Annotated in this window: 45 protein-coding genes and 2 pseudogenes; 25 read left to right on the top strand and 22 right to left on the bottom strand. The window is 73.0% G+C overall.

Annotated features, from left to right (window positions below):
• Nucleotides 1-85: 85 nt before the first annotated feature.
• From ACFIF2_RS27520 to ACFIF2_RS27510, 3 genes are all read left to right on the top strand, one after another.
• Nucleotides 86-955 carry a hypothetical protein gene (locus ACFIF2_RS27520; protein ID WP_395575927.1) on the top strand — a complete coding sequence of 290 codons (870 nt, stop codon included), beginning with the start codon at nt 86-88 and terminating at the stop codon, nt 953-955.
• A gap of 95 nt (nt 956-1050) precedes the next feature.
• Nucleotides 1051-1182, top strand: a complete 132-nt coding sequence (locus ACFIF2_RS27515; protein WP_252100479.1) for an LPFR motif small protein — start codon at nt 1051-1053, stop codon at nt 1180-1182.
• A 112-nt stretch (nt 1183-1294) separates the two neighbouring features.
• Nucleotides 1295-3679 carry a Tex family protein gene (locus ACFIF2_RS27510; protein ID WP_395575926.1) on the top strand — a complete coding sequence of 795 codons (2385 nt, stop codon included), beginning with the start codon at nt 1295-1297 and terminating at the stop codon, nt 3677-3679.
• 49 nt (nt 3680-3728) lie between these two features.
• Here the strand turns inward: ACFIF2_RS27510 and ACFIF2_RS27505 are convergent, their stop codons facing one another.
• Together ACFIF2_RS27505 and ACFIF2_RS27500 are read right to left on the bottom strand one after the other, a co-directional pair.
• Nucleotides 3729-5372: an ABC-F family ATP-binding cassette domain-containing protein gene (locus ACFIF2_RS27505; protein WP_395575925.1), complete on the bottom strand. Its 1644-nt coding sequence runs from the start codon at nt 5370-5372 to the stop codon at nt 3729-3731.
• A 35-nt stretch (nt 5373-5407) separates the two neighbouring features.
• Nucleotides 5408-6439 (bottom strand): oxidoreductase, encoded by a 1032-nt coding sequence (locus ACFIF2_RS27500; protein WP_395575924.1) that lies wholly within the window; start codon nt 6437-6439, stop codon nt 5408-5410.
• Between the two features lie 67 nt (nt 6440-6506).
• On the opposite strand from ACFIF2_RS27500, the gene ACFIF2_RS27495 reads away from it, so the two are divergent.
• Nucleotides 6507-7460, top strand: coding sequence for an FAD-dependent oxidoreductase (locus tag ACFIF2_RS27495; RefSeq protein ID WP_395575923.1), 954 nt, complete (start codon nt 6507-6509; stop codon nt 7458-7460).
• Between the two features lie 100 nt (nt 7461-7560).
• Here the strand turns inward: ACFIF2_RS27495 and ACFIF2_RS27490 are convergent, their stop codons facing one another.
• From ACFIF2_RS27490 to ACFIF2_RS27475, 4 genes are all read right to left on the bottom strand, one after another.
• Nucleotides 7561-9291 (bottom strand): BCCT family transporter, encoded by a 1731-nt coding sequence (locus ACFIF2_RS27490; RefSeq protein ID WP_395575922.1) that lies wholly within the window; start codon nt 9289-9291, stop codon nt 7561-7563.
• 80 nt (nt 9292-9371) lie between these two features.
• Entirely contained in the window at nt 9372-10655 is a 1284-nt protein-coding gene (locus ACFIF2_RS27485) for a M14 family metallocarboxypeptidase (protein ID WP_395575921.1), read from the bottom strand.
• Nucleotides 10652-12613, bottom strand: coding sequence for a Xaa-Pro dipeptidyl-peptidase (locus ACFIF2_RS27480; protein ID WP_395575920.1), 1962 nt, complete (start codon nt 12611-12613; stop codon nt 10652-10654). Before ACFIF2_RS27480 ends, ACFIF2_RS27485 begins: the two co-directional genes overlap by 4 nt.
• 188 nt (nt 12614-12801) lie before the next feature.
• Entirely contained in the window at nt 12802-14271 is a 1470-nt protein-coding gene (locus ACFIF2_RS27475; protein ID WP_395575919.1) for an amino acid permease, read from the bottom strand.
• 232 nt (nt 14272-14503) lie between these two features.
• Here ACFIF2_RS27475 and ACFIF2_RS27470 point away from each other — a divergent pair, with 232 nt between their 5' ends.
• Complete coding sequence (locus tag ACFIF2_RS27470) at nt 14504-15250, top strand: MerR family transcriptional regulator (RefSeq protein WP_395575918.1); 747 nt, start codon at nt 14504-14506, stop codon at nt 15248-15250.
• A gap of 16 nt (nt 15251-15266) precedes the next feature.
• On the opposite strand, the gene ACFIF2_RS27465 is transcribed toward ACFIF2_RS27470, so the two are convergent.
• Genes ACFIF2_RS27465 through ACFIF2_RS27455 form a run of 3 tightly spaced genes read right to left on the bottom strand, consistent with a single transcriptional unit; the run spans nt 15267 to nt 19892 of the window.
• Entirely contained in the window at nt 15267-17447 is a 2181-nt protein-coding gene (locus tag ACFIF2_RS27465) for a 3-hydroxyacyl-CoA dehydrogenase NAD-binding domain-containing protein (protein WP_395575917.1), read from the bottom strand.
• A 44-nt stretch (nt 17448-17491) separates the two neighbouring features.
• Nucleotides 17492-18706, bottom strand: a complete 1215-nt coding sequence (locus ACFIF2_RS27460) for an acetyl-CoA C-acetyltransferase (protein WP_395575916.1) — start codon at nt 18704-18706, stop codon at nt 17492-17494.
• A gap of 25 nt (nt 18707-18731) precedes the next feature.
• Complete coding sequence (locus ACFIF2_RS27455; RefSeq protein WP_395575915.1) at nt 18732-19892, bottom strand: CaiB/BaiF CoA transferase family protein; 1161 nt, start codon at nt 19890-19892, stop codon at nt 18732-18734.
• A gap of 206 nt (nt 19893-20098) precedes the next feature.
• On the opposite strand from ACFIF2_RS27455, the gene ACFIF2_RS27450 reads away from it, so the two are divergent.
• Nucleotides 20099-21277 carry a saccharopine dehydrogenase family protein gene (locus ACFIF2_RS27450; protein ID WP_395575914.1) on the top strand — a complete coding sequence of 393 codons (1179 nt, stop codon included), beginning with the start codon at nt 20099-20101 and terminating at the stop codon, nt 21275-21277.
• Between the two features lie 54 nt (nt 21278-21331).
• Here the strand turns inward: ACFIF2_RS27450 and mmpA are convergent, their stop codons facing one another.
• Together mmpA and ACFIF2_RS27440 are read right to left on the bottom strand one after the other, a co-directional pair.
• The gene (gene mmpA / locus ACFIF2_RS27445) at nt 21332-21505 is read right to left on the bottom strand and encodes a morphogenic membrane protein MmpA (RefSeq protein WP_395575913.1); all 174 of its coding nucleotides are present in this window, start codon (nt 21503-21505) and stop codon (nt 21332-21334) included.
• A 66-nt stretch (nt 21506-21571) separates the two neighbouring features.
• Nucleotides 21572-22285: an endonuclease V gene (locus ACFIF2_RS27440; RefSeq protein WP_395575912.1), complete on the bottom strand. Its 714-nt coding sequence runs from the start codon at nt 22283-22285 to the stop codon at nt 21572-21574.
• A gap of 43 nt (nt 22286-22328) precedes the next feature.
• Here ACFIF2_RS27440 and ACFIF2_RS27435 point away from each other — a divergent pair, with 43 nt between their 5' ends.
• Nucleotides 22329-22628 carry a YciI family protein gene (locus ACFIF2_RS27435; protein ID WP_395575911.1) on the top strand — a complete coding sequence of 100 codons (300 nt, stop codon included), beginning with the start codon at nt 22329-22331 and terminating at the stop codon, nt 22626-22628.
• A gap of 9 nt (nt 22629-22637) precedes the next feature.
• Here the strand turns inward: ACFIF2_RS27435 and ACFIF2_RS27430 are convergent, their stop codons facing one another.
• Together ACFIF2_RS27430 and ACFIF2_RS27425 are read right to left on the bottom strand one after the other, a co-directional pair.
• Nucleotides 22638-22967, bottom strand: coding sequence for a plasmid stabilization protein (locus tag ACFIF2_RS27430; RefSeq protein ID WP_395575910.1), 330 nt, complete (start codon nt 22965-22967; stop codon nt 22638-22640).
• 72 nt (nt 22968-23039) lie between these two features.
• Nucleotides 23040-24149: a WD40/YVTN/BNR-like repeat-containing protein gene (locus tag ACFIF2_RS27425; RefSeq protein WP_395575909.1), complete on the bottom strand. Its 1110-nt coding sequence runs from the start codon at nt 24147-24149 to the stop codon at nt 23040-23042.
• 275 nt (nt 24150-24424) lie between these two features.
• On the opposite strand from ACFIF2_RS27425, the gene ACFIF2_RS27420 reads away from it, so the two are divergent.
• Nucleotides 24425-24841 (top strand): SsgA family sporulation/cell division regulator, encoded by a 417-nt coding sequence (locus ACFIF2_RS27420; protein ID WP_395575908.1) that lies wholly within the window; start codon nt 24425-24427, stop codon nt 24839-24841.
• A gap of 16 nt (nt 24842-24857) precedes the next feature.
• Here ACFIF2_RS27420 and ACFIF2_RS27415 read toward each other — a convergent pair whose 3' ends face one another.
• Nucleotides 24858-25529, bottom strand: coding sequence for a GPP34 family phosphoprotein (locus ACFIF2_RS27415; protein ID WP_395575907.1), 672 nt, complete (start codon nt 25527-25529; stop codon nt 24858-24860).
• 320 nt (nt 25530-25849) lie between these two features.
• Between ACFIF2_RS27415 and ACFIF2_RS27410 the strand changes: the two genes are divergently transcribed.
• The 4 genes and pseudogenes from ACFIF2_RS27410 (at nt 25850) to ACFIF2_RS27395 (ending at nt 31226) form a co-directional block, all read left to right on the top strand.
• Nucleotides 25850-27475, top strand: coding sequence for an ABC-F family ATP-binding cassette domain-containing protein (locus ACFIF2_RS27410; RefSeq protein ID WP_395575906.1), 1626 nt, complete (start codon nt 25850-25852; stop codon nt 27473-27475).
• Nucleotides 27476-27485: 10 nt separating this feature from the next.
• Nucleotides 27486-29744, top strand: coding sequence for an ATP-binding cassette domain-containing protein (locus tag ACFIF2_RS27405; protein ID WP_395575905.1), 2259 nt, complete (start codon nt 27486-27488; stop codon nt 29742-29744).
• A 167-nt stretch (nt 29745-29911) separates the two neighbouring features.
• Nucleotides 29912-30043, top strand: a pseudogene (locus ACFIF2_RS27400) (N(G),N(G)-dimethylarginine dimethylaminohydrolase); the annotation flags it as partial.
• A gap of 208 nt (nt 30044-30251) precedes the next feature.
• Entirely contained in the window at nt 30252-31226 is a 975-nt protein-coding gene (locus ACFIF2_RS27395) for an acyl-ACP desaturase (protein ID WP_395575904.1), read from the top strand.
• Nucleotides 31227-31329: 103 nt separating this feature from the next.
• Here ACFIF2_RS27395 and ACFIF2_RS27390 read toward each other — a convergent pair whose 3' ends face one another.
• On the bottom strand, nt 31330-31575 hold the full coding sequence (locus ACFIF2_RS27390; RefSeq protein WP_395575903.1) for a WhiB family transcriptional regulator: 246 nt from the start codon (nt 31573-31575) through the stop codon (nt 31330-31332).
• Nucleotides 31576-31765: 190 nt separating this feature from the next.
• Here ACFIF2_RS27390 and ACFIF2_RS27385 point away from each other — a divergent pair, with 190 nt between their 5' ends.
• Nucleotides 31766-32554 carry a VOC family protein gene (locus tag ACFIF2_RS27385; protein ID WP_395576027.1) on the top strand — a complete coding sequence of 263 codons (789 nt, stop codon included), beginning with the start codon at nt 31766-31768 and terminating at the stop codon, nt 32552-32554.
• 30 nt (nt 32555-32584) lie between these two features.
• On the opposite strand, the gene ACFIF2_RS27380 is transcribed toward ACFIF2_RS27385, so the two are convergent.
• A complete protein-coding gene (locus tag ACFIF2_RS27380) occupies nt 32585-33628 on the bottom strand; it encodes a LacI family DNA-binding transcriptional regulator (RefSeq protein ID WP_395575902.1) in 1044 nt (347 codons plus the stop codon).
• A gap of 96 nt (nt 33629-33724) precedes the next feature.
• Entirely contained in the window at nt 33725-34756 is a 1032-nt protein-coding gene (locus ACFIF2_RS27375) for a multicopper oxidase domain-containing protein (RefSeq protein WP_395575901.1), read from the bottom strand.
• A 199-nt stretch (nt 34757-34955) separates the two neighbouring features.
• On the opposite strand from ACFIF2_RS27375, the gene ACFIF2_RS27370 reads away from it, so the two are divergent.
• Nucleotides 34956-37433 carry a ThuA domain-containing protein gene (locus ACFIF2_RS27370; protein ID WP_395575900.1) on the top strand — a complete coding sequence of 826 codons (2478 nt, stop codon included), beginning with the start codon at nt 34956-34958 and terminating at the stop codon, nt 37431-37433.
• Between the two features lie 14 nt (nt 37434-37447).
• Nucleotides 37448-39637 carry an OmpL47-type beta-barrel domain-containing protein gene (locus ACFIF2_RS27365; RefSeq protein ID WP_395575899.1) on the top strand — a complete coding sequence of 730 codons (2190 nt, stop codon included), beginning with the start codon at nt 37448-37450 and terminating at the stop codon, nt 39635-39637.
• A gap of 1 nt (nt 39638) precedes the next feature.
• Here the strand turns inward: ACFIF2_RS27365 and ligD are convergent, their stop codons facing one another.
• Together ligD and ACFIF2_RS27355 are read right to left on the bottom strand one after the other, a co-directional pair.
• Nucleotides 39639-40664, bottom strand: coding sequence for a non-homologous end-joining DNA ligase (ligD, locus tag ACFIF2_RS27360; protein WP_395575898.1), 1026 nt, complete (start codon nt 40662-40664; stop codon nt 39639-39641).
• Between the two features lie 47 nt (nt 40665-40711).
• Nucleotides 40712-42412, bottom strand: a complete 1701-nt coding sequence (locus ACFIF2_RS27355; protein WP_395575897.1) for a TlrC/CarA/OleB/SrmB family ABC-F type ribosomal protection protein — start codon at nt 42410-42412, stop codon at nt 40712-40714.
• A gap of 189 nt (nt 42413-42601) precedes the next feature.
• Here ACFIF2_RS27355 and ACFIF2_RS27350 point away from each other — a divergent pair, with 189 nt between their 5' ends.
• Complete coding sequence (locus tag ACFIF2_RS27350) at nt 42602-43669, top strand: ATP-dependent DNA ligase (protein WP_395575896.1); 1068 nt, start codon at nt 42602-42604, stop codon at nt 43667-43669.
• A gap of 7 nt (nt 43670-43676) precedes the next feature.
• On the opposite strand, the gene ACFIF2_RS27345 is transcribed toward ACFIF2_RS27350, so the two are convergent.
• A complete protein-coding gene (locus ACFIF2_RS27345; protein ID WP_395575895.1) occupies nt 43677-44867 on the bottom strand; it encodes a zinc-dependent alcohol dehydrogenase in 1191 nt (396 codons plus the stop codon).
• 209 nt (nt 44868-45076) lie between these two features.
• Here ACFIF2_RS27345 and ACFIF2_RS27340 point away from each other — a divergent pair, with 209 nt between their 5' ends.
• On the top strand, nt 45077-46045 hold the full coding sequence (locus ACFIF2_RS27340; RefSeq protein WP_395575894.1) for a DUF3048 domain-containing protein: 969 nt from the start codon (nt 45077-45079) through the stop codon (nt 46043-46045).
• A 15-nt stretch (nt 46046-46060) separates the two neighbouring features.
• Here ACFIF2_RS27340 and ACFIF2_RS27335 read toward each other — a convergent pair whose 3' ends face one another.
• A complete protein-coding gene (locus tag ACFIF2_RS27335; protein WP_395575893.1) occupies nt 46061-46525 on the bottom strand; it encodes a MarR family winged helix-turn-helix transcriptional regulator in 465 nt (154 codons plus the stop codon).
• A 221-nt stretch (nt 46526-46746) separates the two neighbouring features.
• Here ACFIF2_RS27335 and ACFIF2_RS27330 point away from each other — a divergent pair, with 221 nt between their 5' ends.
• The 7 genes from ACFIF2_RS27330 to pcaD are packed head-to-tail and all read left to right on the top strand — an operon-like array spanning nt 46747 to nt 53201.
• A complete protein-coding gene (locus tag ACFIF2_RS27330; protein WP_395575892.1) occupies nt 46747-47502 on the top strand; it encodes a CoA transferase subunit A in 756 nt (251 codons plus the stop codon).
• A complete protein-coding gene (locus tag ACFIF2_RS27325; protein ID WP_395575891.1) occupies nt 47502-48146 on the top strand; it encodes a CoA transferase subunit B in 645 nt (214 codons plus the stop codon). The genes ACFIF2_RS27330 and ACFIF2_RS27325 overlap by 1 nt, the downstream gene beginning before the upstream one ends.
• On the top strand, nt 48143-49345 hold the full coding sequence (locus ACFIF2_RS27320) for a thiolase family protein (protein ID WP_395575890.1): 1203 nt from the start codon (nt 48143-48145) through the stop codon (nt 49343-49345). The genes ACFIF2_RS27325 and ACFIF2_RS27320 overlap by 4 nt, the downstream gene beginning before the upstream one ends.
• Before the next feature lie 18 nt (nt 49346-49363).
• Nucleotides 49364-50137, top strand: coding sequence for a protocatechuate 3,4-dioxygenase subunit beta (gene pcaH / locus ACFIF2_RS27315; protein WP_395575889.1), 774 nt, complete (start codon nt 49364-49366; stop codon nt 50135-50137).
• Between the two features lie 6 nt (nt 50138-50143).
• The gene (gene pcaG, locus ACFIF2_RS27310; protein ID WP_395575888.1) at nt 50144-50749 is read left to right on the top strand and encodes a protocatechuate 3,4-dioxygenase subunit alpha; all 606 of its coding nucleotides are present in this window, start codon (nt 50144-50146) and stop codon (nt 50747-50749) included.
• Nucleotides 50746-52083 (top strand): 3-carboxy-cis,cis-muconate cycloisomerase, encoded by a 1338-nt coding sequence (gene pcaB, locus ACFIF2_RS27305; RefSeq protein ID WP_395575887.1) that lies wholly within the window; start codon nt 50746-50748, stop codon nt 52081-52083. Before pcaG ends, pcaB begins: the two co-directional genes overlap by 4 nt.
• Complete coding sequence (pcaD, locus tag ACFIF2_RS27300; protein WP_395575886.1) at nt 52080-53201, top strand: 3-oxoadipate enol-lactonase; 1122 nt, start codon at nt 52080-52082, stop codon at nt 53199-53201. The genes pcaB and pcaD overlap by 4 nt, the downstream gene beginning before the upstream one ends.
• 36 nt (nt 53202-53237) lie before the next feature.
• Here pcaD and ACFIF2_RS27295 read toward each other — a convergent pair.
• A pseudogene (locus tag ACFIF2_RS27295) lies at nt 53238-55917 on the bottom strand (ATP-binding protein).
• Between the two features lie 275 nt (nt 55918-56192).
• On the opposite strand from ACFIF2_RS27295, the gene ACFIF2_RS27290 reads away from it, so the two are divergent.
• Nucleotides 56193-57248: DUF2510 domain-containing protein (locus tag ACFIF2_RS27290; RefSeq protein ID WP_395575885.1), on the top strand; the 1056-nt coding region annotated here is incomplete at its 3' end.

Genomic DNA, 57248 nt, shown 5'->3' with positions numbered 1-57248 from the left:
CTTTCCTGCCATGCGGCCCGCACGCGGAGCCTCATCTCGGGAAGACCCCTGGAGGACGTACTGAGCGGTTGGTAACCTGCGCGGCATGACCACTGCCGCCATCGACGCCCGCGCCGGCCGCCGCTGCCACAACGCGCTCAACTCGCTGCACTCGACGCACTACTTCTCGCCCGACCTGGGCCGGGAACTGGGCGCCCTCGGGGTCACCGACCCCCGGGCCGTCAACTTCGCGGTGCGCGCCGCCGCGCTGGGGCCGGTCGGGGCCGGCGCGGTGACGGCGGCGTTCTACAACTACAAGCACGACCTCGTGGCCCGGCACGTGCCCGCCGTGTGGGAGACCGCCGCCCCGGAGCGGGTCCTGGCGGCACGCGCCCGGGCCGTCGACGCGACGCTGCGCCGCCTGCTGGGCGATGAGGCGCTGACGTCCGCCGAGATGTCGGAGGCGGCCGCTCTCGCGCTGCGCGCCGCCGAGGCGTGCTCGCGCAGTGCCCGCCCGCTGTACTCGGCCCACGCCGACCTGCCCGTACCGGACGCGCCGCACCTGGCGTTCTGGCACGCGGCGACCCTGCTGCGCGAGCACCGGGGCGACGGCCATCTGGCGGCGCTGATGGCGGCGGACCTCGACGGGCTGGAGGCGCTGGTGACGCACACGGCGACCGGCCGGGGCATGGCACCGAAGTGGGTCTTCTCCACCCGCGGCTGGACCCGGCAGGAGTGGGACGCGGCCACGGACCGGCTGCGCGGACGCGGGCTGATCGACGACGCCGGGGAGCTGACCGAGCGGGGCGCGGCCCTGCGCGACGAGGTCGAGCGCGAGACGGACCGGCTGGACGCGGCCCCCTACGCGCACCTGGGCGCCGAGGGCGTGGCGCGGCTGACGGAGCTGGGAACGGCCTTCGCGCGCACGGCGCTCGGGGCCGGGGCCTTCCCGGCGGACCTGCTCGGCAGGCGCTGAGGGAAGCGGCCGGGCGCGGAAGGCATGTCGAGCGGTTGCGGAGGTACCCGTACAGTCCCCGGCCGGAGGGGCCGGGGAGAGGAAAGGGGCTTTTCGTGTTCCGTGCCATCGCAGACGTCCTGCGCCAGATCGGCGGCGCCGTCGCCACCGTCGTGACGCTTCCCTTCCGGGCCGTGGCCCGGCTCTTCGGTGGAGCCTCGTCCTCCACCCGCAGCCGCCGCGTCTGACCGAGCCGCGATGCGACGGTCCCGACGGGCCCGGGTGTCGCCCTGATCCCCGATTGTCGGCACCACCTGCCACAATTGCCGCGCAACCTCAGTGAGAAGGCGGTACGGGATCGTGACGACACCCGGGTCCAGCGCGTCCATCGACGCGAGGTCCATCGAGAGCAGGATCGCCGAGGAGCTCGGCGTACGGGAGCGGCAGGTGAAGGCCGCGGTGGAGCTGCTCGACGGCGGCTCGACGGTGCCCTTCATCGCCCGCTACCGCAAGGAAGCGACCGAGATGCTCGACGACGCGCAGTTGCGCACGCTCGAGGAGCGGCTGCGCTATCTGCGGGAGCTGGAGGAGCGCCGCACCGCGATCCTCGACTCGGTACGCGAGCAGGGCAAGCTCACCGAGGAGCTGGAAGCACGCATCCGCGCGGCCGAGACCAAGGCCCGCCTGGAGGACATCTACCTGCCCTTCAAGCCCAAGCGGCGCACGAAGGCGCAGATCGCGCGCGAGGCGGGCCTGGAGCCGCTGGCCGAGGGGCTGCTCGCCGACCCGTCGGTGGACCCCCTCGCGGCGGCGGCCGCGTTCGTGGACGCCGGCAAGGGCGTGGCCGATCCGCAGGCGGCCCTGGACGGGGCCCGGTCGATCCTCACGGAGAAGTTCTCGGAGGACGCCGACCTGATCGGTGAGCTGCGCGAGCGGATGTGGACGCGTGGGCGGCTCGCCGCCAAGGTCAAGGAGGGCAAGGAGGAGGCCGGCGCCAAGTTCGCCGACTACTTCGACTTCGCCGAGCCGTTCACCGAGCTGCCCTCGCACCGGATCCTCGCGATGCTGCGCGGCGAGAAGGAGGACGTGCTCGACCTGGTCCTGGAGCCCGAGGAGGCCACCGACGGGCCCTCGTCGTACGAGGGGATCATCGCCTCGCGGTTCGGGATCGCCGACCGCGGCCGGCCCGGTGACAAGTGGCTCACGGACACCGTCCGCTGGGCCTGGCGCACCCGCGTCCTGGTGCACCTCGGCATCGACCTCAGGCTGCGCCTGCGCACGGCCGCCGAGGACGAGGCGGTGAACGTCTTCGCCGCCAACCTCCGCGACCTGCTGCTCGCCGCCCCCGCCGGCACCCGCGCCACGCTCGGTCTGGACCCCGGCTTCCGTACGGGCGTGAAGGTCGCCGTCGTCGACGCGACCGGCAAGGTCGTGGCCACCGACGTGATCCACCCGCACGTCCCGGCCAACCGGTGGGACGAGGCGATCGCCAAGCTCGCGCGGCTGGCCCGGGAGCACGCGGTCGAGCTGATCGCGATCGGCAACGGCACGGCGTCCCGCGAGACCGACAAGCTCGCCGGTGAACTGATCGCCAAGCACCCGGAGTTGAAGCTCACCAAGGTGATGGTGTCCGAGGCGGGCGCCTCCGTGTACTCGGCCTCCGCCTTCGCCTCGCAGGAGCTGCCGGACATGGACGTCTCGCTGCGCGGTGCGGTGTCGATCGCCCGGCGGCTGCAGGACCCGCTGGCCGAGCTGGTGAAGATCGACCCGAAGTCGATCGGTGTCGGCCAGTACCAGCACGACCTGTCCGAGGTGAAGCTGTCGCGCTCGCTGGACGCGGTCGTCGAGGACTGTGTGAACGGCGTGGGCGTCGACGTCAACACGGCGTCCGCACCGCTGCTCGCCCGCGTGTCGGGCATCACCTCCGGGCTCGCCGAGAACATCGTCTCGCACCGGGACGCGAACGGGCCGTTCACGTCCCGGACCGAGCTGAAGAAGGTCTCGCGGCTCGGCCCCAAGGCGTACGAGCAGTGCGCGGGATTCCTGCGGATCCGGGGCGGCAGCGACCCGCTGGACGCGTCCAGCGTGCACCCCGAGGCGTACCCCGTGGTGCGCAGGATGGTGAAGACCGCCGGGCAGGAGGTGGCGGGCCTGATCGGCAACACGTCCGTGCTGCGGTCGCTGAGGCCGGACGAGTTCGTCGACGAGAAGTTCGGTCTGCCGACCGTGAGCGACATCCTGAGGGAGCTGGAGAAGCCGGGGCGCGACCCGCGGCCGGCCTTCAAGACGGCCACCTTCAAGGAGGGCGTGGAGAAGATCTCCGACCTGGCGTCCGGGATGGTGCTGGAGGGTGTCGTGACGAACGTCGCGGCGTTCGGGGCATTCGTGGACGTCGGGGTGCACCAGGACGGGCTGGTGCACGTGTCGGCGATGTCGAAGACGTTCGTGAAGGATCCGCGGGACGTGGTGAAGCCCGGGGACATCGTGAAGGTGAAGGTGATGGACGTCGACATTCCGCGCAAGCGGATCTCGTTGACGTTGCGGTTGGACGACGAGGCCGCGCCGCAGGGCGGGTCAGGGGCTCAGGGCGCGCCGAAGCGGGAGCGGGGCGGGAAGCCGCCCCGGCAGCGGCAGCGGCAGCAGCGGCAGGGGTCCGGTGGCAGTGGTGGCAAGGGGCGGTCGTCGGCCCCCGCTCCGGCCAACGACGCGATGGCTGACGCGTTGCGGCGGGCGGGCTTGGCGTAGGCGCGGGGCGCTGTGGCCGGGGGCGGCTGCGACGGGTAGCGGCTCCCGGCTACGTGCGTTCCACGACCTTGCCGTCCGTGACCTCCAGGCGGCGGGTCACTCTGATCGCGTTCAGCATGCGGCGGTCGTGGGTGATCAGGAGGAGGGTGCCCTCGTAGGCGTCCAGGGCCGATTCCAGCTGTTCGATGGCCGGCAGGTCGAGGTGGTTGGTCGGCTCGTCGAGGACCAGGAGGTTGACGCCCCGGCCCTGGAGGAGGGCCAGCGCGGCCCGCGTGCGCTCGCCCGGTGAGAGGGTCGACGCAGGGCGCATGACGTGGTCCGCCTTGAGGCCGAACTTGGCCAGGAGGGTGCGGACCTCGGCCGGTTCGGTGTCCGGGGTCGCCGTGCGGAAGGCGTCGAGCAGGGACTCGGGGCCGTAGAACAGCTCGCGGGCCTGGTCGACCTCGCCCAGCAGGACCCCGGAGCCGAGCGCAGCGTGGCCCGCGTCGAGCGGGACCCGGCCCAGGAGCGCGGCGAGCAGCGTGGACTTACCGGCGCCGTTGGCTCCCGTCACCGCCACCCGGTCCGCCCAGTCGATCTGGAGGGAGACCGGGCCGAGGACGAAGCCGCCCCGGCGGACCTCGGCGTCGCGCAGGGTGGCGACGACCGCTCCCGAGCGGGGCGCGGAGGCGATCTCCATGCGCAGGTCCCACTCCTTGCGGGGTTCCTCGACGACGTCCAGGCGTTCGATCATGCGCTGGGTCTGGCGGGCCTTGGCGGCCTGCTTCTCGCTGGCCTCGCTGCGGAACTTGCGGCCGATCTTGTCGTTGTCGTTGCCCGCCTTGCGCCGGGCGTTCTTGACGCCCTTGTCCATCCAGGTGCGCTGCATCTGGGCCCGGTCCTGGAGGGCGGCGCGCTTGTCGGCGTACTCCTCGAACTCGTCCCGGGCGTGCCGGCGGGCCACCTCGCGTTCCTCGAGGTAGGCCTCGTAGCCGCCGCCGTAGAGGTTGATCCGCTGCTGGGCCAGGTCGAGTTCGAGGACCTTGGTGACGGTGCGGGTGAGGAACTCGCGGTCGTGGCTGACGACGACGGTGCCGGCGCGCAGGCCGGTCACGAAGCGTTCGAGGCGCTCCAGGCCGTCCAGGTCGAGGTCGTTGGTCGGCTCGTCGAGGAGGAAGACGTCGTAGCGGGACAGGAGGAGGGAGGCGAGGCCGGCGCGGGCGGCCTGGCCGCCGGACAGGGACGTCATCGGCTGGTCGAGGCCGACGGTCAGGCCGAGCGCGTCGGCGGTCTCCTCGGCGCGCTCGTCGAGGTCGGCGCCGCCGAGGGCCAGCCAGCGCTCCAGGCTGGTCGCGTAGGCGTCGTCGGCGCCGGGCGCGCCGTCGACCAGCGCCTGGGTGGCCTCGTCCATGGTGCGCTGGGCCTCGGTGACGCCCGTGCGGCGGGCCAGGAACGCCCGGACACTCTCGCCGGGCCGGCGCTCGGGCTCCTGCGGGAGGTGGCCGACGGTGGCGGTGGGCGGGGACAGGCGCAGCTCGCCCTGTTCCGGGGCGGTGAGGCCGGCGAGCATCCGCAGCAGGGTGGACTTGCCCGCGCCGTTGGCTCCGACGAGTCCGATCACGTCGCCGGGGGCGACGACGAGGTCGAGCCCGGTGAACAGGGAGCGGTCGCCGTGGCCGGCGGCGAGGTTCTTGGCGACGAGGGTGGCAGTCATCAGACCGTAGATCCTAGCGGCGGTCCGCCGTCGGCTCAGTCCGGTTCCCCCTGCCCGACCGCCGTCACCAGCACGCTTCCCGGTGTCCGCGCCACCAGGAAGCACTCGCCCTTCACCGTCCTCGGGTCCAGGGCGAGGCGGTGGCCGCCCGGGTCGAGTACGCCGTCGAAGACCTCGTGGGTGTGGACGCGGCGCAGGCGGTCGACGCGGTACGCGGTGAGCCGCACCCGGCACGGCGAGGTGACCTCGACGCCGGCGGCGGCGCCGGTCGCGGTGAGGCCGGTCAGCCGGCGCCGCCCCGCCGGGCGCCGGTCCAGGGCGTGTTCGATCTGGGCGACGAGCAGCGGGACGACCGGGGCGAGGCCGTCGACGTGGGCCGCCTCCACCCCGGCGTCCGCGAAGGCACGGCGTACGGCGGCGCGCCGCTCCTCGGGGACCGCGTGGCCGAAGACGACGGCGCCGTAGGCCCGCAGTTCGTCGGCCGGTACGTCCCCGGCGTCCTCGGTGATGTCGGCGCCGATGCCGATGGTGCGCAGCGCGGCGGCGAGCCTGGCGAGCAGGGCGACGCGGGCGCCGATCAGCAGGACCCGGCGGCCGGTGCGCGCGGAGCCGTCGAGCAGGGCGGCGAGGGCGGCGCGGTACTCGGCGCCGGGGAAGCGGTAGGGGCCGATGCCGTGGTAGCCGTTGAACTCCAGGTCGGCGTGGTCGCCGGTCTGCCAGGCGAAGTCCCGCCAGACGAAGTCGTCGCCGTCGCGCAGGATGACGGCGGTCACCGCGCCGCAGGCCAGGTCCTCGCACTCCGGGCAGCCGTAGATGACGTGACGGCCGCCGGGCAGGGGCGCGTCGGTCTCCAGGAGCAGGCCCCGGACCTGCGCGGCGAAGATCGCGGGCGGCACGTCGGCGGCGAGCGGGGAGACGGCGTCCAGGTCACTGAGGCGGAACAGCAGGGGTCGTCCGTCGACGATGAAGTCCATGAAGTCGCGGTGGACCTGGTAGTCACCGTCGGCGAGGACACCCCCGGCCCGCATCGCCGGTGCCAGACCGAAGGTCGCGTACTCGGCAGCCATGCGGGGAGTATTCCCACCGCGGGACCGGTCTGCGCACGGCGGGGACGGTTCGGTTACCGTCCCCAGTGTGACTACCGGACTGGATGACGAGGTCGTCGTGGTCGGCGGCGGGGTGGTGGGGCTGACGACGGCCGTCGTCCTCGCCGAGCGCGGCAGGCGGGTGCGGCTGTGGACGCGGGAGCCCGTCGGGCGGACGACCTCGGCGGTCGCGGGTGCGCTGTGGTGGCCGTACCGCATCGAACCGGTCGCGCGGGCGCGGGCGTGGGCGCTGTCCTCCCTGGACGTGTACGAGGAGTTGGCGGCTCGGCCCGCGGAGAGCGGCGTACGCATGGTCGAAGGGGTGCTCGGCGAGACCGGCCTGGACGAGGTGGCGGCCTGGGCGGCGTCCCGGCTGCCTGGGCTGCGGGCGACGACGGCCGCCGAGTACGGCGGGGCCGGGCTGTGGGCGCGGCTGCCGCTCATCGACATGCCGGCCCATCTGGCGTGGCTGCGGGCGCGGTTGCTGGCGGCGGGCGGCGCGGTCGAGACGCGTGCGGTGGCCGGTCTGGCCGAGGTCGATGCCCCGGTGGTGGTCAACTGCACGGGCCTGGGCGCCCGGGAGCTGGTGCCGGACGCGTCGGTGCGTCCGGTGCGCGGGCAGTTGGTCGTCGTGGAGAACCCCGGGATCCGGACCTGGACGGTCTCCACCGACCCGGTCTCCGGGGAGATGGCGTACTTCTTCCCGCAGCCCGGCCGGCTGGTCCTGGGCGGCACGGCCGAGGAGGACGCCTGGTCGGCCGAGCCGGACCCGGCGGTGGCGGAGGCGATCGTGCGGCGGTGCGCGGCGCTGCGGCCCGAGATCGCCGGGGCGCGGGTCCTCGGTCACTTGGTGGGGCTGCGGCCGGCCCGGGACGCGGTGCGGCTGGAGCGCGCGTCGCTGCCGGACGGGCGGCTGCTGGTGCACAACTACGGGCACGGCGGCGCGGGTGTCACCGTGGCCTGGGGCTGCGCCCGGGAGGCGGCCTCGCTCGCCACCCGCTGAACCCGGTGCCGGCGCGGCGCGCCCGGCGCGGAAGGGGCCGGCACGCGGGTGCGTGCCGGCCCCTTCCGCTTCCCCGGCCGTCGGCCGGTACCGGCGTCGGTCAGTGGTGCCTGCCGATCGGGTCGCCCTCCACGTCCGGGCCGGTGCCCGGGCCGATGCGGATCTCGAAGTCGCCCTCGTACTGCTTGTGGCCCTCGATGACGGCCATCTCGACCGCTTCGGACGCCATCTCACCGCGCACGATGAGGGGGTCGCGGCGCAGGTCGCGCATGAGGGCGACGCACATGAAGATCATCACGACCACGAAGGGCGCCGCCGCGAGGATCGTGAGGTTCTGCAGACCGGTCAGCGCGTCTCCCTCGCCGCTGCCGACCAGCAGCATGATCGCGGCGACCGCTCCGGTCACCACGCCCCAGAAGACCACCACCCAGCGGCTGGGTTCGAGGGCGCCCTTCTGCGAGAGGGTGCCCATCACGATGGACGCCGCGTCGGCACCCGAGACGAAGAAGATCGCGACGAGGATCATCACCAGCAGGCTGGTGACGGTGGCGATCGGGTACTCCTGGAGCACGGCGAAGAGCCGGCCCTCGGGAGTCGTCTCGTCGCCGAGCCGGTTCTGCTCCTGGAGCCGCATCGCCGAGCCGCCGAAGATGGCGAACCAGACCAGACTGACCGTGCTGGGGACCAGGATGACGCCGCCGATGAACTGGCGGATGGTTCGGCCCCGGCTGATGCGGGCGATGAACATGCCGACGAACGGCGTCCAGGAGATCCACCACGCCCAGTAGAAGACGGTCCAGCTGCCCAGCCAGTCCGCGACGCCCTCGCCGCCGCTGATCTCGGTACGGCCGGCCATCTCGGGCAGGTCGCCGAGGTAGGCGAAGACCGAGGTCGGCAGCAGGTCGAGGATGAGGATGGTCGGTCCGGCGGCGAACACGAACACGACGAGGAGCAGGGCCAGCACCATGTTGGTGTTGGACAGCCACTGGATGCCCTTCTCCACACCGGAGATCGCGGAGGCCACGAACGCCACGGTCAGCACCGCGATGATGCCGACCAGCAGTCCCGTGCTGACCTTGTCCATCCAGTCGAGCTTCTCCACGCCGGAGCCGATCTGGAGGGCGCCGAGACCGAGGGAGGCCGCGGAGCCGAAGACCGTCGCGATGATGGCCAGGATGTCGATGACCCGGCCGCTGACACCGCCTGCGTGCTTCTCGCCGATGAGCGGGGTGAACACGGCGCTGATGGTCTGGCGGCGGCGCCTGCGGAAGGTGCTGTAGGCGATGCCGAGGCCGACCACCGCGTAGATCGCCCACGGGTGGAGCGTCCAGTGGAAGAGGGTGGTGGCCATGGCGGTCGACATGCGGTCGCCGGTGTCGGCGGGAGAGGTGCCCGGCGGGGCGGTGTCGAAGTGCGCCAGCGGCTCGCTCACGCCCCAGAACATCAGGCCGATGCCCATGCCCGCGCTGAACATCATGGCGATCCAGGACACCGTGCGGAACTCGGGTTCCTCGCCCTCGGCGCCGAGGTGGATGCGGCCGTAGCGGCTGGCCGCGAGCCAGAGGGCGAAGACGACGAACCCGGAGGCCGCCAGCACGAACGCCCAGCCGCCGTTGTGCATCAGGCCGCTGAGCATCGTGCCGGAGGCGTCCTCCAGCGAGTCGGTGCCGATGGCGCCCCACAGGACGAAGGCGAGGGTCAGGACCGCCGTGACGCCGAAGACGACGCGGTCGGTCCGGGGCCTGTGCTCCCGTCCCGGCAGTCCCGCTTCCGAACCCGGCAGCGTGCCCCGTTCATGATGTTCCTTGTCGCTTGGTCGGTCCTGCGTCACAGACGGCACCTTTCAGGTCGGTGAGGCCGAAAATAGTCCTCCGCTACGCCCTTACCACGTGCGACGCAGAACTCACCTCTTCAGCAGCGGGTGTCGGGCTCACCCACCGTCACGTGGTACGTCGCACGCTCGTCCAGGAGCAGCGGCACGAGGGCGCGCAGTGGCTGGCGCAGCGGTACGTAGGCGCCCTTCTCCCCGGCCGGAAGCGCCCGTACACCGTGCAGGGCCAGTTCGTCCCTCAGGTCCGTGTACTGGGCAGCGGTCAGCCGGTATCCGCAGGGCGGGTCCTCGATCACCTCGCCGGGTCCGGCCGGGTCGTTGTCCGCGCCGCCGACGTACACGGGACCGGTGTCGGCCAGACCGGACCACCGGGCGGTGGCCGTGGCCGCCTCGACGGGGCCGCGGCGCCGGTCGGCGAAGCGGAACAGGCCGTCCAGGGCGGCGAGCTGGGAGTCCACCCGGCGCCGGTTGTTCAGCGCCTCGTCCTCCCGTTCGGCGTCGGTGAGCGGGTCGACGCGGCTCTCGATGAGCAGGCCGACCGCGTGTTTGACGCCGGACATGTTCCGCAGGATGCGCTCCTGGCCGTCGCCGGCGGTCTGCTTGACCGGGTCGCCGGTGACGGGGTCGGTCCAGATGCCGTAGGTGCCGGTCGAGTGGCCGGCCCGCTCGGCGGCGGGGCGGACGTAGTCGCCGGACAGGGCGCGGGCCTCCTCGTGGACCCGGGTGTGGGTGTTGAGGTTGCGGGGCCAGAGGTCGAAGAGGTCCTTGTCGTAGTACGGGGGTGTGGCGCCGTACTCGTGCAGGTCGTAGAGGACGTCGGGGCGCCGGTCGCGGACGACGGCGGCCAGGGCGCGGGCCTCGGCCGTCTTCAGGGCGAGGTGGTCGCGGTTGACGTCGACGCCGTCGCTGTTGCCGCGGGTGTCGGCGGCCCGGCCGTCCGGGTTGGCGGTGGGCACGACCAGGACGGTGGTGCGGTCCAGGAAGCGCCGGGTGGCCGCGTCCGTGGCGTACGCCAGGTCGCGGACGGTGGACAGGCAGGCCTCGCGGCCGGAGGGCTCGTCGCCGTGCTGGCTGCACACGAGGAGCACCTTGTGCGGGGCGGAGGGCCTGCCGATCGTGACGAGCTGGAGGGGGCGGTCCTGTTTCGTGGTGCCGATGCGGTCGACGGTGACGTCGCGACTCGCCCGGTCGGCGGCGGCCAGCAGTTCCTGTTCCTCGGGCTGGGTGGTCCAGCGGGCGCCGTCGCTCTTCTCGAAGCCGGTGCGGGGCGGTCGGCGGGTGTCGTCCGCGGCGTGGGCCGGCACGGTGAGGAGGGACGCGGCGAGGGCTGCGGTGGTCACGGTGAGGGTGCGCAGGCGGTTCATCGGCCTCCCTTCGGGACGCGGTGGGTCGTGTGCGGCGCGGTCACGCCGTCGAGGGGCGTGGGTGCGGGGGCGGCGCTCGCCGTACCGGCGGTGGCCCTGGCGAACGCGGCGGTGCCGCCGACGAACGGTACGCGGGCCGAGGTGCGGGAGAGGTCCAGCGTGAGTGTCGGCGTGTCGGCGGGCGGGTCGATGAGGTCCTTGTCGGTGCCCGCGACGATCAGCGCGAGGCGGTGCCCGGCCGGGACGACGTGGTCGGTGGCCGCGAGGTCCAGGGTGAGGGTGTACGCCTTGCCCGGGGTGAGCGGGCGGCCCTGCCACGGGGACGCGTGGTTGCCGAGGTCGGCCCAGCCGCGGCTGACGACGGTGTAGTCCACGTCGGTGGTCTTCGTCGCCGTCTCCTTGTAGCAGGAGGAGTCGCCCGGGGTGCTCGGGCCCCAGCAGGTGCGGTCGGTGAGCGTGGTGATGCCCTCGCCGCGGTCGGCGTAGTCGCGGATCGTTGCGGGGCCCAGGTCGACGAGTACGGCGGACAGGTGGGCCGTCGGGGTGCTGGAGCGCGCGGTGACGGTGACCTCCGAGGAGCCGGACAGGCGCAGGTCGCGGGTGAGCGGGCTGGTGACGAAGCCGGCCTTCTCGTCGGTGGGCTCGTCGATGTGCGCGGCCCAGTCGGTCTCGCTCAGCGCCGGGTCGTCGGTGAAGGTCTCGGTGCCGTGGTCGCGGCGCAGGCCGAGGGTGCCGACGCCGGGCCGCTCGGTGTCGCCGGGGCGCAGGGTCGTGGGGGACGTGCCGCGCGGCGGCCAGGTCCTCGACGTCTCCCACTGGTCGGGGCGGCGCTCGATGTCGGCCATCGGCTCGCGGTCGATGCCGTTGTCGTAGCCGAGGAGTTCGTGGTCGAACCAGCGGTGCAGGGTGTCCACCCAGGCGGCGCGGCGGAAGTCGAACGGGTCGACGTGACCGGTCTGGGAGAGCCAGATCTTGCGGTCGACGCCGTTCTTCGCGAGGGCGTTCCACCACGGGCCGACGTGCTGCATGCGGACGTTGAGGTCCTGCATGCCGTGGACGAGGAAGACGCTGGCCTTCACCTTGCTCGTGGCCTTCACGTAGTCGCGCTCGGTCCACAGCCTCGTCCGGTCGCCGGTGCGCGGGGCGCCGTCGACGAGTTCGCGTTGCACCGCGTCGCACTTCGTGCGGGCGTCGGGGCTGTTGACGTAGTCGGACAGCCAGTCGGGGCCGGAGCCGTAGAGCGGGGCGCCCTGGCTGAAGTAGTAGTCGTACCAGGAGGAGATGGCGGCGATCGGGACGATGGTCTCCAGGCCCTCGACGCCGGTCGCGGCCACGCCGTTGGCGATGGTGCCGTCCCAGCTCTTGCCGATCATGCCGGTCCTGCCGTTGGTCCACGTCGCCTTGGCGCGCTCGCCGCCGGTGCGGCTGGTGTACGCCTTCCCGCGGCCGTTCAGCCAGTCGACGACGGCCTTCGCGGACTGGATGTCGGAGTGTCCGCCGACGTCGACGCAGCCGTCGGAGCGGTTGGTGCCGGCCAGGTCGACGCCGACGAAGGCGTAGCCGCGCGGCACGAAGTAGTTGTCGTAGTACAGCGGCATCCCGACGACGTTCCCGTCGGCGTCGTACGTCTTCTTCTGGCTCTCGTTGCCGCGCCCGCAGCAGGAGTAGTACGGGCTGGCGTCCATGATGACGGGGACCTTGCGGCCCTGTGCGGCGGGCTCCCGGGGGCGGACGACGTCGACGGCGACGCGGTCGTCCTCGCCGTCGCCGTCCCCGTCGTACCCGGTGTCCACCCAGACGGCCTCGCGGATGGCGTCGTCGTAGGAGTGGACCGGCCGGCTCTGTCGCGGGGTCTCGGGGTGGGCCGCCGCGACGGGGGTGAGGAGTGTTGCCATCAGGGCGGCCGTGGCCGCCGTCGCGAGCGGTCTCCAGGTCGTGAAGCGCGTGCGTATCGGCATGCGCGGACGGTACATCGGTCAACTCCCGCGCAGAAGAGGGCCATACGAGTTCGCCGTGCGCGACACGGCGATCACGTTGGCGCCCTTGACCGGCGGGACGGTGGCGTCACCCCGGAGGTACCTGATCTCCGGCATGACGCCACGGTGGAGGCCACCGCCGGCCGTGGCCGTGTCCCGGTGCTTCCCGGTTACCCGGTCAGCCGGCCCAGCTCCTGTTCGGCGTTGCGGGCCACCCGGCGGCGGACGCCGAACCAGCCGGCGACCAGCATGACCGCGAGCACGGGGATGAGCAGCAGGGTCTTGCGGCCGACCTCGTGGTCGTTCCACATCATGCCGAGGCAGGCCAGCAGGAAGGCGATGGTGGCGATCTCCGTGACCGGGCTGCCGGGCAGCCGGAAGTGCGGCCGGGTGAGGAGGCCGGCGCGGGCCCTGCGTACGAAGACGAGGTGGCAGATCATGATGATCACCCAGGTGCTGATGATGCCGAGGGAGGCGACGTTCAGCACGATCTCGAAGGCCTGGCTCGGCATCAGGTAGTTCAGGCCGACGCCGAGGACGCAGATCCCGCAGGTCAGCAGGATGCCGCCGTAGGGGACCTGGCTGCGGCTCATCACGCTGGTGAACCTGGGCGCGGAGCCCGCCATCGCCATGGAGCGCAGGATGCGGCCGGTCGAGTAGAGACCGGAGTTCAGGGACGACATCGCGGCCGTGAGGACCACGAGGTTCATCACGTCGCCGGCGGCCGGGACGCCGATCTTCGACAGGACGGTGACGAAGGGGCTCTCGTCGCCGGAGTAGACCGAGCTGGGCAGCAGCAGGGCCAGCAGGACGACCGAGCCGACGTAGAAGAGGGCCACGCGCCACATGATCGAGTTCACCGCGCGCGGGACGACCTTCTCCGGCTCGGCGGTCTCGCCGGCGGCGACGCCGACCAGTTCCAGGGCGGCGTAGGCGAAGATCACGCCCTGCATCACCAGGACGACCGGCATCACGCCGTGCGGGATGACGCCGCCGTTGTCGGTGATGACGCCGACGCCGGGGGTCTGGCCGCCCACCTCGTGCTGGGTGGCCAGCAGGAAGATGCCGATCAGCATGAAGCCGACGAGGGTGGCGACCTTGATGATCGCGAACCAGAACTCCATCTCACCGAAGATCTTCACGGAGATGAGGTTCACGGCCAGGACCACCGCGAGGGCGATCAGGGCGAGCACCCATTGGGGGATGCTCGTGAACATGCTCCAGTAGTGCGTGTACAGCGCGATCGCGGTGATGTCGGCGATGCCGGTCGTCGACCAGTTCAGGAAGTACATCCAGCCGGCGACGTAGGCGCCCTTCTCGCCGAGGAACTCGCGCGCGTACGACACGAAGGACCCGGAGGACGGCCGGTAGAGCACCAGCTCGCCGAGCGCCCTGACCACGAAGAAGGCGAAGACGCCGCACACGAGGTAGGCGATCGCGAGGGCCGGGCCCGCGTCGCGCAGGCGCCCTCCGGCACCGAGGAAGAGGCCGGTGCCGATCGCGCCGCCGATGGCGATCATGTTCACGTGGCGGGCCTTGAGGCCCTTGCTGTAACCGGCGTCGCCCGCGTCCGCGGGGATGGTCGCGGTCGCCTGGGGGTGGGCGGCGACCTGTGCCGTCTCGACGGCGTCCTTGCTCACGGGTGGTACCAATCTCTGGTGCGCCCGGGCGGGATACGCCCAGGTCGTCCGTACAGCGACAAGGTCCGCACCACCCTTCGCGGCACAGACCAAGGCAGCACCTTCCCACGACGCTGCGTAGGTACGCGGTGTCCCATGTCACACAGCGTGACTTCTCACATGATCCGCCGGTGGTCTCCACGAGGTGCGCGAGAGGTGTCACAGCATTGGTGGGACAGCGATACTGCTGGACATGACGACGACCGACACCGAGGAGCCGGCCCTCACGATCGACGAGCTGGCCGCGCGGGCCGGCGTCACGGTGCGCACGGTCCGCTTCTACGGCACCAAGGGGCTGCTGCCGCCGCCGGTGATCGGCCCGCGCCGGGTGGGCCGCTACGGCGGGGAGCACCTGGCCAGGCTGGCGCTGATCGAGGAGTTGCAGCACCAGGGCATGACGCTGGCCGCGATCGAGCGGTACCTGAGGCGGCTGCCGCCCGACCTGAGCCCGCACGACCTGGCGCTGCACCGTGCGGTGGTGGCCTCCTGGGTGCCGGAGACGGTGGAGAGCGTCACGCGCGAGGAACTGGGCCGGCGGGCGGGCCGGCCGCTGACCGACGAGGAGGTGGACCGCCTGGCCGCGATGGACGTCGTCGTCCGGGACGCGGACGCCCCGGACGGCGGTGCCTACCGCGTCGACGCCGGGCTGCTCCGGCTCGGCGTCGAGCTGCTCGACGTGCCTTTCTCCCCCGCGACCGTCCTCGCCGCCCGCGCCGCTCTCCTGGAGCACTCCCGCGCCGCCGCGCGGGACCTGTCGCGGCTGCTGCGCGACGCGGTCGCCGAACGCGACGCGCGGGACGTGCGGTCCCTGTCGGCGCACATGCACCCGCTCGTGGTGCAGGCGCTGCTGACCACGTTCCAGCGGTCGCTGCGCCAGGAGCTGCGGGAGTGGCTCGACAAGGAGGACGACGCGGAGCCGGGCGAGGGCACCGGGGGCTGAACCGGGAACCGGCGGCTCAGCGGCCGTCGGTGAAGACCTCCCCCCTGTCCGCCTTCTCCACCAGCAGCGCGGGCGGCGTGAACCGGTCGCCGTAGCGGTCGGCCAGCTCGCGCGCGCGGGCGACGAAGCCGGGCAGCCCTCCCTCGTAGCCGTTGATGTACTGGAGGACGCCGCCGGTCCAGCCGGGGAAGCCGATGCCGAGGATCGAGCCGATGTTGGCGTCGGCGACGGAGGTCAGCACGCCCTCCTCCAGGAGCCTGACCGTGTCGAGCGCCTCCGAGAAGAGCATGCGCTCCTGCATGTCCGCGAAGGGGATCTCGTACCCGGTCTTGGTGAAGTGCTCGCGCAGCCCCGGCCACAGACCGGCCCGCCTGCCGTCCTCGCCGTACTCGTAGAACCCGGCGCCACCGCTGCGGCCGGGACGCCCGAACTCGTCCACCATGCGGTCGATGACGGCCTCGGCGGGGTGCGCGGTCCAGGTGCCGCCCGCCTCCTCCACGGCCCGCCTCGTCTCCTGGCGGATCTTCCGCGGGAGGGTGAGGGTCAGTTCGTCCATCAGGGAGAGCACCTTGGCCGGGTAGCCGGCCTGGGCCGCCGCCTGTTCGACGGAGGCGGGCTCGATGCCCTCGCCGACCATCGCGACGCCCTCGTTGATGAAGTGGCCGATGACGCGGGAGGTGAAGAAGCCCCGCGAGTCGTTGACCACGATCGGCGTCTTGTTGATCTGCCGGACCAGGTCGAAGGCGCGGGCGAGGGCCTCGTCGCCGGTCCGCCCGCCCTTGATGATCTCGACGAGCGGCATCTTGTCGACCGGCGAGAAGAAGTGCAGCCCGATGAAGTCGGCCTGGCGCTCGACGCCCTCGGCCAGGGCGGTGATCGGGAGCGTGGAGGTGTTGGAGCACAGCAGCGCGTCGGGGGCGACGACGTTCTGGATCTCCTGGAACACCTTGTGCTTCAGGGAGGTGTCCTCGAACACCGCCTCGATCACCGCGTCGCAGCCCGCGAGGTCGGCGGCCTCGGCGGTCGGCGTGATCCGGGCCAGCAGCGCGTCGGCCTTCTCCTGTGTCGTACGGCCCTTGGCCACGGCCTTGGCGCACAGCTTCTCGGAGTAGCCCTTGCCCTTGACGGCGGCTTCCAGGGCGACGTCCTTCAGCACCACCTCGATGCCCGCGCGGGCGCAGGAGTAGGCGATGCCGGCGCCCATCATCCCGGCGCCGAGGACCGCGACCTTGCGGACCTTGCGGGGCTCGACGCCCTTCGGACGGTTGGCGCCCGAGTTGACGGCCTGGAGGTCGAAGAAGAACGCCTGGATCATGTTCTTCGAGGTCTGTCCGGCGGCCAGTTCGACGAAGTAGCGGGCCTCGATGACCTGCGCGGTCTCGAAGTCGACCTGGGCGCCCTCGACGGCGGCGGCCATGATGTTGCGCGGCGCCGGGTAGGGGGCACCGTTGGTCTGCTTGCGCAGGTTGGCGGGGAAGGCCGGCAGGTTGGCCGCGAACTTGGGGTGGGAGGGCGTGCCTCCGGGGATGCGGTAGCCGGGCTTGTCCCAGGGCTGGGCGGACTCGGGGTGGGCGTCGATGAAGGCGCGGGCCTTGGCGAGCATGTCCTCGCGGCTGTCGGCGACCTCGTCGACGAGGCCGTTCTCCTGGGCGCGGCGCGGGTTGTACTGGGTTCCCTGGAGGAGCACCTTGAGCAGCGCGTCGGTGATGCCGAGCATCCGGACGGTGCGGACGACGCCGCCGCCTCCGGGGAGCAGGCCGAGGGTGACCTCGGGGCAGCCGATCTTGGAGCCGGGGGCGTCGAGGGCGACGCGGTGGTGGCAGGCGAGGGCGATCTCGTAACCGCCCCCGAGGGCCGCGCCGTTCAGGGCGGCGACGACGGGCTTGCCGAGGGTCTCGATGCGGCGCAGGTTCCGCTTGATGGCCAGGCCGCCGTCGAAGAGGTCCTGGGCGGTCTCGGGGGTGACGCGGATCAGGTCGCGCAGGTCGCCGCCGGCGAAGAAGGTCTTCTTGGCGGAGGTGACGATGACGCCCCGGATCGCGTCCTTCTCGGCCTCCAGGCGGTCGGTGATCACGGCGAGGGACTCGCGGAACGCCTGGTTCATCGTGTTCGCGGACTGGGCGGGGTCGTCGAGGACGAGGGTGACGACGCCGGTGTCGTCCTGTTCCCAGCGGATGGTGGTGGACTCGGTGGTCATGAGGGTGTGCTCCTGGTGGTCCGTCGTGATCCGTCGGGAGGGGGTCAGATGCGCTCGACGATGGTGGCGATGCCCATGCCGCCGCCCACGCACAGGGTGGCGAGGCCGTAGCGCTTGTCCTGGCGTTCCAGTTCGTCGACGAGGGTGCCGAGGATCATCGCGCCGGTGGCGCCGAGGGGGTGGCCCAGCGCGATGGCGCCGCCGTTGACGTTGACCTTGTCCAGGGACAGGCCCATGTCCTTCACGAACCGCAGGACCACGGCCGCGAACGCCTCGTTGATCTCGACGAGATCGATGTCGTCGATGGTCAGCCCGGCCTTGGCGAGCGCCTTGCGGGTGGCCGGGGCGGGCCCGGTCAGCATGATGGTCGGCTCGGAGCCGGACACGGCGGCGGAGACGATCCGCGCGCGCGGGGTGAGGCCGTAGCGCTCGCCGACCTCCTTGGAGCCGATGGCGACCAGGGAGGCGCCGTCCACGATGCCGGAGGAGTTGCCCGCGTGGTGGACGTGGTCGATCTTCTCGACCCAGTGGTACTTCTGGAGCGCGACCGCGTCGAACCCGCCCAGCTCGCCGATGTCCGCGAAGGACGGCTTGAGGCCCGCCAGGGAGTCGGCGGTGGTGCCGGGCCGCAGGTGCTCGTCATGGTCGAGGACGGTGAGGCCGGCGCGGTCCCGCACCGGCACCACGGACCGCTCGAAGCGGTTCTCCTTCCACGCCGTCGCCGCCCGCTCCTGGGACAGAGCCGCGTACTCGTCCACGTCACGGCGCGAGAAACCCTCGATGGTGGCGATCAGGTCGGCGCCGATGCCCTGCGGCACGAAGTTGGTGGCGAGGTTGGTCATCGGGTCGTTGAACCAGGCGCCGCCGTCCGAGGCCATCGGCACCCGCGACATCGACTCCACTCCCCCCGCGAGGACCAGGTCCTCCCAGCCGGAGCGGACCTTGGCGGCGGCCAGGTTGACCGCCTCCAGACCCGAGGCACAGAAGCGGTTCTCCTGGACGCCCGCCACCGTGTCCGGCAGCCCCGCCGCGATCGCGGCGATACGGGCGATGTCGGAACCCTGGTCACCGACCGGGCCGACCACGCCGAGCACGATGTCGTCCACCGCCGCCGGATCCAGGCCCGGGAAACGGGCGCGGATCTCGTGGATGAGGCCGACGACCAGGTCGACGGGCTTGGTGCCGTGCAGGGCACCGTTCGCCTTGCCGCGTCCGCGCGGAGTGCGGATCGCGTCGTACACGTACGCTTCGGTGGTCACTGGGAGGCCTTTCACTGAGGGTTCTTCACGGGGCGGGTCGGCTGTTCGGCTCGGGGACGCGGGGCAGGTCCCAGTCGCGGGTCACGGCGTCGGTGTCGCCGCCCGGCCGGGCGGGTCCGGTACGGACGGTGGTGGGGGTCGCGGAGAAGCGGGGCGCGGGGGCGGGCTGGGTGATGCCGCCGTGGTCGGTGAAGGTGCCGCGGGCGGCGAGGTGCGGGTGATGCGGGGCCTCACGGAGCGTCAGGACGGGCGCCACGCAGGCGTCGGAGTCCGCGAAGACGGCCGTCCACTCGTCGCGGGTACGGGACGCGAAACGGGCGGCGACGGCCTCGCGCAGCTCGCCCCAGCGGGCCATGTCGTCGCGGGCCGGTGCCAGGCCGGGGATGCCGAGCAACTCCATGAACTCGGCGTAGAACCGCTGCTCCAGGGCGCCGACCGCCATGTACCGGCCGTCGGCGGTCTCGTACGTGCCGTAGAAGGGGCAGCCGCCGTCGAGGAGGTTGGCGCCGCGCCGGTCCTGCCAGCCGCCGGCGGCGAGCATGCCGTGGATCATCGAGGAGAGGTGGGCGGTGCCGTCCACGATGGCGGCGTCGACCACCTGTCCGGTGCCGGTCGCGCGCGCGTGGTGCAGGGCGGCGAGGACCCCGACGACCAGGTAGAGGGAGCCGCCCGCGTAGTCGCCGAGGAGGTTGGCGGGGACGGCCGGCGGTGCGTCGGGGGCGCCGATCATGCCGAGGGTGCCGGTGAGCGCGATGTACCCGATGTCGTGGCCGGCGCGCTGGGCGAGCGGGCCGTCCTGGCCCCAGCCGGTCATGCGGCCGTAGACGAGCCGCGGGTTGCGGGCGTGGCAGTGGCCGGGGCCGACGCCGAGCCGTTCGGCGACGCCCGGGCGGTAGCCCTCGATCAGCACGTCCGCGCGTTCGGCCAGGTCGAGGACCCGGGCGGGGCCCTCCGGCGATTTCAGGTCGACGATCAGCGACCGCTTGTTGCGGTTGGTGACGTCGCGGGCGGGGTCGATCCCGAGGCCGGGACCGCCGGGGCGGTCGACCCGGACCACGTCGGCGCCGAGGTCGGCCAGGAGCATGGCGGCGAAGGGCCCGGGGCCGATACCGGCCAGCTCCACCACGCGCACGCCGCTGAGCGGGCCCTCGCCCGGCGTCCGCGCCGCCGTCTCCGTCTCCGTCATCGAGCCCCCAGCCATGTGACACAACTGATGTAACACCAGTGATGCTAGAAACGTGGTCCACTGGGCACAAGACCCGGGCGAGCAAGCGCTTAGCCCATTATGGGCCAGGCCCCGCTCCGGGCCCGCGGTCCTCACGCTAGCCTCGGCCACCGGCAACGGCGCGTGCTGCGGGCCCAGGGGTTGCCGACGGGTGACGAAGGGATGTCATGAGCAGGCTGAAGAGGTCCGACCGGCCGTACGACATCGTGCTCTTCGGGGCGACGGGGTTCGTCGGCGAGCTCACCGCGGAGTACCTCGCCGCACACGCGCCCGACGGGCTGCGCTGGGCGATCGCCGGCCGCGGCGAGGAGAAACTGCGGCGGTTGCGCGAACGGCTGCCCGGCGCGCCGGACGTCGGCGTCCTGCGCGCCGACGTGTCCGATCCGGCCTCGCTGCGCGAACTCGCCGAGCAGGCGCGCGTGGTGGCCACGACCGTGGGTCCCTACGTCCAGTACGGCGACGCGCTGGTCGCCGCGTGCGCGGACAGCGGCACCGACTACCTCGACCTCACCGGTGAACCGGAGTTCGTGGACCTGACGTACGTCCGGCACGACGCCCGCGCGCGGGAGACCGGCGCGCGGCTGGTGCACGCCTGCGGTTTCGACTCCGTGCCGCACGACCTCGGCGTGCACTTCACCGTGCGGCACCTGCCCGAGGGCGTGCCGCTGAGCGTGGACGGCTTCGTCAGCGTGGACGCCGCCTTCTCCGGCGGCACGTTCGCCTCCGCGCTGGGCCAGTTCGCCCGCGGCCGGCAGTTGCAGGCCGCGGCGCGGGAACGCCGGCGGCACGAGCCCAGGCTGGTGGGGCGCCGGGCGGCGACGCCGACGGGCGCGCCGCGCTTCGCCGGGGAGGTGGGGGCGTGGGCGCTGCCGCTGCCGACCATCGACGCGCAGATCGTGCGGCGCTCCGCGAAGGCGCTGGACCGCTACGGCCCCGACTTCCGCTACCGCCACTACGCGGCCGTGCGGCGGCTGCCCGTCGCGGTGGGCGGTGTGGCGGCCGTGGGCGCGCTGCTGGCGGCGGCCCAGGTGCCGCCCGCGCGGCGCTGGCTGTCGGACCGGCTCAAGCCGGGTGACGGACCGGGCCCCGAACGGCGGGCGAAGAGCTGGTTCTCGGTCCGGTTCGTCGGCGAGGGCGGCGGGCGGAGGGTGTTCACCGAGGTCACGGGCGGCGACCCGGGGTACGACGAGACGGCGAAGATGTTCGCCGAGGCGGCGCTCGCGCTCGCCCTCGACGACCTGCCGCCGACGGCCGGGCAGGTCACGACGGCGGTGGCGATGGGCGACGCGCTGACCGAGCGGCTGGAGGCGGCGGGCATCCGCTTCCGGGTGGCCGCGACCCGCTGACGGCACGCACGGACGCACGGGGTGGGGCCCGGGCCGCGCGGAAGGGGGCGGGCCCTACCCCGACCACGCGGCGATCGTGTAGACCATCCCGCCGATCCAGGCCAGTCCCGCCCCCACGGCGAGCACCAGTCCCGCGACCACGGCCCGCTCGACGGGCCGGACGGGGCGGTGGGCGGGGCGGCGGGCCGGGTACCGGACGGACTGCTCGGGAGCGCGATGCGTCGTCATGGGGCCCAGCCTGACGCGGCCGGGGGCGGGCGCACATCCGTACGGATACTCAGGTGTCCGGGGTACTCAGGTGTCCGGCGTGAGGATGCCGGTGGCCGCCCGCAGGGCCGCCCGGCACAGGGCGTCGGCCCTGCGGGTGGTCTCCGGCAGGCGGTAGGCCGGGGTCAGCGCCAGCGTGTGCGCGCAGGCGTTGCCGAGGCTCACCCGGTGGCCGACGGAGACGAAGACCGGCTTGACGCCCTCGCGCGTGCGCACGGCCCGCCCGACCTCTTCGGCCCCGGCGAGCAACGGCGACGTACTGCCGCGCGGCGCGTCCGGGTCGTCGTACGTGAAGGTGAACGGGTTCTTGGCCACGCCGATGGTGGGCAGGCCGGTGAGCACGCCGAGGTGGCCGGCGAGGCCGAACCGGCGCGGGTGGGCCCGTCCGTACCCGTCGCACACGACCAGGCCGGGCGGGCAGGGCAGCGCGTCCAGGGCGGCGAGGACGGTCGGGATCTCCCGGAAGGCGAGCAGGCCGGGCACGTACGGGAAGGAGATCCGCCCGACGGCCGTGGCCTCGGCGACGACGGCGAGGGTCGCGGCGTCGAGGACGACGGCCGCCGCCGCGACGACGTCGCGCTCGTCGTCGTAGGCGACGTCCACGCCGGTCACCCGGCCCGTGCCGGGCGGCGGGCCCGGCTCGTCGAGCACCACGCGGGCCCGCAGTTCGTCCTGGACGGCGCGGGCCCGTTCCTCGGTCGCGGGCCAGTCGGCGGGGGTCTGCACGGTCACGGTCGTCATGGTGGCCGCCAGCCTACGGGAGCACCGGAGTACGCTCGCGCCCATGTTCGTACTGGAACTGTCCTACACCGCCCCGCTCGACGCCGTCGACGCCCTGCTTCAGGAGCACGTGGCGTGGCTCGACGAACTGTACGAGCAGGGGGTGGCCCTGGCGTCCGGGCGCAAGGAACCCCGCGACGGCGGGGTGATCGTCGCCGTCGCGGAGGACCGTGCGCGGATGGAGGAGATCGCCGCGGGCGACCCGTTCGTCCGGGCCGGCGTGTGCGCGTACCGCGTCACCGAGTTCGCGGCCACGAAGACGGCGCCGGCCCTGGAGCGGTACCGCGAGACGCCCGGTCGGTAGCCGTGCGGCTCACTTGCCGAGGGCGCGCTTCAGCTCGCCCTTGTTCATGCTCGAACGACCGCTGATGTCGCGGCGCTTGGCCTCCTGGTAGAGCTGGTCGTAGGTGGGGCCCTGAGGGCCCTGCCGGTTGCCCGACCGCTGGCCGCCCCGCTTGCTCGGCGACTTGTCCTGCGTGGACGTGCGGCTGGCGGTCTTCGACTCGCCGGACTGCGCGCGCTCCTTGTTGACCGTCCGCGCCGCGATCTCCTTGGCCCGGCCGGTGCTCTCGCCACGGTCCTCGGCGCTCTCCTTGATGTGCTCGTACTGTCGCTCCCGCTTGGGGCTCGAACCGCGTGGCATGTCCGCTCACTTCCTCTCACGTTCAGCGAACGGATACCCACGTTACGGAGGAACACCCGGACCCGCTCGGCGTCAGCGCTCCCATCGGGCGACCCGGCCCTGCTCGCCGGCGGCCCAGCAGCCGTGGTCCCGGGCGCAGTCCACGGTGTCGTACGAGCCGGTGTCGACGGTGCGCCAGGTGCGGCCGCCGTCGGTGGTGAGGTCCGTGCCCGTGGGCCCGACCGCGAGGGCGGCGGTGCGGCTGTGCGGGAGCCAGGCGACCCCGGAGCGGTAGGCCGGCGGGGGGACGTCGGCGGGCCGCCAGGTGCGACCGCCGTCGGCGGTGCGCGCCGCCGCCCTCGGGGAGGGCTGCTCGGGGCGGAAGTCGCCGCCCACCGCGAGGCCGTGGACGCGGTCGCGGAAGGCGAGGGCGAACACGCCCCGGGCCGGGTCGCCGCCCGGGGCGGGGGCGTCGGAGGCCGTCCAGGTGAGTCCCCGGTCGGCGGAGTGCAGCACCCGGGCGCGTGCCGCGCCGCCGGTGGCCAGCCAGACGTCCTTCGGTCCGGAGGAGACCAGGCACTGGCCGCCGGCCGCGAACCCGGCCTCGCCGTCCTGCGCGGCCGGCATGCCCTCGTTCGGCAGCACCTTCCAGGAACGCCCGCCGTCGCCGGTCGACAGGATGCGGAACTTCCCGTCCACCGGGTCGCTCATGGCGAGGCCGTGGCGGTGGTCGAAGAAGGTGAGGCAGTCGTAGAAGGCCCGCGCGTCGGTGTTGCGGAAGGTCTCGGTCCAGCTCGCCCCGCCGTCGTCGGTGCGGTAGACGCGGGACGCCTCGCCCTCGCCGATGGCCAGGACCACGGCCCGGCGGGCGTCGAACGCCTCGACGTCCCGGAACTGCAGCTCCCCCGCTCCCGGCGGCGAGACGTCGCGCCAGGTGCCCCCGCCGTCGGTGGTGCGCAGGACGGTGCCGCGGGTGCCGGCCACCCAGGCGGTACGCCGGTCGACGGCCGCGAGACCCCGGAAGCGCACGTCGGCGGCCCCGGTGGCCTTCAGTTCCCAGTGCGGCCGCTGGTGAGCCTGCGCGGGGGGCGCGGGCGCCGCCGCCGTCAGCGCGGCCAGCGCGGCCGCGCACACCGTGCCCGCGACCACCGCTCGTCCCGCGCGCCCGCCCCCGGTCCGGGCGGTCCGTGCCGTACGTCGCATGCTCCCCAGGCGCCTCATGACGGGCGAAGCTAGTCCCACCACCCGGGCATCGTCCAGAGGGCCGTGTGCGGCACGCGCACGGGGGCACGAGTGCCACAAGTGCCTTACGGGGCACACAAGGAGAGTCGCGTCACTGCGCGGTCGCTCCGACGCATGAACACGGTGACGGAGGTCACTCGGACTTCGTGCACGGATTGGCTGATTCCGTCGTCTCTTCCAGTGCCCGGCCAGAACCACCCCGGAAGCCCGTCCAGCCGTCACGAGGGAGCAAGGCGTTGTCCACCGTCATCGAGCAGCCCGTCGAGGCGCGTCTCGTCGCCGCCGCGCCGCGTATGCCGAGCATTCCCGCCACGCTGCACTACGACCGCGGCGACCCGTTCGCCGTCCGCATGACCTTCCCGGCCCCGGCCACCCTCGAGGGCGTGGAGGTCTGCTGGACCTTCTCCCGCGAGCTGCTCGTCTCGGGGATGCGCGAACCCGACGGCCACGGCGACGTGCGGGTGCGCCCGTACGGGTACGACCGGACCGTCCTGGAGTTCCACGCGCCCGAGGGCACCGCCGTGATCCACGTCCGCTCGGGCGAGTTGCGCCGGTTCCTCCAGGCCACCAGCGAGCTGGTGCCGGTCGGTCTGGAGCACCTCCAGCTGGACCTGGACCACGACCTGGCGGAGCTGATGCGCGGGACCCGCTGACCGGGCCGGCCGCCCCTCAACGGCTCGCCGGCGCCACCGCCCGCGCCGTCTCCGCGCCGACCGCTCCCGACAGCTCGGCCAGGATCCCGCGCAGTCCCGGTACCGCCGGCCCGCAGCGCCCGGCCAGCTCCGTGAGCCTGTCCTCGCCGCACGCGCCGCGCCTGGCCGGTCCCAGGAAGCGCAGGTCCGCGGCGCAGGCCAGTACGGCCACGGCCGCGTCCCGCTCGGCGACCTCACCCACCGGCACCGGCCCCGCCACGACGGACCGCGTCTCCTCCCGCAGCACCCGCGCCGACGCCGTGCGCGCCAGGACGTACTCCACCGACGGGAAGACGCCGAGGACGCGCTTCTTCCGCGCGCGCAGGTACCCCTCGGCCACCAATTGCTCCCGGACGGCGTCGAAGGTGACCCGCGCGTGCCGCCGCACCCAGGTCCGCCACCGGTGCGGCATCGACTCGCGGACGAGGTCCAGCAGCCCGTCGAGCACGGCGTCACCGGTGCGGGAGTCCAGGTCGGCGGGGGTGGCGACGCCCTCGTCGTCGATGAGCAGCCCGCGCCGGGCCAGTTCGGTGAGCGCGCCGGCCCGCACCAGGTGGTGGTGGCGGGCGGTGTCGCCGGCACCGGGGCGCGCCGGATCCCAGGCCAGCAGGCAGAGCCGGGCGGGCAGTGAGAGCGAGCCGTTGGGCACGGGACCTCCTCGGGGCCGGGGACCGGGCCCGCGGAAAGGCGTTGACAACCCACCCGGGCCCTCGTACGGTGTATAGCGCTTCTGTTGCCGCCGATTGGAGAAGGACGTTGCTCGTCTGAGGTCCTGAGACACCGCGTCACACACCTCACGTGTGGACGCCGCGTGCGACCTCGGCGTTCGAGCCGTCCTTGCGGAGCAGGGCATTTTTCATGCCCGCACCCTCCCGGGGCCCTCCTTTCCCAGCCCGACGGCGGTCGCCGCCTTCCGTGTCTCATACGCGTTTGCCCCTGACCGGCCCGAGCAACCGCGGAGACCCCCGTATGTCTACTTCACTCACCTGTACGTCCCTCTCGTTCGCCTGGCCCGACGGAACCACCGTCTTCGAGGGACTCGACACCGCCTTCGGCCCCGGCAGGACCGGGCTCGTCGGCGTCAACGGATCGGGGAAATCGACCCTGTTGAAGCTGATCGCCGGGATCCTCACCCCGGCCGACGGCACCGTCCGCGTGGCCGGCGAGATCGGCTACCTGCCGCAGAACGTCACGCTCGACACCACGCTGCGGGTCGACCGGGCGCTCGGCATCGCCGACCGGCGGGCCGCGCTGCACGCCATCGAGGCGGGCGACGTGGCCGAGGAGCACTTCGAGACCGTCGGAGACGACTGGGACGTCGAGGAGCGCGCCCTCGCCACGCTCGGCGAACTCGGACTCGGCCACATCGGCCTCGACCGCACCGTCGGCGAGGTCTCGGGCGGCGAGTCGGTGCTGCTGCGGCTGGCCGCGCTGCTGCTGCGCCGGCCCGACGTCCTGCTGCTCGACGAGCCCACCAACAACCTCGACCTGTACGCGCGGCGCCGGCTGTACGCGGCCGTCGAGTCCTGGCCGGGCACGCTGGTCGTGGTCAGTCACGACCGCGACCTGCTCGACCTGGTCGACCAGATCGCCGACCTGCGCTCCGGCACGATCACCTGGTACGGCGGCAACTTCTCGGCGTACGAGGAGGCGCTGGCCGTCGAGCAGGAAGCGGCCGAGCGGATGGTGCGGGTCGCCGAGTCGGACCTGCGCAAGCAGAAGCGCGAGCTGACCGAGGCCCAGGTCAAGCTGGCCCGCCGCAAGCGGTACGGCCAGAAGATGTGGGACCAGAAGCGCGAGCCGAAGATCGTCATGGGGGCGCGCAAGCGCGCGGCGCAGGAGTCCGCGGGCAAGCACCGCATCATGCACGAGGGCAAGCTCGCCGAGGCCAGGGAGCGGCTCGACGACGCGGTGGAGGCCGTGCGGGACGACGACGAGATCCGCGTCGACCTGCCGTACACGGCCGTGCCGCCGGGCCGGTCCGTGCTCACCCTGCGGGACCTGGAACTCGCGTACGGGGCCCGGGTGGAGCGCGGGTTCGATCTGCACGGTCCCGAGCGGATCGCGCTGATCGGGCGCAACGGCGCGGGCAAGACCACGCTGCTGCGGACCGTCGCCGGGGAGCTGGAGCCGGTGGCGGGCGAGGCGACGGCGCACGTGCCGCTGCGGTTCCTGCCGCAGCGCCTCGACGTGCTCGACGATGAGCTGAGCGTCGTGGAGAACGTGGCCCGGTTCGCGCCGGGCGCCACCGACAACCGGATCCGGGCGCGGCTGGCGCGCTTCCTGTTCCGGGGTGCCCGCGCCGACCAGAAGGCGGCGACGCTGTCCGGCGGCGAACGCTTCCGGGCGGCGCTGGCCGCGCTGATGCTGGCCGAGCCCGCGCCGCAGCTGCTGATGCTGGACGAGCCGACGAACAACCTGGACATGGCGAGCGTCCGGCAGCTCACCAGCGCGCTGGAGTCGTACGAGGGGGCGCTGATCGTGGCCAGCCACGACCTGCCGTTCCTCCAGTCGATCGGCATCACGCGCTGGCTGCTGATGGAGGAGGGAGAACTGCGGGAAATCACGCCAGAAGCTGTCGGGTATTCCGCCTAGCGTCGCTCGCATGAGCGAGTTCATCAGCATCACCGGGGCCCGGGAGAACAACCTCCAGGACGTCACCCTCCGCATCCCGAAAGGCCGGCTGACCGTGTTCACCGGCGTTTCGGGCTCGGGGAAGTCGTCGGTCGTGTTCGACACGATCGCGGTCGAGTCGCAGCGCCAGCTGAACGAGACGTTCACCTGGTTCGTGCGCAACCGGCTGCCCAAGTACGAGCGCCCGCACGCGGACGCCCTGGAGGACCTCTCCCCCGCGATCGTCGTCGACCAGCGGCCGGTCGGCGGCCACTCCCGCTCCACCGTCGGCACGATGACCGACATCCACTCGGTGCTGCGGGTGCTGTTCTCGCGGCACGGCACGCCCAGCGCGGGGACGGCGACGGCGTACTCGTTCAACGACCCGTCGGGGATGTGCCCCGGCTGCGACGGCCTGGGCCGCCGGGTGCGGCCCGACTGGGACCGCATCCTCGACCCGGCCAGGTCGCTGGCCGACGGGGCGGTCCGCTTCCCGCCGTTCGCGGCCGGGACCTGGCAGGGGCAGGCGTACACCAACTCCGACGAGCTGGACCCGGACAAGCCGGTCGGCGACTTCACGGACGCCGAGCGCGCGTTCCTGATGCGCGGGCGACCCGGCAGCAAGGTCACCGTCAACGGCAGCGGCGGCACCTGGACCACGGAGTACGAGGGCCTCGCCGACCGTTTCGAGCGGCTCTACCTCAAGCGGGACCTGTCGGCGATGAGCGAGAAGACCCGGGACCTGGTGCGCGGGTTCATGGTCGAGGGCGACTGCCCCGACTGCGGCGGCGCCCGGCTGAACGCGGCGGCGCTCGCGTCCCGGATCGACGGGCACTCCATCGCCGACTGCTCCCGCATGCAGGTCACCGACCTGATCGCCGTACTGAAGGGGATCACCGACCCGGTGGCCCGGCCGGTCGCCGCCGCGGCCGTCGCCGCGCTGGAGCGGATCGAGGCGATCGGTCTCGGCTACCTCAGCCTCGACCGGGAGACCGCCACCCTGTCCGGCGGCGAGGGACAGCGGCTGAAGACCGTGCGGCACCTCGGCTCCAGCCTGACCGGGATGACGTACATCTTCGACGAGCCCAGCGTCGGGCTGCACCCGCGCGACGTCGGGCGCCTCGGCGACCTGCTGCTGCGGCTGCGCGACAAGGGCAACACCGTGCTGGTCGTCGAGCACGACCCGGACGTCATCGGGCTCGCGGACCACGTCGTCGACATGGGCCCGCGGGCCGGCGCGGACGGCGGCCGGGTGGTGTTCGAGGGGACTCCGGGCGAGCTGGCCGCGGCCGGCACGCTCACCGGACGGTTCCTGGGCCGCCGTACGACGGTGAAGGAGGCTCCGCGGACGCCGACCGGCGAGCTGTGGGTGAAGGGCGCCGGCCGGCACAACCTGCGGGACGTGACGGTGGCCTTCCCGACCGGGGTGCTGACCGCCGTCACCGGGGTCGCCGGGTCGGGCAAGAGCACGCTGGTCGCCGAGCTGGTCGCCGCCCACCCGGACGCGGTGGTCGTCGACCAGTCCGCGATCGGCGTCTCGGCGCGGTCGACCCCGGCGACGTACCTCGGGATCATGGACACGGTACGAAAGGTCTTCGCGGCGCGGACGGGGACCGAACCGGGGTTCTTCAGCTTCAACTCGTCGGGGGCCTGCGGCACCTGCGAGGGGCGCGGGGTCATCCACACCGACCTGGCGTTCATGGACCCCGTGACGACCACCTGCCACGACTGCGAGGGCCGGCGCTTCCGCGAGGAGGTGCTGCGGCTGACGGTCGACGGCCGCTCGATCGCCGACGTCCTGGCGATGACCGCCGACCGGGCCCTGGACTTCTTCGCCGACCCGGGCGTACGGCGGCGGCTGCGCGCCCTGCGCGACGTCGGCCTGACCTACCTGACGCTCGGGCAGCCGCTGTCCACGCTGTCGGGCGGCGAACGGCAGCGCATCAAGCTGGCCACCCGGCTGCACCGCACCGGCGCCGTGTACGTCCTGGACGAACCGACCACCGGCCTGCACATGTCGGACGTCGAAGGGCTGCTGGCCCTGCTGGACCGGCTGGTGGAGGGCGGCAACACGGTCGTGGTCGTCGAGCACAACCTGGAGGTGGTGGCCCACGCCGACCGGGTGATCGACCTCGGCCCGGACGGGGGCCGGGACGGCGGCCGGGTGATCTTCGAGGGCACCCCGCACGAGCTGCTCTCGGCATCCGGCTCCAGCACCGCCGAGCATCTCAGGAGGGCCACGGGAGGCTGACGGGGGTTTCGTGGGTGCGGTCCCCCGCTGCATGATGGCCGACCGGCGCCGCGCCACGGGCGCCGGACGGCCGGCACCTCGACGGAGACTCCCGGAGACCCCCACGTGCCCGGCTCGGGCAGCGGGGGAGCACCGACGCGGCCGGCGTCCAGCGGCTGGGCGCCCGGGTGGTCGCGCGGTCCGGGGCGCAGGTGGTGCTGCTCGGGGGCGGCAAGCTGCTCGTGGACATCGGCGAGTTCGAGAAGCTGGAGAGCTGTGTGACGTGCCTCTCGGTCCGTTTGCGGGAACTGTACGTCTGACGGGCGCGGTCGTCACCGGTCAGGCCCCGGGACCTGCGCGCCTCGGGGCCGACGCGCGATGCGGCGCGCGGGGGGCTGATCAGCGGCCTTTACAGTGCGTTTAACCTACGGTCTCGTAACCTACGGTTTCGTAGCCTACGATTCCGTAGGTTCCCGGCACCGCTCGCCGGCCGCATTCCGTTTTGTCGCACGTCCCCTGGAGTTCTCTGTGACGATCGTCTCCCCGCACCTCGGCAATTCCGCCGACTGGACCGACGCCCGGCTGCTGTACGCGCTGGAGGAAGTGGTCGAGACCGAGCTCAACCGGCACCTGAAGGTCACCAAGGACTGGATGCCGCACGAGTACGTGCCCTGGAGCGACGGCCGCAACTTCCCCGGGTTCTTCGAGGACGGCGAGGCCTGGGAGAAGGGCCAGTCCAAGGTCACCGAGATCGGCCGGATCGCCCTGGTGGTGAACCTCCTGACGGAGGACAACCTCCCCAGCTACCACCACGAGATCGCGAGCCTCTTCGGCCGGGACGGCGCCTGGGGCACCTGGGTGCACCGCTGGACCGCGGAGGAGGGCCGGCACGGCATCGTGATGCGCGACTACCTGCTCGCCTCGCGCGCGGTGGACCCGGACCAGCTGGAGCAGTTCCGCATGGCCCACATGAGTGAGGGCTTCGAGTCGGACAACCGGCACTCGATGCTCCACTCGGTGGCGTACGTCGCCTTCCAGGAGCTGGCCACCCGCATCTCGCACCGCAACACGGGCCACCAGTCCGGCGACCCGGTCTGCGACCGCATGCTGGCCCGCATCGCGACCGACGAGAACCTGCACATGGTCTTCTACCGCAACCTGCTCAAGGCGGCCTTCGAGCTGGCGCCCGATCTGACGATGCAGGCGGTGCGGGACGTGGTCGTGAACTTCCGGATGCCCGGCCACGGTATGCCCGGCTTCGAGCGGGCCGCCGCGCAGATGGCGATCGGCGAGGTCTACAACCTGCGCATCCACCACGACGACGTGATCCAGCCCGTGCTGCGCTTCCTGAAGATCATGGAGATCGACGGCCTCGGCCCGGAGGGGCAGCAGGCGCAGGAGGAGCTGGGCCTGTACATGGGCGGACTGGACGCGGAGGCCGCCAAGTTCGACGAGAAGCTGGCCGCGCGCAAGGCGCGGATGGCGGCCCGCGCCGCGGGCTGACCGCCCCGCCGCCCGGCCGTACCCCCTCCGACCGCACCGCCGCCCCGCCGCACCCCTCCGGGCGCACCGGGCCCGCGAGCCCGGCCCGGAGGGTGGTGCGGCCTCAGTGCGTGGTGCGGCGCAGCGCCAGGCGTTCCTTCTCCGAGAGCCCGCCCCAGACGCCGAAGCGTTCGTCGTTGCTCAGCGCGTACTCCAGACAGGCCGAGCGGATCGGGCAGAGGGCGCAGATCCGCTTCGCGTCGCGTACGGAACTGCCGGGCTCGGGGAAGAAGAAGTCCCCTCCGGTCTGTGCGCACAACGCCTCCTCCTGCCAGTCGAGGTCGGGCGTCGCGATCAGTTCGATGTGCATGGACGAGAGCGTGCCGCACGGCGAAAAACGTTCGATCAACGCGGCATCAACGCCGCGCCGTCGGGCCTCCGGCCGCCCGATGGTCCCCCGCCCGGCGCCGGGGCGCACGGCGGCGCGCGGAAGCGGTTGCCGGTGGTCGGTGGAAGACTCGGCAGTGTCAGGCAACGGGCCCCTTCCGAGGAGGGCGATGATGCTCACCACCCGTTTCGTCACCGGCGCGCCGAACTGGATCGACGTCGGCACCTCCGACATCGACGGCGCCGCGTCCTTCTACGGCGGCCTCTTCGGCTGGCGGTTCCGGTCAGCGGGGCCCGAGGCCGGGAGGTACGGCTTCTTCGAGCTGGACGGCCGGCTCGTGGCCGGCGGCATGCGAACCACGCCGGAGCAGGGCCCGCCGTCCTGGACGGTGTACTTCCAGACCCACGACGCCGAGGGCGCCGCGCGGGCGTCCGAGCAGGCGCGCGGCGGTGTGCTCATGCGGCCGATGGACGTGATGGGCCAGGGCACCATGGCGATCCTGGCCGACCGGGCGGGGGTGCCGTTCGGCGTCTGGCAGCCGGGGCGGCTGGGCGGCCTGGGCGTGGCCGGCGAGACCGGCGCGCTCGTCTGGGTCGAGCTGCACACGGCGGACGTCGCGGCCGCCGCCGCGTACTACGACGCGGTGCTGGGACTGGAGACCTCCGCCGTCCCGTTCCCCGACGCCGGGGAGTACACCTGCCTCAACCCGGCCGGCGAGGGCGAGGAGAGCATGTTCGGCGGCGTCGTCCCGCTCGCCGACGACCCGGCGGGGACGGACGCCCAGTGGCTGCCGTACTTCGCGGTGGCCGACACGGACGCCGCGGTGGCCAGGACCGGGGAGCTGGGCGGCACGGTGCGGACGCCCGCGACGGACATCGAGGGCGTCGGCCGCCTGGCCCACCTCGCCGACCCGTACGGCGCCCGGTTCGCGGTGCTCAGGCCGGTGCCGCGGGAGGTCTAGAGACGGCTGCGGCCAGACTCGCCGCGCCGCTCACGCCGTCGCGCGGCGGACCAGGGTCGTCGGCAGGACGACGCCGGACGAGGGGGCGGGCCCCCGCGGGTCCCCCGCGTCCGCGTCGCGGTCCAGGCCGCGCAGCAGCAGGCGGGCCATCAGCCGGCCCATGCCCTCGATGTCCTGACGGACCGTGGTCAGCGGGGGGTCGGTCTGTTCGGCGACCGGCAGCATGTCGTCGAACCCGACCACGGCGACGTCGTCCGGCACCCGCCGTCCCCGCTCGCGCAGCACCCGCAGGGCGCCCGCCGCGGTGAGGTCGTTGGCGGCGAACACGGCGTCCAGGTCCGGGCACCGGTCGAGCAGCTCGCGCATCGCCCGCTCCCCGCCGGCCGAGGTGAAGTCCCCCCGGGCGATCAGCCCCTCACCGGCGTCCCCCCGGACGTCGCGGAAGCCGGCCAGCCGGTCCGCCGCGGAGGTCTGGTCGAGGGGTCCGGTGATGTGCGCGACGCGGTCGCGGCCGAGGCCGGCCAGGTGGCGCACGGCGTCGCGGGCGCCGCCGCGGTTGTCGCTGTCGACGTAGACCACGTCGTCCCGGCCGTCGTCCCAGCCGGGCCGGCCGCCGAAGACGGTCGGCAGGCCGGCACCGCGCACCAGGCCGGGCAGCGGGTCGTCGAGGTGGAGGGAGAAGACGAGCGCGCCGTCGACGTGGCCGCCGGCCAGATAGCGGCCGACGCGGGCGTGGTCCTCGCGGCCCTCGGTGAGCAGCAGCACCAGCTGGCTGTCGTGGGCGGTCAGTTCCTTGCTGATGCCGCGCAGCTGCTGGGCGAAGTACGGGTCGGAGAAGACGCGGGTCTCCGGCTCGGCGGCGACGACCGCGACGGCGTCGTGGCGTCGGGTCACGAGGCTGCGGGCGGCCTGGTTGGGCACGTAGCCGAGTTCCTCCACCGCGCGCCGTACGCGTTCGGCCAGCGCGTCCCGCACCCCGTGCGCGCCGTTGACCACGCGGGACACGGTGGCCCGGGAGACGCCGGCGCGTGCGGCCACGGCCTCCAGCGTGGGACGCGGCGCTGTCTCGCTCACTCGGGGCTCCTCGTCGGCGGCTGTGGCTCAGGATAGCCGCAGCCGCCGGACCGGCGAGAGCGCTCTCGCGGGGATGGTGCCCCCGGGCACCTGCCCTCAGTGGTGGTGCGCCGACGCCTCCCCGGTCTGCTCGCCGGTCTGCTCCTCCGCCGGTTCTCCGCCCCCGTGCGCGTGTTCGTGCGGGTCGTACCCGGGGATCGTGCCGTCCTTCTTCTTCACCAGGAACAGCCCCACCATCCCCATGTCGGAGTGGCTCTGCACGTGGCAGTGGTACATCCACGCCCCGGCGCCGACCCCCTCCCCCGCGATGATCTGGAAGCCGAAGGAGTCCGCGGGGCCGGTGATCTTGTTGTCGATGACCTGGCTGGGGTCGTCGGGGCCGGTGAGCATGCCGGTGCGGTTGTCGGCCCAGCGGTGACCGTGCATGTGGAAGGTGTGGTAGTACTCGCCGTGCGTGATCATGACGATCTCGACCCGGTCGCCCACGGTGGCCTCGAAGTTCGGCCCGGTGTGCGGCTTCTGATTGTTGATGAGCATGTCGTTGAAGACGATCGTGTGCGTGGCGTCCGGCAGCACGTCGCCCTTGCGGCGCACGATCACCGGCCCGTACAGGCCCTTGCGGATGCCGCCGGTGCCGTGCTCGGTGCCCACGACGTGGTCGTGGTAGTGCCAGTAGCCCGCGCTGCCCGCCCGCCAGGTGCCGTCCGCGCGACGGCCGGGTTTGTGGGTGCGCCAGGTGTACGTACGGGTGCCGCCGGGTTCCACGTCGCTCTTGTTCATGGCCGTGCCGTCGCTGGAGATCTCGTAGTCCAGGCCGTGGACGTGCAGGCTGGCCCGCACGTCCATCGTGTTCGTGAACTCGATATGCAGCGTGTCGCCCTCGTTCAGCTCGATCAGCGGGCCGGGGATGGACGCCTTGCCCTTCTCGAAGCCGTAGCCCATCTGCCCGTCGGGCAGCTTCTCGGCGTACATCTTGAGATGTCTCACCTCGCCCCCGGCCGGTGCCGTCCTCGCGGTGACCGCGCCCGCCTCCCCGGCCGCGCCGGCGGTCTCCGGAGCGATGGACAACGATGTCGCGACGGCCGCGCCGCCCAGCAGTACCCGTCGGTTGAAGCCTCGCCTGTCCATGCCGAACTCCCCTGGCTGATACGGAATTTGCGCAGACGTAGCCCTGAGTGGCTGTGAGGAACCTGTGGGACGGTACCGGTTGCCGCCGCGTTTATCCACAGTCAGGACAAAGTTCGTTGGATCCCGGTCATACCTATTGGCGAACCACGCAAAGAGGTCTAGCTTCCTTGGCGCTGCTGCCGTGACCGAGGAGGTGCCCATGCCCTTGAGAGGGTTGAGCGCGAGAAGCAGAGGCTGGGCGGCGTTCGCGACCGCCGGTTTCGTCGCCGCGGGATTACTGGCCGGCCCTGCCGCCAGCGCGCGTCCGGCGCCGGACCCGTCCCTGACAACGATGTCGATCAAGTCGCCGCCGGGCGGCGCCAACGTACGGGTGCTGATCTTCTACGGGTCCGCCGCGTCCGGGGACGAGTCCCCGGTGGTGAACGCGGGGATCGCGGCCATCGAGCGGATCGGGCTGTCCGGCCCGGCGAACGAGCGTTTCACCGTCGAGGCCACGGACAACGCCTCGGTGTTCACCAACGAGAAGAGGCTCAGCCGTTTCAACGCGGTCGTGTTCCTGACCGGCGGCGGCGACGTCCTCGATCCGGACCAGGAGGCGGGCCTGGAGGCGTACATGGAGGCCGGCGGCGGATTCGTCGGCATCCACGACGCGGCCCGCGCGGAGCCGTACTCGGACTGGTTCACCGGCCTGGTCGGCGCCCGCCCGGCGGCCTCGAGCCCGGCGAAGGTCCAGCGGGCCACCGTCGAGGTCGGTGACCGGCGCCATCCGGCCACCAAGGACCTGCCGGTGCAGTGGAAGCGGCCCGACGCGTGGCTCAACTGGCAGAAGAACCCGTCCGGCGACGTGCACACCGTCGCCCGGGTGCGCGAGTCGACGTACCAGCCCGGGGCGGGCGCCAACGGCTGGGACCACCCGGTCAGCTGGTGCCGGGACTACGACGGCGGCCGGTCCTTCTACACCGGCATGGGCGGCACGGTGTCGTCGTACGACGAGACCGACTTCCGCGCCCACCTGCGCGGCGCCCTGATGTGGACCACGCGCCTGGCGCGGGCCGACTGCAAGGCGACCATCAACGGCAACTACAAGGCCGAGCGGCTCACCGACCCCAACCAGCCCGGCCAGAACGACCAGATCGGCGAACCGCACGGCCTGGTCACCGCGCCCGACGGCCGGGTCTTCTACATCGGCCGGGGCGGCGCGGACTCCTCCCAGCCCGTGATCACCGACTGGAACAACCCGGACGTCGGCAAGGGCAAGGGCGAGATCCACGTCTGGGACCCGAAGACCGACAAGGTGACACTCGCCGGCGCACTGACCGTCTTCGGCAACAAGGGCGGCGGCGACGAGCTGACCAAGGTCGAGGAGGGCCTGCTCGGCATCGAGCTGGACCCGGGGTTCGCGCAGAACGGCTGGGTGTACCTGCACTACACACCCCACTCCGGGATCGACCGCGAGACCCGCATGGCCGAGCGACGCGTCTCCCGCTTCACGCTGGACGGGGCCACGAACAAGCTGGATCTGGGCAGCGAGAAGGTGCTGCTGAAGTGGCCGGTGCAGATCCACAGCTGCTGCCACGCGGGCGGCGGGATGGCCTGGGACTCCAAGGGCAACCTGTACATCGCCACCGGTGACAACAACTCCAGCGGCTTCAGCGGCGGTTACTCGGGCAACAACCCGGAGCCCAACTACAAGGGCGTGTCCTTCGCCGACGCGCGCCGCACCGCCGGCAACACCAACAACCTCAACGGCAAGATCCTGCGCATCCACCCGGAGCCGGACGGGACCTACACCCTCCCCGAGGGCAACCTGTTCACCGGCGAGGAGACGGCCGAGGGCGGCGGCAAGACGCGCGGCGAGATCTACGTGATGGGCGTGCGCAACCCGGCGCGCATCTCGGTCGACAAGGCCACCGACACCCTGTACGCGGGCTGGGTCGGCCCGGACGCCGGCTCCCCGTCGCCGACCTGGGGCCCGGCCAAGTACGACACGTTCGCCGTGATCACCAAGGCGAGCAACCGGGGCTGGCCGTACTGCATGGGCAACAACCAGCCCTACCGGGACCGGAACCTGCCGGACCCGTCGAAGCCGCTGGGCTGGTACGACTGCAAGGCCCCGAAGAACGAGTCGCCGAACAACGACGGCCTGGTCAACCTGCCGCCGGTGACCGGCAACAACATCTGGTACTCGCCCCAGGGCGGCGGCCCCGACTTCCCGCGCGACGCGAACGGAGTCCCGTCGTACAAGCAGGAGGAGGCCACCTACAAGCTGCCCTGGCTCAAGGGCGGCGGCCAGGCCGCGATGAACGGCCCGGTCTACCGCTTCGACGCGGACAGCTCCAGCACCACCAAGTGGCCCGCGTACTGGGACGGCAAGTGGTTCGTCGGTGACTTCTACGACGCCGACCAGCCGCGCAACGCGGTGCTGATGGACCCGAAGACGCAGGGCGACGGCGGTCTGCCGGTGCACGCGGAGTCGCTGAAGAAGATCGTGCCGATCGGCAACGACGGCATCAAGAACCTGATGGGCTGGAAGTTCGGCCCCGACGGCGCGCTGTACGTCCTGGACTACGGCCGCGGCTTCTTCACCTCGGACTCCAAGTCGGCCCTGTGGCGGGTCACCTACGAGGGCGGCGGGCCGACGCCCGCCGCCGGACAGCTGGCGAGGGGGTCTGAGTGATACGCCAACGAAGAATGTGGGCGGCCTTGTTGGCCGGCCTGCTGATGATGCTCGGCCTGCAGGCGACGTCCGCCACCGGGCAGCCCCGGGCCGAGGCGAAGGCCGCCGCGGCGGACCAGGTCCTCACCTGGACCGCGGGCGACGACATCACCAAGTACACGTCCGCGCCCGAGACGGCGGTGGCCGGCCCGGCCACGATCGTCTTCGAGAACAGCGAGGCGACCGGCAACACCACCGGCATGCCGCACACGCTGACGTTCATGACCAGCGATCCCGAGTACAACCAGGACGTCCAGCTGAACATCCTGGCCAACCCGGGCGACGACCAGGGCGGCAGGCACACCGCCGAGGTCACCCTCACCCCCGGCCGCTACATGTACCACTGCACGATCCCCGGCCACGGGGAGATGAAGGGCGTGCTCGTGGTGACCGAGGGCGGCGGCGGCGAGGACACCACCGCGCCCGCGACGTCGGCCGAGGTCGGTGGCACGCAGAACGCCGACGGCGCCTACGTCGGCTCCGCGAGCGTGACGCTCGGCGCCACCGACGAGGGCGGTTCCGGCGTCGACCGGATCGAGTACGCCCTCGGCGCCGACGGTGCCTGGCAGCCGTACACCACGCCGGTCGTCGTCGACCAGGTCGGCGAACACACCGTGCGCTACCGGGCGTTCGACAAGGCGGGCAACGCGGCCGCCGAGAAGAGCGTCACGTTCACCGTGGCCGCCCCGGACACCGACGACACGACGGCGCCCGAGACCTCGGCGACGGTCAGCGGCGAGAAGAACCCGGACGGCGCCTACATCGACATGGCGACGGTGACCGTCACCGCCTCCGACACCGGTTCCGGCGTCAACACCATCGAGTACGCGGTCGGTGACGGCGCCTGGCAGGCGTACACCGCGCCCGTGATGGTGCACGCGGTCGGCGAGCACACCGTGCGCTACCGCGCCACCGACAAGGCGGGCAACGTCGCGGCGGACAAGAGCGTCGCCTTCACCGTCGTCGCCGCCCCGCCCGAGGACACCACCCCGCCGGTGACCGGCGCGACCGTGGAGGGCACCAAGGACTCCGCCGGCGCGTACGTCGGCAGCGCCAAGGTGACCGTCAGCGCCACCGACGAGGGCGGTTCCGGTGTGGCCGGCGTGGAGTACTCGCTCGACGCCGGGCCCTACCTGGCGTACACCGGGCCCGTGGTCGTCGACCGGGTGGGCCGGCACACCGTCGCCTACCGGGCGAGCGACAAGGCGGGCAACACCTCCGCATCGGTGACCGTGAGCTTCACGGTGGTGTCGGGCCAGGTGCCGCCGCCGCCCTGCCCGGAGTACGACGAGCGCCTCACGGTGATCGTCGGCACGGTCGACACGGGGGTGCCGAACCGGGTCACGAACAACCGGTGCCGGATCAACGAGATGATCGAGGACGAGAAGGAGTGGACCTCCCAGGCCCTGTTCCTCAAGCACGTCCGGGAGGTCACCGACGCGCTGCTGGACGAGGGCGTCGTCGACCGGCGGGAGTACCGGGCGATCAACCAGGCCGCCCGGCAGTCGAAGATCGGCCTGCCCGGCCAGACCGATGGCTACCGCACGATCCTCGACGGCACCCAGGCGTCGCTGGCCAAGTGGGAGCAGGTGGGCGGCGGTTCGTTCGGGCTGAACCCGGACGGGTCGATCACCTCCAGCACCACCACGCCGGGCATGGGCATGCTGTGGTTCCCGGAGCGCAAGTACGGCGACTTCTCGCTGAAGCTCCAGTGGCGTGACGACGCGCCGGGCACCACGCGCACCAACGGCGGCGTCTTCGTCCGCTTCCCGCAGGTCCACGACCACCCGGAGGAGTCCCGGCCGGAGTGGGTCGCCATCAAGTACGGGCACGAGGTCCAGGTGTTCGACGGCCCGACCGGCGACATGTACAAGACCGGCTCGGTCTACGGCTTCGACCGGGTGGGCCTGGCCGGGGCCGGGGTGACGGAGAAGGGCACCTGGAACGACTACGAGATCCGCGTGGTCGACCAGCACTACTCCGTGTACCGCAACGGCGTGCTGATCAACGAGTTCGACAACACCGGCGGCCAGGACTTCTACCCGCCGCGCTCGGACGACCCGGGCACGGACGGCCGGCGGTTCGCCTCCGGACACGTCGGGCTCCAGGTGCACGGCACGACGGACGTGGTCTCCTACCGGGACGTCCGGATCAAGGAGTTGTAGCTCAGCTCTCCTGAGGGCGCGGCTTCTTCGCGCGGCTCGGCTGTACCCGGCTGGGTTCCCCCGGCATCTTCGGATACTCGGGCGGGTACGGCAGATCACCGAGCCCGTGGTCGCGCTCGTCCTTCGTTGCCAGCTCCAGCAGGGCGTCGAGGGAGTACGCCTGGTCGTCCATGCCCGCGTGCACGTCGCCGAGTTCGGCGAAGCGCGCGGGCATGGTCGTGATGTCGAAGTCCTGCGGGTGCGCGACGCCGACCTCGTCCCAGGTCAGCGGCGCGGAGACGGGCGCGTGCGGGCGGGGGCGCACGGAGTAGGCGGAGGCGATGGTGCGGTCGCGGGCGGTCTGGTTGTAGTCGATGAAGATGCGCTCGCCGCGCTCCTCCTTCCACCACTTGATGGTCACCCGCTCCGGCATCCGCCGTTCCATCTCGCGTCCGGCGGCGATCGCGGCGCGCCGCACCTGGGTGAAGGTCCAGCGGGGCTCGATCGGCACGAAGACGTGGATGCCGCGCCCGCCCGAGGTCTTCGGCCAGCCCTTCAGCCCTCCGAACTCCTCCAGCACGGCGCGCAGTTCGTGGGCGGCGCGGGCGGCGTCGTCGTAGTCGGTGCCGGGCTGCGGGTCGAGGTCGATGCGCAGTTCGTCGGGGTGGTCGACGTCGTCGCGGCGCACCGGCCAGGGGTGGAAGGTGAGGGTGCCGTACTGCGCGGCCCACAGGACCGCCGCCTCCTCGGTGGGGCACATCTCGTCGGCACTGCGTCCGCTGGGGAAGGTGATGTGCGCGGTGGGGATCCAGTCGGGCATGCCCTTGGGCGCGCGCTTCTGGTAGAACCACTCGCCGGTGACGCCGTCCGGGTAGCGCTGGAGGGTGGTGGGGCGGTCGCGCAGGGCGCGCAGGATGCCGGGGGCGACCGCCTGGTAGTACCGGGCCACGTCGAGCTTGGTGTAGCCGTGCTCCGGGAAGAAGACCTTCCCCGGGCTGGACAGCCGCACGGTGCGGCCGCCCGCCTCCAGTTCCACCGCTTCCGCCATGCGAGCCACGGTAGGCGCACCCGGGGGACCTCGCACGCCCGGCGGGATCATCCCAGCTCGACCGGGCTCCCCTCGCGCATCCGGACCCGGCGGCCGGTGAAGCGCCGGCCGAGCATGCGGTCGTGGGAGACCACGACCAGCGCGCCCCGGTAGTGGCGCAGGGCCTCCTCGAAGTCCTCGACGAGCGCGGGCGAGAGGTGGTTGGTCGGCTCGTCCAGGAGCAGCAGGTCCACCGGGTCCCGCAGCAGCCGGGCCAGCGCGAGCCGCCGCAGCTGCCCGGTGGACAGGTCGCCGACCGCCGTCGTCAGGTCGGGGAGGCGGAACAGGCCGAGCCCCAGCAGTGCCTCCCGGTGCTCGGCCGGGGCGCCGGGCAGTCCGGCCGCGTACGCGTCCAGCAGGGTGCGCCGCGGGTGGGTGACCGGGGTCTCCTGGGGCAGCCAGCCGACGCGTTCCGGGCGGGCGCACGTGCCCCGGTCGGGGCGCAGGTCGCCGGCGAGGACCCGTAGGAGGGTGCTCTTGCCGGCGCCGTTCTCGCCGGTGACCAGGATCCGGTCGCCCGGGCCGACGGTGAAGTCGTCGACGTCGAGCCGATCGCCGACGGCCACCCGGTGCAGGTCGGCCAGCGGGCCGCGGTGGTCCGCGTCGCCGCCCTCGACCCGGACCCGGAAGCGGAGGGGTGCCGGGGGCTGCGGCACCGGGTTCTCCTCCAGGCGCCGCACCCGTTCCCCCGCCTGCCGCACGCGGGCGGAGATCTGCTTCTCCACGCTGCGCTGGTGGCGCCCGCCGGCGCGGTCGGCGTTGGACGCGCGCCGGGGTCCGGCGTGCAGGGTGCCGGCGGCGCGGCGGGCGAGTTCGCTCTGCTCCGCCAGCTCCCGCCGCCAGTCGGCGTACTCCTGTTCCCAGCGGCGCCGGGCGCCCGCCTTCGCCCTCAGGTACCCGGCGTAGCCGCCGCCGTGCCGGTGCACGGTGCGGCGCTCGCCGTCCACCTCCCACAGTGCGGTGGCGACGCGTTCCAGGAAGACACGGTCGTGGGATACCGCCAGGACGCTGCCCCGGTGGGCGCGCAGGTGCTCCTCCAGCCACTCGACGGCCGGTACGTCGAGGTGGTTGGTCGGCTCGTCGAGCAGCAGGAGCTGGGGAGCGGACGCCAGCAGGCAGGCCAGGCCCAGGCGGGCCTGTTCGCCGCCCGAGAGGCTGCCGAGGAGCCGGTCGGGGGTGACGTGGCGCAGGCCCAGTCCGTGCAGGGCGGACTCGACGCGGGCGTCGGCCGCGTAGCCGTCCCGGGCCTCGAACGCCTCCAGCAGTTCCCCGTACGTGGCGAGCAGACCGTCCAGTTCACCGGGGCCGGCCTCGGTCAGCGCCCGCTCGGCCCGGCACAGGGCGCCCTCCAGGGCCCGCAGGTCGGCGAGGGCGTGGTCGACGGCGTCCTGAACGGTGTCGTCCGGGGGCAGGTCGGGGGTCTGCGGCAGGTATCCGGCGCCGCCGGGGGCGTGGACGCGGACGTGTCCCGCGTCGGGCACGTCGACGCCGGCCAGGAGGCGCAGCAGGGTCGACTTGCCGGTGCCGTTCTCGCCGACGACGCCGATGCGCTCGCCGGGTGACACCGACTGGTGGACGCCGTCCAGGAGCGGCCGCCCGCCGGGCGCGCGGACGACGTCGTCCAGGACGACCTGGAAGGCGCCCGAGCCGGGTGCGGACGCGGGAAGGGTGGTCGGGCAGGTGTGGGCGTCAGAGGTACGCCGGTGCATGGGTGATCCGCCATATCGGAAGAAGTGAACAGGTGACCGATACGGAGCGGGCAGCCGGAATCACGCCGCTCGCGCGCGGCGGCATCGGCGCCCGGACTCCCGGGGCGGTATCAGATGTAGAAGTAGTAGAACCTGATCACCCCACCACGTTAACAGGCGGGGGCGGCCGGCCGCTCCTACAGTCGGACCATGGATCTGCCCGTCATGCCGCCCGTGAAGCCGATGCTCGCCAAGTCCGTGGCGAAGATCCCGCCGGGCATGCACTACGAGGCCAAGTGGGACGGGTTCCGGTCGATCGTGTTCCGCGACGGCGCCGAGGTCGAGCTGGGCAGCCGTACCGGCAAGCCGTTGACCAGGTACTTCCCGGAGCTGGTGGCGGCGGTGCGGGAGCGGTTGCCCGAGCGGTGCGTGGTGGACGGGGAGATCGTGATCGCGCGGGAGGGGCATCTGGACTTCGACGCGCTCACCGAGCGGATCCACCCGGCGGACTCCCGGGTGCGGATGCTGGCCGAGCGGTCGCCGGCCTCGCTCGTGGTCTTCGACCTGCTGGCGCTGGACGGCGACTCCCTGCTCGACGTGGCGCTGGCCGACCGGCGGGCGCTGCTGGTCCGGACGCTGGACGGGGTCACACCGCCGGTGCACGTGGCGCCGGCGACGGACGACATCGAGGTGGCCCGGCGCTGGTTCGAGCAGTACGAAGGGGCGGGTCTGGACGGGGTCGTCGCCAAGCCGCCGGACCTGGGCTACCGGCAGGACGAGCGGGCCATGTACAAGATCAAGCACGAGCGGACGGCGGACGTGGTCGTCGCCGGCTACCGCCTGCACAAGAGCGGCCCGGTGGTCGGTTCGCTGCTGCTCGGCCTGTACGACGACAAGGGCGTCCTCCAGCACGTCGGCGTGAGCGCCGCCTTCACCATGAAGCGGCGTGCCGAGCTGGTGGAGGAGCTGGAACCGCTGCGCATGGACGACGTCGGGGGCCACCCGTGGGCCGCCTGGGCCGAGGAGTCGGCGCACGAGGCGGCCCGGCTGCCCGGCGCCCCGAGTCGCTGGTCGGGCAAGAAGGACCTGTCCTGGGTGCCGCTGCGTCCGGAACGGGTCGTCGAGGTCGCCTACGACCACATGGAGAACGGGGCGCGTTTCCGGCACACGGCCCGTTTCCGCCGCTGGCGCCCGGACCGGACGCCGCACAGCTGCACCTACGCCCAGCTGGAGGAGCCGGTGCGCTACGACCTGGCGGAGATCCTCGGCGGGCCGTGACGCGGGCTCACGGCTTCATGAGCACCTTGACCGCGCCGTCCTGCTTCTTCTGGAACATCTCGTAGGCGTGCGGCGCGTCGGCCAGCGGCACCCGGTGGGTGGCGAAGTCGTCGACGCCGAGCGGGTCCTCGTCCGTCAGGTAGGGGATGATCTCGTCGCTCCAGCGGCGTACGTTGGCCTGGCCCATCCGCAGCTGGATCTGCTTGTCGAACAGGGTGAGCATCGGCATCGGGTCGGCCATCCCGCCGTACACACCGGACAGGGAGATCGTGCCGCCGCGCCGCACGAGATCGATGGCGGTGTAGAGGGCGGCGAGCCGGTCGACGCTGAACCGCTCGGCCAGGGGCCCGCCGATGGCCCGGGGCATCACCGCCGCGGCCGACTGGATCAGCTTGGCGGCGGCGCCGCCGTGCGCCTCGGTGCCGACCGCGTCGATCACGGCGTCGGGGCCGCGTCCGCCGGTCTCGTCCTGGATCGCGGCGACCAGTTCCTTCTCGTTGTCGAAGGACCGGAGGTCGTACGTCTCCACGCCCCGTTCGCGGGCCCGCCGCAGCCGCTCGGGGACGAGGTCGACGCCGAACACCCGGCCGGCGCCCTTGGCCCGGGCGATCCGGCAGGCCATGTCGCCGATCGGGCCGAGGCCGAGCACGGCGACGCTGCCGCCCTGCGGGACGGCGGCGTACTCGACCGCCTGCCAGGCGGTGGGCAGGACGTCGGAGAGGTAGACGAAGCGGTCGTCGGCCGGTCCTTCCGGCACCTTGATCGGGCCGTACTGGGCCTGCGGCACGCGCAGGTACTCGGCCTGGCCGCCGGGGACGGCGCCGTACAGGCGGGTGTAGCCGAAGAGCTGGGCGCCCATGCCCTCGCCGGTGACCTGGGTGGTCTCGCACTGCGTCGGCAGTCCGTTGCCGCACATGTAGCAGTGTCCGCACGCGATCTGGAACGGCACCACGACCCGGTCGCCGGGCCTGAGCGCGGTCACCTCGGGGCCGACCTCCTCCACGACGCCCATGGGCTCGTGGCCGAGGATGTCTCCGGGTGTCATGAACGGTGTGAGCACCTCGTACAGGTGCAGGTCGGAGCCGCACAGCCCGGAGGACGTGACGCGGATGACCGCGTCCGTCGGTTCCTGGATCCTCGGGTCGGGCACCTCCTCCACCCGCACGTCCCGCTTGCCCTGCCACGTCACTGCCTTCATCGCCTCGCGCTCCCTCCGTCGCCGTGCGCGTCGGTCCTGCGTGGCGGCCGGGTACCCGGGGGGCGCGCCACCGAACCGCCGCCGGTTTCGTCCGAACAGCGGATTATGTACCGGTTCCCGCGTGCCAGATCAGATTCGTTCAGGTATGGCACTGAATGCTTCCAGGAGCACACAATCGATGACACGGGATGGGCGGACGGGTGGTCGGAATGCGACGAAGGACGCACAGGCGGCGCGGCGGCGCGGTGCTGGCCGCGGCGGTGGCGGCGGTCTCGCTGGCGGCGGGCTGCACGGCCGGGCCGGGGCCGGACGACGACCCGCGGGCGCCCGAGCCCAAGCCCTCGCGCAGCGCGGCGGGCGCCTCGGCGCCGGTCCTCGCCGTGAAGGTCGACAACGTGCCCGCCGCCCGCCCGCAGACGGGTCTGGGAGCCGCCGACCTGGTCTACGTCGAGCCGGTGGAGGGCGGGCTGAGCCGCCTGATGGCCGTCTACGCGACCGGGCTGCCGGAGTCGGTCGGGCCGGTGCGCAGCGCCCGCGAGTCCGACCTGGAACTGCTGCGCCAGTTCGACCGGCCGACGCTGGCGTTCTCCGGCGCGCAGCGCAGACTGCTGCCGCTCATCGACGACGCGCCCCTGCGCGCCGAGCCGCCGGGCGAGGACTCCGGCGCCTACGTGCGCGACGAGGACCGGCCCGCCCCGCACAACCTCTACGTGCGGCCCGGCCGCCTGCTTCCGGAGCCCGCCGGCCGCGCCGCCCTCACCACCGGCTTCCACTACGGCGACGCCCCCGGCGGCGGCCGTGCCGAGGCCTCCCACACGGTGCGCTACCCGTCGGCCTCCTTCACCTTCACCTGGTCCGCGAGCCGCGACCGCTGGCTGGTCTCGATGGACGGCACCCCGGCCCGGACGACCGACGGCGGGCGCCTGGCACCGGCCACGGTCGTGGTGCAGCACGTGGACGTGCGCGACTCGGAGCTGAGGGACTCGCGGGGCAACCACTCCCCGTACGTCGAGTCGGTCGGCTCAGGGGAGGCGGAGGTGCTGCGGGACGGACGCGCGTACGACGGGCGGTGGAAGCGCGGCGCGGCCTCGGACGGCACGTCCCTCACCACCGGTGACGGCGCCCCGCTGGACCTCGCCGAGGGCCAGGTGTGGGTGGTGTTCGTCGACGCGACGTAGGAGCCCCCCGACGGATCAGCCCGGCGCCACCGCGGGCTCGGCCGGGTTGCGGAGCCCTTCGGCGGCGTCCGCGACCCGGCGGATGAGGTCGAAGAAGACCGCCTGCTCGTCGGCGGAGAGCGGGGCGAGGAAGACCTGGTTCATCCGGGCGGTGCGCACGGCGAGCTTGCGGTGGACCCGCAGGCCCTCGTCGGTCAGGCGCAGCAGGAACCGGCGGCCGTCCTGCGGGTCGCGGACCTTGTCCAGCAGCGCGCGGCGGCCGAGCCGGCTGATCACCTCGGCGATGGTGGACCGGTCCAGTCCCACCCGCTCCCCCACCGTGCGCTGATCGAGTCCGGGCTCGGCGACCAGCGCGTTGAGGACGGCGAACTGCGGTGACGTGGTCTCCTCCGAGACCATCGTGTTCCACAGCAGGTGGTGCGCCTGCTGCAGCCGCCGGGCCAGGTGCCCGGGATGGGTGGTCAGGTCGACCGCGGCCATGTGCGCTCCTGTGGTCACTTCTGTTGGTGCACTGACGATACCCCGGGCGACCGATGAGCACCCGGCACCGCGCCATGCGATCTACCTCGCGCTTTGGCAGGTCTTGACGCCCCGGCCGTCCGGTGGCAGCGTGTGGGAAACCTCGCTGAAATACTCAGTGCCCTGATTAATTCGCGATCGGTTCGCGGTCCCGGGCGCTTGGAAGAGATGGGGCTTCTCGGATGGACAAGGTGGTGGCCACGGCCGGTGAGGCGGTGGCCGACGTGCCGGACGGCGCGTCGCTGGCGGTGGGCGGTTTCGGGCTGAGCGGTGTGCCGAACGTGCTGATCCAGGCGCTGTACGAGCGCGGGACCGGCGGGCTGTCGGTGGTCTCGAACAACTGCGGGGCGATGGAGTCCGGACTGGCGGTGCTGCTGGCCGCGGGGCGGATCGCGCGGGTGACCGGGTCCTACATCGGGGCGAACAAGGAGTTCGCGCGGCAGTACCTGGGCGGGGAGCTGGAGGTCGAGATGATCCCGCAGGGCACGCTGGCCGAGCGGCTGCGGGCCGGCGGTGCCGGCATCCCCGCCTTCTACACCCCGGCCGGGGTGGGCACGCAGGTCGCCGACGGCGGGCTGCCCTGGCGCTACGACGGCTCGGGCGGGGTCGCGCTGGCCTCGCCGCCGAAGGAGGTGCGGGAGTTCGACGGCACCCAGTACGTGCTGGAGCGCGGCATCCGCACCGACTTCGCGCTGGTGCGGGCGGCCAGGGGCGACCGGCACGGGAACCTGGTGTTCGCCAAGTCCTCCCGGAACTTCAACCCGCTGGCGGCCATGGCCGGACGGATCACCGTCGCCGAGGTGGAGGAACTGGTCGAGCCCGGCGAGATCGATCCGGACGCGGTGCACCTGCCGGGGATCTTCGTGCAGCGGGTCGTCGCGCTGACGGCGGAGCAGGCGGCGGACAAGAAGATCGAGCGGCGGACGGTGAGCGGCTGATGGCCTGGACACGTGAGGAGATGGCCGCGCGCGCGGCGCGGGAGCTGGAGGACGGGCAGTACGTCAACCTCGGCATCGGTCTGCCCACCCTGATCCCCAACTACCTCCCCGAGGGCGTGGAGGTGACCCTGGAGTCCGAGAACGGCATCCTGGGCACCGGCCGCTACCCGACCGAGGCGGAGGTGGACCCGGACCTGATCAACGCCGGGAAGGAGACCGTGACCGTCCTGCCGGGCGCCTCGTTCTTCGACTCGGCGCTGTCCTTCGGGATGATCCGGGGCGGGCACATCGACGTCGCCGTGCTGGGCGCGATGCAGGTGTCCGCCGCGGGCGACCTGGCGAACTGGGCGATCCCGGGGAAGATGATCACCGGTATCGGCGGGGCGATGGACCTCGTGCACGGGGCGCGCACGGTGATCGTGGTGATGACCCACACCGCCAAGGACGGTTCCCCCAAGATCCTCGAGGAGTGCGCGCTGCCGCTCACCGGCAAGGCGTGCGTGAACCGGATCATCACCGACCTCGGCGTCCTGGACGTCACCGCCGACGGACTCGTCCTGACCGAGACCGCCCCCGGGGTGAGCGTCGACGAGGTCGTCGCCAAGACCGACGCAAAGCTGACCGTCGCGGAGGAAGCCAAGTGAAGGACGTCTACGTCGTCGACGCGGTGCGCACCCCGTTCGGCAAGTACAACGGTGGCCTGGCCGGGGTGCGTCCGGACGACCTGGCCGCGCACGCGATCCGGGAACTGGTCGCCCGTACGCCGGACCTGGACCCCTCCCGGATCGAGGACGTGTACTTCGGCAACGCGAACGGCGCCGGTGAGGAGAACCGCAACGTCGCCCGCATGGCCGCCCTGCTGGCCGGCCTGCCCACCACCGTGCCCGGCGTCACCGTCAACCGGCTCTGCGCCTCCGGCCTCGAAGCGGTGATCCAGGCGGCCCGCGCCATCGCCGTCGGCGACGCCTCGATCGCCGTCGCGGGCGGTGTGGAGTCGATGACGCGGGCGCCGTACGTGCTGCCCAAGTCGGACCGGCCCTTCCCCGCCGGGCACACCGAGCTGTACTCCACCACGCTGGGCTGGCGCATGACCAACCCGACCATGAACCCGCAGTGGACCATTCCGCTCGGCGAGAGCGCGGAGCTGATCGCCGACAAGCACAAGATCACCCGGGAGCAGCAGGACGAGTTCGCCCTCGCCTCCCATCTCAAGGCCGCCCGCGCCCAGGCCGACGGCCTGTTCGACGGTGAGCTGACGCCCGTCCCGGTGCCGCGGCGCAAGGGCGACCCCGTCGACTTCGCCGCCGACGAGTGCGTACGCCCCACCGCGTCCCTGGAGGCGATGGCGAAGCTCAAGCCGTCCTTCCGCGAGACCGGCGGCACGGTGACCGCCGGGAACGCCTCACCGCTCAACGACGGCGCGGCGGCCCTCCTCCTCGTCGACGAGGAAGGGCTGAAGGCCACCGGCCGCGAACCCCTCGCCCGGATCAGGGCCACCGGCGTCTCGGCGACCGACCCGCACTACTTCGGCCTCGCCCCCGTCGAAGCCGTCAACCGCGCCCTGGCCAAGGCCGGCCGCACCTTCGCCGACCTGGACGTCCTCGAACTGAACGAGGCCTTCGCCGCCCAGGTGCTGGGCTGCGTCGCCGAGTGGCCCGAGTTCGACCCCGCAATCCTCAACCCCCAGGGCGGAGCCATCGCGCTGGGCCACCCCCTGGGCGCCTCCGGTGCCCGCCTCGCCGGCACCGTCGCCCACCAGCTCGCCCGCAAGGGCGGCGGCACCGGCATCGCCACCCTCTGCATCGGCGTCGGTCAGGGCCTCGCCCTGGTCCTCGACCGCTAGTCACCCACGGGAACCCTGATGACTCTCACCCAGCACGACATCGACGCGGAGATCGCGGCCGAGCACGCCGCGTACGAGAAGCGGGTCGCCGACGGCGGGCCCGTCGAGCACCACCCGCGCCGCGACTATGCCCCGTACCGCTCCTCGGTGCTCCGGCACCCGAAACAGCCGCCGGTCGCCATCGACGTCACCAAGGACCCGGAGCTGGTGGAGCTGTCCTCGCCCGCCTTCGGGGAGCGGGACATCACCGAGATCGACAGCGACCTGACCCGGCAGCACACCGGGGAGCCGGTCGGCGAGCGCATCACCGTCTCCGGCCGCCTCCTCGACCGGAACGGCAAGCCCGTGCGCGGTCAGCTCGTGGAGATCTGGCAGGCCAACTCGGCCGGCCGCTACGCCCACCAGCGCGAGCAGCACGACGCGCCGCTGGACCCGAACTTCACCGGCGTGGGCCGCACCCTCTCCGACGACGACGGCTTCTACCGCTTCACCACCGTGCAGCCCGGCCCCTACCCGTGGCGCAACCACGTCAACGCCTGGCGCCCCGCGCACATCCACTTCTCGGTGTTCGGCTCGGCGTTCACGCAGCGGCTCGTGACGCAGATGTACTTCCCGAACGACCCGCTGTTCGCGTACGACCCGATCCTCCAGTCCGTGACGGACGACGCCGCCCGGCAGCGGCTGGTCGCGACGTACGACCACAGCCTGTCCGTGCCCGAGTTCTCGCTCGGCTACCACTGGGACATCGTGCTCGACGGCCCGAACGCCACCTGGATCGAAGAAGGACGCTGACCCGCCATGACGAAGATCGACACCAGCAGCCCTCAGAGCGTGCTGCCCACGCCGTCGCACACGGTCGGTCCGTTCTACGGGTACGCGCTGCCCTTCCGGGGCGGCGAGGACATCGCGCCCCTCGGGCACCCGGACACGATCACCGTGCACGGGTACGTGCTCGACGGCGAGGGCAGGCCGCTGCCGGACGCCCTCGTGGAGCTGTGGGGGCCGGGCCCGGACGGCGAACTGCCGACGGCCGACGGCTCGATGCGGCGCGACCCGGCCTCCGGCGGCTTCCTCGGCCGCAACGGCGTGGAGTTCACCGGCTTCGGCCGCATCCAGACCGACGCGAACGGCCACTGGTACGCGCGGACGCTGCGGCCCGGGGCACGCGGGGACAGCGCGCCGTACGTCAGTGTGTGCGTGTTCGCGCGCGGGCTGCTCGTGCACCTGTTCACCCGGATCTACCTGCCCGGCGACGAGGCGGCGCTCGCCACCGACCCGCTGCTGTCGCGGGTGGACCCGGAGCGCCGCGACACGCTGATCGCCACGGAGGAGGGCACCGGGACGTACCGTTTCGACATCCGCCTTCAGGGCGAAGGCGAGACGGTCTTCCTGGAGTTCCAGTGACATCAGCTCCCGAGGCTTCCGGCACGGGCCTGCTCGCCCCCGGGTGGGCGGGCTCGCCGGCCGCCGACGCGACCGACGACCGCGCCTGGCTGCGGGCGCTGCTGGACGCGGAGGCGGCCCTGACCCGGGCCCAGGCCGGGCTGGGGCTCGCCCCCGCCGAGGCGGCGGCCGCGGTGACCGAGGCCGCCGACCCGGACCGCTTCGACGCCCGTTCGCTGGCCGAGCGCGCCCGCGCAGGCGGCAACCCGGTCATCCCGCTGGTCGCCGACCTGACGCGGGCGGTCGGCGAGGAGTACGGGCCGTACGTGCACCGGGGTGCGACCAGCCAGGACATCCTGGACTCGGCGGCGATGCTGGTCGCCGCCCGCGTCCTGGACCCGCTGCTGGCCGACCTCGGCCGTACGGAACGGGCGCTGGCCGCGCTGGCGGCCGGGCACCGGGACACCGCGATGCCGGGCCGGACGCTCACCCAGCACGCCGTGCCTACGACGTTCGGTCTGAAGGCGGCCGGCTGGCGCACGCTGGTCCTCGACGCCCGGGACCGCGCCGCCGCCGTGCGCGACACGCTGCCCGCCCAGCTCGGCGGCGCGGCGGGCACGCTGGCCGCCTTCGGGGCGTACGGCGCCACGGACCCGGTCGCGCTGCCGGCGGCGTACGCGCGGGAACTCGGGCTGCGGGCTCCCGCGCTGCCCTGGCACACCCTGCGCACCCCGGTCGCCGACCTGGCCGGGTGCCTCGCCTTCGCCGCCGGGGCGCTCGGGAAGATCGCCGCGGACGTGCTGACGCTGTCCCGCACCGAGATCGGCGAAGTCGCCGAGGGCAGTGGCGGCGGCTCCTCCGCGATGCCGCACAAGGCCAACCCCGTACGGTCCACGCTGATCGCGGCGGCCGCCCGGCGCGCGCCGCAGCTCGCGGCCACGCTGTACGGGTCGCTGGCGGCCGAGGACGAGCGGCCGGCCGGGGCCTGGCACGCCGAGTGGGAGCCGCTGCGGGACCTGCTGCGGCTGACCGGCGGCGCGGCCCGCGACGCGGCCGAGCTGACCGAGTCGCTCCAGGTGCGCCCGGACGCGATGCGCGCCCACCTCGGCCTCACGCACGGGCTGATCGTGTCCGAGCGGCTCTCCGCCGAACTGGCGCCGGTGCTCGGGCGGGCCCGCGCCAAGGCGCTGCTCACCGAACTGGCCCGGCGCACCTACGCCGAGGACCGCGGCCTGGCCGAACTGCTGGCCGAGGTACCGGAGTTGTCCGGACTGGACCTCGACGCCCTGACCGACCCCGCCCGTTACACCGGCTCCGCCGGAGCCCTCACCGACCGTGCTCTGGAGCGACGTTGACCCTCCTCAACCACCTGACCGAAGGCTCCGCCTTGGCTCCCCCGCTGCTGCTGGGGCCCTCGCTGGGCACCTCGTACGCCCTGTGGGACAAGGTGGCGCCCGAACTGTCCATCGCGCACCGGGTGATCCGCTGGGACCTGCCGGGCCACGGGGGTTCGGCGGCGGACCTGATCGGGCCGGGTGCCACCGTCGGGGACCTGGCCGCACTGGTGCTCGCGCTGGCCGACTCGCTCGGCGTGGAGCGGTTCGCGTACGCCGGGGTGTCGCTGGGCGGCGCCGTGGGTCTGCACCTGGCCGTGCACCACCCGCAGCGGGTGTCGTCACTGGCCGTCGTCTGCTCGTCGGCGCACTTCAACGGCGCGAAGGCGTGGGAGGAGCGGGCCGCGACGGTGCGCGCGGAGGGGCTGGCGAAGCTCGCCGAGAACGCGGACGGCCGTTGGTTCACCCCGGGCTTCACCGTGCCGGAGCTGGTCCGGGACCACCGGGAGGCCGACCCCGGGGCGTACGCCGCCTGCTGCGACGCGCTGGCCGCGTTCGACCTGCGGGACCGGCTGGCGGAGATCTCCGTGCCGACGCTGCTGATCGCCGGGCGGGAGGACCCCGCGACGCCGCCCGCGCATCTGCGGGAGATCGCCGACGCGGTGCCCGGCGCGGCACTGACCGAGCTGCCGGGCGCCTCGCACCTGGCTCCGGCCGAGCGGCCCGAGGCGGTGCTGACCGCGTTGCGGGCGCACTTCGACGGCGGGGCCCGGCGGGGCATGGCGGTACGGCGCGAGGTGCTGGGCGACGCGCACGTGGACCGCGCGCAGGAGCGGCAGTCCCCCTTCACCGCCCGGTTCCAGGACTTCATCTCCCGCTACGCCTGGGGCGAGATCTGGACCGACGAGACCCTCTCGCGGCGCGAGCGCAGCATGGTCACCATGACGGCGCTGGTCGCGCACGGCCACTACGAGGAGCTGGCCATGCACGTCCGGGCGGCGCGGCGCAACGGCCTGACGCCGGACGAGATCGGCGCGGTGCTGCTGCAGACGGCGGTGTACTGCGGGGTGCCGGCGGCGAACTCGGCGTTCGCCGCGGCCCAGCGGGTGCTGGCCGAGGAGGACGGCGGCACGCGCTGACCCGGCCTCACCCTCACCCCACCCGCCCGCCCGGCCTCAGCCCACCTGCCCCGCCGCCAGGGCCTCCTGGGCCCGCGCCACCAGGCCGTCCGCGCCGCACGACTCGGCCAGCGCCAGGCCGCGGCGCAGTTCGGCCGCCGAGCGGGCCGCGATGCCGTACTCGACGCGGGCGGCGGCGTGCTCGTACTGGCAGGGCGAGGCCTCCAGGTAGGTGACGGCCTGCGCGGCGAGCCGGACGGCGCGCTGCCCGGTCTCCAGCGCGGCGGCGCAGCGCAGGGCCTCCCCTATGGCGGTGTCCGTGCCGAAGCGCTCGGCCTGGCGGCGGGCGTCGGTGACGAGCCGGGCGGCGCGGCCCGGGTCCCGCGAGGCGAGGGCGCGGGCCAGTTCGGTCGTCCAGGGGTGGACGACGGGGTTGTGGCTGCCCCGGGTGGCCGCCGCCTTCTCGGCGGTCTCCAGCTCGCCCACGGCTTCCTCGGTGCGGCCGGTGGCCAGCAGCAGCCGGGCCCGCACGGGGCGCGGGTCGGGCAGCACGATCGTGGACGGGTACGGCGGGTCGAAGCCGTACCGGTCGGCCACGGTCCGCGCCTCGGTGACGTGGCCGCGGGCGAGCAGCGTGTCGATCAGGTTGCAGGTGGCGGACCAGTACAGCGGCAGGCCGCGGCCGACCCGTTCGGCGATGCGCAGCGACGCGCGCAGGGACTTCTCGGCCTCCCTGAGCCGGCCCCGCCGGCGGTGGCCGAGACCGACGTAGGCGTGTGCGAGGGCGAGGTGACCGCCGCTCCAGCCGGCGCTCTCGTAGGTGCTCAGGGCCTCGGTGAACAGTGCCTCGGCGCGGTCGAGGCGGTCGGTGTAGGCGTACGAGGCGGCCAGCATCATCGGCAGTTCCAGGCCCCACTCGGTGTCGGTCCAGCCGAGCCCGGGGGCGAGGCGTCCGTTGACGAGGGCCCGGTCGCACAGTTCGACGACCACCTCGGCGTTCTCGCCGCGGGTCATGGCGTCGAAGCCGCGCAGGATGAGCAGGGCGCGTTCCGCGTTGTCCCGGCCGGTGCAGGTGCCGGCGAGTTCGGCGAGGCGCTCGGACCGGCCGGGCGAGGAGGTCTCGCCGGGGTGGATGCCCTCCCACATGTACTGGACGGCCTGGAGCCGCAGCCGCACGGCGGGGTCCGGGTTGCGCGCGGCCTCCGCCCGGACGGTGCGGACGGCCTCCTCCAGCTGGTTGTTGTGCAGCAGCGCCTCGGAGAGCCGGAAGACGGCGTTGACGCGCTGGTCGCCGTCCAGGCCGGGCATGGCGAGGGCGGTGCGCAGGTGGCCGATGGTGGTGGCGGGCGCGGTGAGCAGGGTGGCGCAGCCCAGTTCGTAGAGCACCCGTGCGTGGGTGTCGGGCAGCGGCGGTTCCTGCAGGGCGCGTTCGAGGCAGCGGCGGGCCGCGTCGGGGGCGCCGACGGCGAGGTGCTCGCGGGCGGCGTCGCGCAGTTGCTCCACGACTTCCTGGTCGTCGTCGGGGTGCACGCGCAGCAGGTGCCGGGAGGCCGCCGCGGCGCCGAGTCCGGAGTCGGTGACCAGCTGGGCCGCTATGCCGTGCATCGCCGTGCGCAGCGCGTCGGGGATGGAGTTGTAGACGGCGGTGGCGATCAGCGGGTGGACGAACTCCAGCTCGCCCGCGGCGGGCTGTCCGGCGGCGGGGTCGGGCGCTGAGAGGATACGGGCGTTGCGCAGCAGTTCGGCGCAGCGGGCGGCGTCCTGGCGGTCGAGGGTGGCCAGCCGGGCCACCATGTCGACGGTGATGCCGCTGCCGAGGATGGCGGCGGCCCAGGCGAACCGGGTGGAGTCGACGCCGAGTTGTTCCAGCCGGGCGACGAGCCCGCCGCCCCGGGCGGAGCGGTTGAGGGCGCGCAGTTCCTCGGCCTCGGCCTCGACCGGTTCCAGTTCGCTGTCCTGGACCTTGGCGAGGAGTTCGACGGTCTCGTAGGGGTTGCCGCCGGTCACGGCCCACACCTCCCGGCAGAACGCGGCGTCGGCGTGGGCGCCCAGGGTGGCGCGGGTGAGGCCGGCCGTGGCGTCGGGGGTGAGGGCGTTCAGCGGGGCGAGAGGCCGGCCCGCGGCGACGGCCGCGTCCAGCAGCCGGGCCCGCTCGCCGCTGATGTCGCCGGGGCGGCGGGCGATGACGACCAGGACGGAGGTCTCGTCGAGGCGTTCGGCGAGCGCGGCGAGCCAGCGCAGGGTCTCCTGGTCGGCCCAGTGCGCGTCGTCGATCAGCAGGACCAGCGGCCACTCCCGGCGGGCGAGCCGGCGGACGGCGGCGACCAGTCCGTCGCACACGCCCTGCGGGTCGGCCTGCCGCTCGCCGGGGTCGGCTATGCCGAGGGCGGGGCCGGCGATGTCGTACCAGTCCCCGAGGTACTCGCGCGCCTCCTCGGGGAGCATGGAGACCAGCGCGGGCTGGAGCAGTTGGCGTACGACGTTGAAGGGGACGGACCTGAGGGTCTCGCCGCCGCGTGCCGACCAGACGGCGCAGCCCCGGGGCCTCGGCGATGCGACGGGTCTCGGCGAGCAGGGCGGTCTTGCCCAGCCCGGCCTCGCCGCGGGCCACCAGCAGGGTGCCGGAGGAGGCGCCGTCGGCGCACAGGGCGTCCACCGCGCGCGTGATGGTGGCGACTTCCTCGTCGCGCTCCCAGAGGGAGGCCGAGGCGGCGACCGCCCGCCGTACCTCCGTCATCCCGCTACCTCCCCAAGTCGCCCGAATGACGTACAGGGCCTGAGCCTAGCCGCCCGATCGCGCCGGTGGTGGGTGCTCCGGACAGCAGTTGCCGTGACGGGTGACATGCGGTAAAGCGCGGACGACGCGCGGGGCCCGCCATCAGCGACGGCACCGGCCGGCGGCCGTCAACCCGGCGTCCCGGGCGGTGCCGGCGGGGACGGGTCCCGCCGTCCGGACCGGGTTCCCGCCGGGCCTCTCATCCCCCTTTCACCGACGCCTCATACGGTGTGCTCATGACGCAGGCGACTCCTCCCGGGTGGTACCCGGACCCCGGACAGAAGAATGACGGTCCCGCCACCGAGCGCTGGTGGGACGGCAAGGCGTGGACGGACCAGGTCCGTCCCGCGGGGCCGGCCGCCGCGTGGGAGCCTCCCGCGCGACCGACGGCACAGCCGCAGCCGGACACCTCTTCTCCGCAGCAGCAGCAACAGCCGCAGCAGCAGCCGATGTTCGGCGCGGCCCCCGCGCCGTATCCCGTGCATCCCGGCTATCCGGGGTACCCCGCCCAGCCGCCGCCGTCGGCGCGGCGGCGCCGGCTGCGTACCGGCATAGCCGTCGCCGCGGCCGTGGCCGTACTGGCCGGCATCGGGGTCGGCGTGTACGTGCTGGCCGACGGCGGTTCGGGCGGTGACAGCGTGTCCTCGCCACGGGACCGGTCCGGCCCCGACGACCGGAACGACCCGTTCGGCGACTCCGGTGGCGGCGAGGGCGGCGAGGGCGGTGAGTCGCCCGCGCCCGACTCGCCGGAGCGGTCCGAACCGCCCACGATCGACAGCGGCTCGGTGACGGACCCGGTCAGCGGGATCAGTCTGCCCATCCCGGACGGCTGGTCCGGGCAGCAGCTGGAGGTCGGCGCGACCGTGACGTCGGACGACGCCTACAAGTGCCCCGGCGACACTTCCAAGACCTGCACCAAGGGCGGTGCCTACTCGGCTCCCGCGGTGGTGCTGGGCACCAAGGGCACCACCGCCGAGGAGGTCGCCAAGGCCGACATCGAGGCCAACGCCAAGGAGTCCTACGGCGGCGAGTCCTACGGCGGGATCACCTCCCACGAGGAACTGGCCTCCAAGGCGGTCACCGTCGCCGGACAGAAGGGCTACCTGGTCCGCTGGAAGGCGGTCACCGAGGAGGGGTCCGACGGCTACGTCGAGTCGCTCGCCTTCCCCGCGCCCGCCGACCCCGAGCGCATCGTCGTGGTCCGCTTCGGCGTCGACGTCGAGGAGCGGCAGACGGTGATCGACGAGATCACCAAGGGCATCGAGGTGGACGCCGGCGGGGGCGGCGGCACC

It is taken from the genome of Streptomyces sp. BK79 (assembly GCF_044142145.1).
Lineage (GTDB): Bacteria > Actinomycetota > Actinomycetes > Streptomycetales > Streptomycetaceae > Streptomyces.
The sequence above is the reverse complement of the archived record's forward strand: the minus strand, read 5'-3'. Positions and strand labels throughout refer to the sequence as shown.

Coding starts and splice junctions, on each gene's coding strand:
- pcaH (WP_395575889.1), top strand. CDS start 49,364: ATGACTCTCACCCAGCACGACATCGACGCGGAGATCGCGGCCGAGCAC.
- ACFIF2_RS27500 (WP_395575924.1), bottom strand. CDS start 6,439: ATGGCTGCCGAGTACGCGACCTTCGGTCTGGCACCGGCGATGCGGGCC.
- ACFIF2_RS27465 (WP_395575917.1), bottom strand. CDS start 17,447: ATGACCACCGAGTCCACCACCATCCGCTGGGAACAGGACGACACCGGC.
- ACFIF2_RS27370 (WP_395575900.1), top strand. CDS start 34,956: ATGCCCTTGAGAGGGTTGAGCGCGAGAAGCAGAGGCTGGGCGGCGTTC.
- ACFIF2_RS27365 (WP_395575899.1), top strand. CDS start 37,448: ATGTGGGCGGCCTTGTTGGCCGGCCTGCTGATGATGCTCGGCCTGCAG.
- ACFIF2_RS27520 (WP_395575927.1), top strand. CDS start 86: ATGACCACTGCCGCCATCGACGCCCGCGCCGGCCGCCGCTGCCACAAC.
- pcaG (WP_395575888.1), top strand. CDS start 50,144: ATGACGAAGATCGACACCAGCAGCCCTCAGAGCGTGCTGCCCACGCCG.
- ACFIF2_RS27405 (WP_395575905.1), top strand. CDS start 27,486: ATGAGCGAGTTCATCAGCATCACCGGGGCCCGGGAGAACAACCTCCAG.
- ACFIF2_RS27430 (WP_395575910.1), bottom strand. CDS start 22,967: ATGCCACGCGGTTCGAGCCCCAAGCGGGAGCGACAGTACGAGCACATC.
- ACFIF2_RS27345 (WP_395575895.1), bottom strand. CDS start 44,867: ATGAAGGCAGTGACGTGGCAGGGCAAGCGGGACGTGCGGGTGGAGGAG.
- ACFIF2_RS27375 (WP_395575901.1), bottom strand. CDS start 34,756: ATGGACAGGCGAGGCTTCAACCGACGGGTACTGCTGGGCGGCGCGGCC.
- ACFIF2_RS27470 (WP_395575918.1), top strand. CDS start 14,504: ATGACGACGACCGACACCGAGGAGCCGGCCCTCACGATCGACGAGCTG.
- ligD (WP_395575898.1), bottom strand. CDS start 40,664: ATGGCGGAAGCGGTGGAACTGGAGGCGGGCGGCCGCACCGTGCGGCTG.
- ACFIF2_RS27450 (WP_395575914.1), top strand. CDS start 20,099: ATGAGCAGGCTGAAGAGGTCCGACCGGCCGTACGACATCGTGCTCTTC.
- ACFIF2_RS27410 (WP_395575906.1), top strand. CDS start 25,850: ATGTCTACTTCACTCACCTGTACGTCCCTCTCGTTCGCCTGGCCCGAC.
- ACFIF2_RS27485 (WP_395575921.1), bottom strand. CDS start 10,655: ATGAACCGCCTGCGCACCCTCACCGTGACCACCGCAGCCCTCGCCGCG.
- ACFIF2_RS27325 (WP_395575891.1), top strand. CDS start 47,502: ATGGCCTGGACACGTGAGGAGATGGCCGCGCGCGCGGCGCGGGAGCTG.
- ACFIF2_RS27355 (WP_395575897.1), bottom strand. CDS start 42,412: ATGCACCGGCGTACCTCTGACGCCCACACCTGCCCGACCACCCTTCCC.
- ACFIF2_RS27335 (WP_395575893.1), bottom strand. CDS start 46,525: ATGGCCGCGGTCGACCTGACCACCCATCCCGGGCACCTGGCCCGGCGG.
- mmpA (WP_395575913.1), bottom strand. CDS start 21,505: ATGACGACGCATCGCGCTCCCGAGCAGTCCGTCCGGTACCCGGCCCGC.
- ACFIF2_RS27480 (WP_395575920.1), bottom strand. CDS start 12,613: ATGCCGATACGCACGCGCTTCACGACCTGGAGACCGCTCGCGACGGCG.
- ACFIF2_RS27385 (WP_395576027.1), top strand. CDS start 31,766: ATGCTCACCACCCGTTTCGTCACCGGCGCGCCGAACTGGATCGACGTC.
- ACFIF2_RS27390 (WP_395575903.1), bottom strand. CDS start 31,575: ATGCACATCGAACTGATCGCGACGCCCGACCTCGACTGGCAGGAGGAG.
- ACFIF2_RS27425 (WP_395575909.1), bottom strand. CDS start 24,149: ATGCGACGTACGGCACGGACCGCCCGGACCGGGGGCGGGCGCGCGGGA.
- ACFIF2_RS27455 (WP_395575915.1), bottom strand. CDS start 19,892: ATGACGGAGACGGAGACGGCGGCGCGGACGCCGGGCGAGGGCCCGCTC.
- ACFIF2_RS27440 (WP_395575912.1), bottom strand. CDS start 22,285: ATGACGACCGTGACCGTGCAGACCCCCGCCGACTGGCCCGCGACCGAG.
- ACFIF2_RS27505 (WP_395575925.1), bottom strand. CDS start 5,372: ATGACTGCCACCCTCGTCGCCAAGAACCTCGCCGCCGGCCACGGCGAC.
- ACFIF2_RS27330 (WP_395575892.1), top strand. CDS start 46,747: ATGGACAAGGTGGTGGCCACGGCCGGTGAGGCGGTGGCCGACGTGCCG.
- ACFIF2_RS27350 (WP_395575896.1), top strand. CDS start 42,602: ATGGATCTGCCCGTCATGCCGCCCGTGAAGCCGATGCTCGCCAAGTCC.
- ACFIF2_RS27340 (WP_395575894.1), top strand. CDS start 45,077: ATGCGACGAAGGACGCACAGGCGGCGCGGCGGCGCGGTGCTGGCCGCG.
- ACFIF2_RS27435 (WP_395575911.1), top strand. CDS start 22,329: ATGTTCGTACTGGAACTGTCCTACACCGCCCCGCTCGACGCCGTCGAC.